This window comes from Pseudomonas fluorescens, from assembly GCF_902498195.1.
Classification (GTDB): Bacteria; Pseudomonadota; Gammaproteobacteria; order Pseudomonadales; family Pseudomonadaceae; genus Aquipseudomonas; species Aquipseudomonas fluorescens_BU.
Map to the genome: position 1 here is coordinate 57672 of NZ_CABVIY010000003.1, position 56183 is coordinate 113854.

Sequence of the window (56183 nt, forward strand, 5' to 3'; positions counted from 1 at the left end):
ACCGAAATAGGGATGATCAAAGGCTCAAACGGTTTGAAGCTTGGCATCGACAAGACCTTCGAAACTTACAAAGCCAAGATCGACACGTTGCTCGTGGCCGGCAGTCCGCACATCGACGAAATCGCTCAGAACCCAGCATTGCAAAATTGGCTACGCAAGCAGGCGAAATCGGTGCGGCGTATCGGTTCGGTCTGTAGTGGCGCCTTTTTGCTGGCCGCCGCTGGGCTGCTCGCTGGGCGCCGTGTCACCACGCATTGGAATTCCAGCGCGAAACTTGCCAAGGAACATCCGGACACGCAGGTCGAGCCTGACAGCATCTACATCAAGGACGGCAACATTTACACCTCGGCGGGGGTTACGGCGGGCATGGACCTGGCATTGGCGCTGGTCGAAGAGGATCACGGCAGGGAACTGGCACTCAGCGTAGCCCGCGAAATGGTGATGTTCTTCAAGCGACCAGGCGGGCAATCGCAGTTCAGTGCGCAATTGGCCGCGCAGACCGCCGAACGCACTGTGATCAGAGATGTGCAGGATTATGTTTTGCAGCACCTTAAGGCCGATCTGAGCGTACCTACCTTGGCTGCTCGCGCGGACATGAGCGAACGAAATTTTGCCCGCACTTTCAAGGCGGAAGCCGGCACGACCCCGGCCGAGTTTGTCGAACTTGCCCGCATCGACGCGGCCAGACGCCTGATTGAAGATTCGGACGTATCACTCAAGCGCTTGGCCGATACCGTCGGCTATGCCAATACGGATGGATTCAGAAGGGCATTCATGCGGCGTCTGGGGGTCGGTCCGAGTGACTATCGAAAGCGGTTTTCATCAGTGTGATGCAAAAGGGGGCCGCTAAACCCCAGGCCCATTGATGGAGCAGCCAAAGTGACGTTGTAGTAGCTATCGACGCGTGCGTTCAATGATGCCTTGGCTTCATGGAATTCAACTGTATGCGGCCAGCATTTCAATGTCCGCTTCTGGCCGTGAGCCGCCCTCCACGAACGGCAGCGATGGATAGACCCCCGTCATGAAAAGCCGATTTCCGACCGGCGCGGAGGGTGAATTATCCGACGGGATCCATGGATCCACGGGGATGGCTTGAATTAAATGCAAGTTGGCACAAAAAGCACGCAAGCACTCGTACAGGATTGTTCAATCCTCGTTACCCTGATTTCCATTGGGTGCCAGGCAGGCGACCCAATGGCGCTCCTGGGTACACGTGATGCTTGATCCTGAAGCTTCTCACCAGGTCTTTACCACCTATCACCAACGATAGCGCTCATTCAGCGGCAGGGATAACCGTAGATTTGCGGGAGAAGCACACGATGAACACGAAAAAACTGAGACACATCCTTGCCGGTTTAACGCTGTCTTTTGGCGCTGTGCATTCCCACGCCGATGAGGCCAAAAAAGTGGATGTACTGCTGATCGGTGGCGGCATCATGAGCGCGACGCTGGGCGTGTGGCTCAATGAGTTGGAGCCGGGGTTTTCGATGGAGATGGTCGAGCGCCTCGACGGTGTCGCCCTGGAAAGCTCCAATGGCTGGAACAATGCGGGTACAGGTCATTCGGCATTGGCCGAGTTGAACTACACACCGCAGGACGAGAATGGAAAAGTCACGATTTCGAAAGCCGTTGAAGTCAATGAAGGCTTTCAATTGACCCGGCAGTTCTGGGCGTGGCAGGTCAGGCAAGGGGTGCTGAAGAACCCGCGTTCGTTCATCAATTCCACCCCTCACATGAGCTTCGTCTGGGGCGAGGCCAACGCCAGCTTTCTGAAAAAGCGTTATGAGGCGTTGCAGGCTAGCCCGTTGTTCCGCGGCATGCAGTACTCCGAAGACCCCGCCGTGATCAAAAAATGGGTGCCGCTCATGATGGAAGGGCGTGATTCGAAGCAAAAAGTCGCGGCCACGTGGAACCCCAATGGCACCGACGTCAATTTTGGAGAAGTGACCCGCCAACTGGTCGCTCACCTGCAAACCTCGCCGACATTTACCCTGAAGCTGTCAAGCGAAGTGCAGGACATCACGCGAAACGAGGACGGTAGTTGGCGGGTCAGCTACAAAAATCTGAAAGACGGCAGCAAATCCGCAACCGATGCCAGGTTCCTGTTCATCGGTGCGGGGGGTGGTGCGCTGAAGCTGTTGCAGAAATCGGGTATTCCCGAGGCCAGGGAGTATGCCGGCTTCCCAGTCGGCGGCTCATTCCTGGTGACAGAAAACCCGGCCATCACCCAGCGGCATCTGGCCAAGGCCTACGGCCAGGCATCGGTGGGTGCACCCCCCATGTCGGTTCCGCATCTGGATACCCGCGTGCTGGACGGTAAGCGCCTGATCCTGTTCGGGCCATTCGCAACCTTCAGCACCAAGTTTCTCAAGCAGGGCTCCTTTCTCGACCTGCTGAGTACCACCACGGTGGACAACGTGTGGCCGATGACGCGCGTCGGTATCAAACAATACCCCCTGGTCGAGTACCTGGCTGGCCAGCTGATGCTGTCGGATGAGGATCGGCTCGATGCGCTGAAAGAATACTTCCCCAACGCCAAAGCCGAAGACTGGCATCTGTGGCAAGCAGGGCAGCGGGTGCAGGTGATCAAGCGTGACGAAGCTGCCGGTGGCGTGCTGAAACTGGGCACGGAGATTGTGACCTCCCGGGATGGCAGCATCGCCGGTTTGCTCGGTGCCTCGCCAGGCGCGTCGACCGCCGTACCGATCATGGTGAGCTTGCTGCAAACAGTCTTCAAAGACAAAGTCGCGACGCCCGCCTGGCAGGAGAAACTGCATCAGATCCTCCCGAGCTACGGCACCCAACTTAACGACGATCCGGCAAAAGTGGCCGAGGAGTGGGCCTACACCGCCAAGGTGCTTGAGCTGATGCCCCCACCGGCGATCAGTCAAGCCGCTGCGTCGATGGATGAAAAACAGGAGGCCAGGCCCAAGCACGAACAGGCAGCGGCTGACCTGGCTCTATGAATCACCCGGGCACGCATTGGCGTGCTCGGTGTCGCTGACCCGCAGACAAAAGCCCGCTGACCGTTAACAGTCAGCGGCTTTTTATCGAGTCGACAGACGCCCCAATCCCAGCGACGCGAGCCAAACCGCAACTGTCCGCTGCTGGCCAATAGTTGCCCGTCGCGAGAGGCAGAAAACGACCCATAGCGGTCACGACAGAAGCCTGTCGGCCAAAAGCAGTCAGTCGCTCTAGTCTACGATATCGGCAACTACCTGTTCGCCAGCCGAAAAAGCACCCCCTTCAATGTGGTAGACCCTCGGTTCTTCCGAAAAATATTCCTCCAGGCCCATCATGAATATCTGATGGTCTTCACTCTCTTCGAAGCCCGGCGTGTGATCCTTAAGTGAAGCCCAGCGCACTATCAGGTTGAACCGCTCGGGGCTTTCAATCCCTTGCGCGAGCAAGTGGCCGCCGTAACCCTTTGCACGGGTGAGCAGGGGAGCGACCTCGGCAAATGCACGTCTGAAACTTTCAATGCGTTCTTTGTGGACGGGGAGCAGAGCGATTTCATAAATCATGGCGTTCCTCTCATATGACTTGAACGGCTAAAAGTACGCACTCAGGAAATAAGCGATGGCTCGACTGCAATCGCGATTTTTCCTTGAATACCGTTGTTGGGGCTTTCCAGCCGGGCATGGGCGAGCGCCATGTCGGCAAGCGAATAGACAGCGCCAACGTGTGGCCGCAGCTGACCGCGCTCTACCAATGCGCTCAGCTCGTCAAGTTTGCCCCGGTTCTGTCTGGTGAAAACGAAGTGATAACTCGCGTTCTTGCCCCAGGCCTGAACAAGGTTCTGCGGCTGGGCAATGTCCACAATCGAGACCACTCGGCCGAGTTGAGCGAGCACGTCGGGACTGCGCGTCAACGTGTTGCCGCCGATGGTGTCGAACACCACATCGACTCCGCGGCCATCCGTTTCCCGATTGATGACGTCGACGTAATCCTCCTTTTCGTAGTCGATGACCACATCGGCCCCCATGCCTCGTGCGAACTCGAAGTGTGCCTCGCGCACGGTCGTGAAGACCCGCGCTCCAATGGCCTTAGCCACCTGGATCGCGATATGACCTACGCCTCCCGCGCCGCCGTGGATCAGGATGCTTTCTCCCACTCTGAGCGCTGCACGCCCGGTCAGCGCTTCCCAAACCGTACCGCCAACCAGGGTCAGGCTTGCCGCTTCGAGATGGGTCAGCGATGGCGGCTTCTTCCCGATAATGCTTTCGGCCGCAACGTGATATTCGGCATAACTGCCTGGCCCTTCAAATATCTGCGGGGTGTACCAGACTTCGTCTCCCGCAGCGAAGGAGGTCACCCCCGGCCCGACTTCCTCGACAACCCCCGAAACGTCGTGTCCGGTAATGGCCGGCAGTTGCACCAGGTCGGAATAATCGCCACGTCGAACCTGATAATCCAAGGGGTTGATGGAGGTTGCGTGTACCCGCACCAGGACTTGTCCCGCACCCGGCACTGGCTTGGGCACGTCGCAGAGTTCGAACGATTCCGGGCCGCCAAATGACTTAAGCATCAACGCTTTCATTGTGAATCCTCGTATCGACAAAAAGGGATATCGAGATATCTCGATATCATGCGGTAAAAAAATTAGAGATCTGTTCCTATGATCTCGGCGAGCGCACGGATAGTGGCTTCATTGCGCTTGTAGTAGGTCCACTGACCGATGCGCCTGACCTCGACCAGGCCCACTCGTTGCAGCGTTGCAAGATAACCAGACACCGTTGACTGCGATAGCCCGATGCCTTCTTGAATACTACTGACGCAGACCCCCACCGTGAGAACGTCTCCTTCATCCTGCGCAGGGAAGTTCTTAACGGGGTCCTTCAGGCCTTTCAGGATTTGAAGGCGTGTAGGGTTGGAGAGGGCTTTGAATATTTCGAGTAATTCCATGAGTGGAGAATATCGAGATTTATCGATATGTCAATACGAGAACCAGAATAGGGCGAAATAGCCAGGGCGATGATTTTTCCCCGGGGGCTTTTTGGCGATAGGTTGAAATGGCGTCGGTCGACCGGTTGAATCCACAGTCGATTGCTGCCCGTCACGACAGGCCGCCTCTCACTAGCCTGTCGATAAGTGTCTTATGGGCAATCGCCAGGCTTTCTTCGAATGATTTGTATCCGATGAAGCATTGGCTTTTTGGGGGCAAGCTGCATGGCAAACACCTGAATGCGATCCCGACTTCTCATTCACAGGATTACGTAAGTGCCCCTCACAATGTGCTTACACCGATACATCAACGCTCCCACGAGCCAGCAGCCACTCCTGATAAACCGCAGCGCTGGTAATCGATAGGGCGCCACTGTCAGCGTTGATCGCTTTCTCGTTCGGGCGTCCGATCTTGATCTGCGGCTGAAGGTTTTCCGGCACAGGCGAAGCGTCGCTTTTGCTGATGGACTGCACATCGGGCAGTTCGATAGAGTTGCCTTTCGCGTCGTATGTGGCCGAATCCGGATCAAATTTGAAGCGTGCTTTGAGCTGTTCCAGATCGCGTTCTGACTCGCGAAAACTTTTATCGATCTGTGCCTGGACGTCCGCTGTCGCGCTGGCGACCTCGATCCTGCCGGCGGTCACCTTGCCACTCTCCAAAGACTTTCTGAGCCCATCCAAGTAGGGCAGAGGAGGTAAGTTGCTTCCGATCATTTTGACGCTCCCTGGTTGGTCACCAAATAGCAGAGCAAAAGTCAGGCCATTCGCTTAATGACCTGTTTTCCGGACTTTGACGGGTCGTTGAGGGAAGTCGGTAGCACTCGTTGGCCGAGAGCGGCAATACATCGCCGTAGGTTGCTCATGGCCGGTTGCCTGCTACCAACGACAGAAAAGCCCGCTCAATGGCGGGCTTCGTAATCGGCTTTTGCTATGGCGTGTGGCCAAAACCCTTGCGCAGTTCCTCTTCCAGCTTCCGACACGCATCTGCCATTACGCTTTTTCCGAATGCCGGGCCGGAGTAGCTGTCTACTTCCTGGCGGCATAGATCGACGGCATCCTGGGCCTGCATGCTTTCCTTGTCTTTCAGGGTGTCTGTGACATAAAAGCCGAAAGCCCAGTACAAGGTGAAGGCAATAGTGATTCCGACGAGGACCTTGTTAACAGGGCTCATTCTCCCTTTTGACGGTAGTGGCCCCCCTGGCGCAATCCCTATTTTCCGGCTGAGGCCGGATTGGCAGTGTTTGCATAAAATGGCTCCAGCCATGATGACTTCCGCGCAATAGGGACAACACTTTTTTCCAGCCTCCACAGATGAAACTCCTTTTTCAAAATCACGATTTTATCATCCTGAGGAGCGCACAAAGGTGTCTCTGTTCTCCATCACCACAATCAGGTGGCCGATGGATGCACAGCCCAGTGCATCATCTCTTCGGCAATGAAGTGATTGATACTTCCATGTAGGTGACTCCGTTTGCTCAGTAAAACGTGGGCTTTGGCAAGAAATATTGGCGCGCTGTTTCCCGTGAGCAGTGCAGCAACGGGTATTGTCGTTGCTGAAAAGCCACTTTCAGGCCGAGAGAACCCGTTTTCAGTTGCGAAATGATTGCGCCAGAAACTCGGTGATCAGCGATGCAATCTGCTGCTGGATCAACACCCGCGGTCGAGCGTTGGCGCCATCCCGACAAATGACGCTATCGCCGGGTGCATCTTCTTCGAGCAACGCCACCGCGCCAGGTTTGCAGATCGACAAAAAACTGAAATGGCTGGCGTCCTTGATCTCGACGTAACGATTCGTCGCCGCAGGCAAGCGCTTGGCCAGGTCGGCGGACTCCAACCGCGCGGGGAGATCTTCAGAGGGCGCGCCCGCCGCGATCACCAGTATCGGCACCGGCAAGGCCGCCAGACTTTCATCGGTCATGCCGCGCGACAGGCCCAGGTCCAGGGAAACGATAGCGGTGACACGTTTGTCGCTCAGATCGGCGAGTAGCAGGGCTTTCGATGCCGGAGTGCTGTCGGGGTTGATCTGTTTGTAAACGCTGCAGGGGGCCAGTTGCGGGTTGATGACGCAGTCCTGGGTAAAACGGTCGGGATCGAATCGGGCACCGGCGATTTCCAGGGCGGTCCAGCCGCCCAGTGAGTGACCTACCACTGCAATTTGACCTTTGGCCACTGAGCCAAAGTGTTCTGGCTGGGCGATGACGGCATCGATGGCCCGTTGCAGGTCGACGGGACGCTGCCACAACTGCGCTGCGGCCTTGGGGTTGCGATCGCGGGTGGTCGTGCCGGGGTGGTTGACCGCCGCGACGATGTAACCCTGATGGACCAGTGCACTGGCCAGCCATGACTGGTTCCCCCAATTACCGCGAAAACCGTGGGAGAGCACCACCAATGGATGCGCGCCAGCGGCCGGGGGAGCATCGCGGACGGCGAGGGCACCTTCAAACACCGGAGTATCAGCGATCAATTGCGGTGTGGCAGCGGTTGCAGTCGGGTACCAGACGACCAACTCCAGCGGGCGGTCATTTTGCTTGTCTGGCAACGTCGAGGCCCGGAAGCCGATGGGGTTATCGCCAGCGAATGCGTTTACGTTAATAGAGATAAGGAGTAATACGCCGAGCACTGTTTTCATTATTTTTATCTTCCTTGATGGGATCTGCGTCGATTGGACGCGATCAGGTGCGCGGGAAACATATCAGCCATAGTGTCGGAACGCACGGCCATTCCCCGCCCGTTGTATTGCCTGTTGCGGGATATGCGCCCCAAGGTATTAGCGATGGTTGCGATAGCGTTCGGTCAATGACTGCACGAGGGTGACGTAGGATTGCGTCTCGGCGTAGGGAGGCACCCCGTTGTACTCGATCACGGACGCTTCGCCGGCGTTGTAACCGGCCAGTGCCAGCCGCTGGTTGCCGTTGAAGCGTTTTAGCAGCCAGGCCAGGTAGCGCACGCCGCCACGAATGTTCTGTCGTGCATCGAACGGATCGTCCACGGCGAAACGTTCGGCGGTGGCGGGCATCAACTGCATCAGACCCTGGGCGCCGGCTTCGGAAATGGCGTTGGGGCGGAAGGCCGATTCGGCATGTATCACCGCGCGGACCAGCGCCCCGTCGACACCATAAAGACCTGAAGCGGCGTCGATCTCCCGTCGATAGGATTGAGTGTCCAGGCGCAGTGAGGTGACCTTGAAGTCCTTGGGCGCCATGCACAGATAGCAGCCCTTGATGTAATAGAGCTCAAGGACATCGACCCGTGCGGAGATCCCTTCGGGGCGCCGGCTCACATATTGACGGGTACCCTTGTGGATGAAGGTCCACACCCGAATCCGTACCGCGCCTGAGTCGTCGTCCCGCACAACGCGTGGCAGGGCCATTGCCTTGGTGCCGGCACCGGCGTCCGCCATGCCGTTCAGGCGAGTGCAACGGGCGCTGGCGATGGCCTGGCGGGTGTAGCTGATGGCGCCGTCCCTGGCCTGGCACTTGAACATGGCGCTGGCGCACAGTGGGGCGGCCAGCAAGGCCAGCCCGATGCAGCCAGGAAGGCTCTTGCGAGCCCATTGCCATGCTCTGGAACTCATCACATCGCTCCGCGCCACAGGCGCCGATCAGGCCTGGGGCGCCCGCCCGGGCGCTGCCTCAGGAGGGCCTATAGTGGGAGGCCCGCCTTTTGTTCTGATAGTTATACCCCTTGTAACCGGCCCTGGAACCTGTGTTGACGTACGGGCTGCCGGCGGTCGTCACTGGCTGGAGCGAATGGCCCCGCCATCGATCAACAGGTTCTGCCCGGTGATGTAGCCCGCCTGGCTGCTGCAAACAAAGGCACACAGCGCGCCGAATTCCTCGGGTGAGCCAAACCGCTTGGCCGGGATTTCCTGGCGGCAGTCTCTGAGGAAGGCCTCGCTGTCTTGTCCTGATTCCTCGGCCGCCGCGATCAGGTTGTCGCGCAGTCGATCGGTGTCGAAAGAACCCGGTTGCAGGTTGTTGATCGTCACATTGCGGCTGGCGACCTGTTCTTGCCGGGCAAGCCCGGCGATGAACCCCGTCAGGCCACTGCGCGCGCCGTTGGACAGGCCCAGGCTTTCAATGGGCGACTTCACGGCACTCGAGGTGATGTTGATGATTCGGCCAAAACCGCGAGCCGCCATGCCGTCGACCGTTGCCTTGATCAGCTCGATCGGGGTGAGCATGTTGGCGCCCAGCGCCTTGAGCCAGGCGTCGCGGTCCCATTCGCGGAAGTCCCCGGGAGGAGGGCCGCCCGCGTTGTTGATCAGGATATCGAAGTGCCCGTGGGCCTGGAGGGCGGCCGCCCGGCCTTCAGGCGTCGAAATGTCCCCGGCGACGGCGATGACCGTCACTTCAGGATTGCTCGCCCTGAGTTCACGGGCTGTTTCATTCAGCGTCTGTTCGCCACGTGCGGTGATCACCACGTTCACACCTTCGTTGACCAGTGCCTGGGCGCAGGCTTTGCCCAGGCCTTTGCTGGCGGCGCAGACCAGCGCCCAGCGTCCTGCTATTCCAAGGTTCATGCGTGTTTTCCTGAATGACGGAAGCTCATAAAAAAGGGTTGCTCATTGCAGGGCCCATGCTCACGCATGATCCACGGTGGTCGACAGGCTCGGCGATTGGGCACTGATCCCCATGAAGCGCCGAACGCGCTCGCCTTCGGCATCGCAGCGGATGGTTTCAGGCGCGGCATCCAGTTGGATATAGCCGTTCTCCATGAACACGACCCGGTCGGAGATCGACATGGCGAAGTCCATTTCGTGGGTGACAATCACCATGGTCATGCCTTCATTGGCCAGGTCGCGTATGACGTTCAGCACATCGCCCACCAGTTCCGGGTCGAGCGCCGACGTCGGCTCGTCGAAGAGCATGATGTCCGGCTCCATGGCCAGCGCCCGGGCGATCGCCACGCGCTGTTGTTGCCCGCCGGACAGCTGGTGCGGGTACTTGTGGGCATGGGCCAGCAGGCCGACCTTGTCCAGCAGCGCATAGGCACGGTGCTCGCTCAGCTCGCCCGGGCGGCCGTGGTAGCGCGGCGCCAGCGTGACGTTGTCGAGGATGGTGCGATGGGGAAACAGGTTGAAGTTCTGGAACACCATGCCAATGTGCCGCACGCCTTTGCGCAGGCGCGCGCTGTTGGGTTTGTCCGACGCCTCGATGAAGGTCTCGCCGAACAACCGGATGTCGCCCGTATCGATACTTTCCAGGCCGTTGACGGTGCGGATCAGCGAGGTCTTGCCGGAGCCGGAGGGGCCGATGATCGAGATCACCTGGCCGTATTCGACATTCAGGTCGATGCCCATCAGCACTTTGTGCGTGCCATAGCTCTTCTGGATGTTTTTGAGTTGCAGGATCGGCGTTGCGTTGTTGCCCGCGGCCTTGCGCGCATTGTCGGGCAGGGCTTCGGCGCAGGCCTTGAGCTTGGCCACGGCGGCGGCGTCGAGGGTGTGCGGCTTGCGGAAGTTCAGGTCCAGGTAGCGCTCCAGGCGCTGCAGGAAAAAGCCGAACACGGTGACGATCAGCACGTAATACACCGCCACCGCCGCCAGGGTTTCCATGACCAGGAAGTTGGTGGCATAGAGGCGCTGGCCGACCGTGAGGATTTCGGTCAGGGAGATGACCGAGACCAGCGACGTCAGCTTGACCACGGTGATGTATTCATTGATCAGGGTAGGCAGCGAGATACGGAAAGCCTGGGGGATCACGATCAGGCGCTGCATGCCGAACAGGCCGACGCCCAAGGCGCGACCGGCTTCCTTCTGGCCCTTGGCCACGGAGATCAGGCCGCCACGATGGATTTCCGCCATGTAGGCCGCTTCCGTCACCACCAGCGCCAGCAGGCCGGAGTAGAAGGGGTTGGACAGGATCGGCCCGCTGCCGGGAAACAATTGCGGTAGGTTGTAGACGAAGACCACCAGCACCAGCAACGGGATGCTGCGGAAGAACCAGATATAGACCGCCGCGGGAAACCGCAGCAAGGGTGATTGGGACAGCTTGGCGGTCGCCAGGACAAAGCCCAGCAGCATGCCGATGAACCAGGCCAGGGCACTGAGCTGGACGACCGTGACACAGGCCTTCCAGAAGTCCGGCAGGGAGAACAGCGAGTAGAAATAAGACCAATCGAATTGCATAGGGCACCTCAATCTGCCGCCCCGATGCAAGGGCGGCAGATGACCAGACTACAAGGACACGTACTTAGTGAGCAGTCGGTTCTTCCAAGCCGTACTTCTTGAGAATGGCGGCGTACTCACCACTCTTTTTGCTCTCTTCGAACGCTTTTTGCACGGCCTGGAACGTTTCGTCGTTGCCTTTCTTGACGAAGATACCCAGGGTTTGCTGATAGATCGGGTGCTCGGTGGTGATCACGACCCGGCCATTGGTCTTTTCCGCGATCATTTTTGCGGCGCCGGCGATTTCAACCTGGGCCTGAATGTTTTTCGACAGCAGGGCCTGGGTCACTTCGGGGGCCGAAGGGTACTCGCTGACGGTGATGGCGCCTTTGTTGTTCGGCACGCAGTATTCATCGGAGAGCTTCTTGAATTCCTTGACCCAGGTGGTGCCCTGTTCCAGGCCCAGTTTCAGGCCGCACAGGTCTTCAGGTTTTTTCGCGTTGATTTCGCTGCCCTTGGGCACCATGACCGCCGCACCGGTATTGGCGTAGGCGATGGTCTGGGCCTGGGTCTGGCGCTCGGGGGTGATGTACATGCCGGAAATGATCGCGTCGTATTTTCCGGAGTTCAGGCCCAGGATCAGGCTCGGGAACTTGGTGTCGACGAACTCGACCTTGGCATTCATGTGCTTGGCCAGGCTCGTGGCCAGCTCCGGGTCCGAACCCACGACGTTTTTGTCCTTGTCATAGGACTCGAAGGGCGGGTAGGTGATTTCCATGCCGACCTTGAACGTGTCTGATGCGGCCATGCTCACCGAGGCACCGAGCATGCCGGCTGCCAATACAGCCAGGCCCAACAGGTTCTTTTTATTGTTTTTCATTATTTACTGACTCCGGCGTAGGTAAGGGTTTAGCTGAAAACTTCAATCAGGACGGTTGGACCTGATTTTTCAAATGTCCGAAACTGGCGGGCTTGCGTGCCTTGCCTGGCAGTTGAACCTCCCCATTGGCCACCCTCTGGCGCAGATACTGATAGGTCTGCAGCGCCTGGCCGTACATGTGTTCGCCGATGGTGATTTCTTCGTAATCCTTGCCGTCCTGGGCGAAGGCGGGCAGTGGCTTGATCTGGGTGTGGTAGTCGCAGGCGTAAAACAGCGGGAAGGAATAACGCTCCTCACTCACGCTGCGTACCCGGTGCGCGGTGGCAACGAAGGCGCCCGCCGTCATGACTTCCAGCATGTCGCCGATGTTCACCACAAAGGCATTGTCGATCGGCGGGGCATCGATCCATTGACCCAGATCGTTCATCACCTCAAGGCCGGGCTTGTCGGCCAGGAGGATGGTGAAGCACTCGTAATCGGTGTGGGCGCCAATACCCGGTGCGTCATGGGCGGCACCGTCGAAGGGGTAGTGGATCAGGCGCAGCTTGGACGGCGGCCGGGTGACCATGCTGTCGAAATAGTTTTCTTCCAGGCCTAGGGCGAGGGCGAAACCGCCGAACAAGCGCCGGCCCAGGGCGAAGATCGCTTCATAATACGCCTGTACCGACGCCTTGAAATCCGGCAGCTGCGGCCAGTCATTGGGCCCCAGCAATGGCGTGTTGGCCAGCACCAGCGGGTCATCGGCCTGAACTTCGAAACCGACGTCGAAGGCTTCCTTGTGGTCCGGCTTGCCCTTGGCATAGACCTCTTCGCCTTCGGGTACGAAGCCCTTGTGGGTTTTCGAGGTGCCGATGTAGTGCTGCATCTTGGTGTCGAAAGGCTGGTCGAAAAAGTCCTTCGCCGCCTTGCGCAGGTTGCTGATCAGCTGCGGGTCGATCCCGTGATCGGTGATATAGAGGAACCCGACATCACTGGCGGCGCGCCCCAATTGTTCGGCCACGGCCAGGCGGTGTTCCAGCTCAAAGCTGAACAGACCGGCGATGTTGACCACCGGGATGCTTTTGAAGTTGGCTGTGTGTGTGTCAGTGCTGCTGTTGTTTTTATTGTCCGGCATGACGCATCGGCTCCCTAAGGGTGGCTGGAGGGGTGGAAACGCTCGAAGTGTTCGCGTTCGGTCTGGCCCATCCACACATTCAAGGACCACAGGTCCGCGACCGGGACATTGGTGAAAGGCAGATGATGCAGGTAGCCGTCGGCGCCGAATTCCGGGGTCAGGGTGCTGACCTGATAGCCGCGGGCTTGCTGCGAGCGCCAGATGCTTTCCCAGTGCTGCTGATGGAAAGCCAGTTCCTTGGCGTATTCAGGCGCCGCCGGGTGCGGAACCTGCGGGCCCTGGTCATAGCCGACCCGGGCCTGGATATGGTGAACCCGTTCGACGAAGGCGCTCAGGTCATCCGCCGGGTCATTCAACAGGCGTTCGCAGGTCACGACCCAATGGCTGATGTCACTGGTGAACAACAGATCGGGCAGTTGCCGGATCAACTCCAGGGTCACCCATGGGTTGAACAGCGAGCGCGAGCGGTGGGTTTCGAAACTGCAGACCTGGCCGTGCTTGCGCGCCAGCTCCAGTGCCTGGCCGAAGAACTCCACCTGCTGTGGCAAGGACCAGCGATCATTGCCCGCCAGCACGTTGACGAAACGCGGGCCGAGTTCGGCGGCCCAGGCGAGTTTCTGGTCGAGGTCATTGAGGTGGACGGCCGGGCTTGCCGACTGGTCCGGCAGCACATCGTAGGCGGTGAAGACCGTGCTGATGTAGCCCAGGCGATTGGCCTGCAGGAAGGCGGCGAACTCAGCCCGTTCACGGGCCTCCAGAGGCAGGCGCGCCTCCATGCCATCAAAGCCGGCGTGCAGCAACTCTTCAAGCGCCTGGGCCTTGCTGGCGGTGTAGCCCCACAGCGTGCGGAAAATTTCCAGCTTCATTGGTGATCCTCAAAAATCGTTAGGCGTACTGCAAACCTGTTTCGACGGAGCCAGTAGACGATCAATGGCCAGCAACGGCTGTGGCCAGTGCGCTGTGGCATCGATGTTAGGCACAGGCGATGGCGCGAAAGAATCTGAAAACTCAAATCAATACTTCAGACTTTCATCAACAAATAGCTGGCTACTTATCTCGGATTTCAGGCGGGATTTGAGCGGTGAGAGAGTGTCTACGTTGGGCGCTGGCGAGGGGTGCCATTGTTACGGCATCATTTTGAAGAGTGGCAAGCGAGTCGCGGTCCTCCGCTGGCGCCTTGCTCGTGGTTTGGCAGGGCTGCTTACTCGGTGGTCGTGATGAGCCAGAGCGGGGCTGACGACTTCTTGGTCGTGGCGACCTCGGCGCAGTAGTCCTTGGCCTGGAAGTGCCTGGCGGCACGTGAAGCGGGCACCGGTACCCAGCGCACATTGAGCAGCGTGCCCACCGAGGACTCCTTGACCCGGGTATTGGCGTCGTCGCGTTCGGTATAGGCGGCGGTGATCTTGCCAGGCACGCGCTGGTCGTCGAGCGGCCAGCCGCACACCATCGTGTAGAGCGGCGTGGCCTTGGGGTCCAGCGGGAACTTCGCCGGCTTGACGATGCGCTGAGCCGTCATCTGCTGCATCGAAGGCAGGTATTCGACCCAATGCAGCAGCTGCACCTCGCCCGACTCGAACCAGCCGAAGACCGCCATGCCACCCGCCGGCACATCACCGCTGTCTGGTGTGGCCCGATTGATGAAGGTCGCCATGACCGTGTACTTGCTGTCTGCAAGATCGCGGCGGAAGTAGTTGCCGGCGATCAGCGACGTCGCGATCGGCGTGTCGTCCGTGTCCTCGGCCAGGACCGGTGCCGCACCGAGCAAGGTGCCGAGGCTGAGCGCCGTGGCAGCAAGGGCGGCTGCCGTGACCCATGTCCCGCCGTGCGATCGCCAGCCTCGGGTGCTCATGTGTGGGTAGGCGTTCATCGTCCCTCCGGCCGCGCGGGTCGTCTGTTCATCGCCGACGGGCGACGCCACCGGTAAATGTAGTGCGGTGCCCGGGTCTGCGCGATTGCGCCTCGTGGCCGTACGTCCGGAAAGGGCCGATTGCAGTCTGTCACTCAGGGTTGAGTAGTAGCCCCGACAATTGTTTGGCAACGAGGGATTCGACGCTGCCCTCACTGGCACCCGCTTCAAACACCGCGCAACACGCCGATGAGTCACCGTCGCCGGCGCGGTAAACGGCAATCACACTGCCAGGCCCGCCGCCGGTGTGCCCGCACAGGGACAAGCCGCCTTCAACCGTGCCCTGCATGACACCCAGGCCATACCCCGGTGTGATCCATGGGCGACCGGGCATCGGCCCGCCCAGGGTTCGCGGTGTCTGCATTTGCTGGAGCAGATCGGCGGGGAGGAGGTGCCCGCTGAGCAGTCGATCCAGAAACAGCGCCGCCTGGGAAACCGCGCCGATCAGCAAGCCGTGATAGACCCAGCCGGGATCGTAGTTCGAGGTGGTTGCACCGCAGGTCTCTTGCAGGTCCGCCCGCGTCCTGGCGAAGCATACGCCCGAGAGGCCCAAGGGGCTGAGTGCCCGTTGACTCACGGCATCTTCCAGCGTCAGATCCGTCAGCCGTTCAATCAGTCTGCCAACGAACAAGTAGCCAACGTTGGAATATCGCCAACCGCTGCCGGGGCTGTATCGAAGTCGGCCAGCCTCAAGGCGTTGCATCATTTCATCCGCCGACCAGGCCGCTTCATGGTTGGCCACGGCGGCGTGGTATGGCGCCAGTTCGCCGTAGTCGGCGAGACCGGCCTCATGCCGCAGCAGCTGGCGCAACGTGAACGGCTGGCCAGCAATCGGCTCGTCCAGGCCGACCCGCCCATCACGCACCAGGGACAGGGCCGTCACGGCCAGGACTGTCTTGGTGAAACTCCACCAGGGAATCTTCGGTTCTGACGGGGCGGGCGTGACTGAATGACCATTCGATACGAGTGAACTCAGCATGGACTTCCCTGGCGTGATGAGCGGATCGACAGCCCGACACGATATCCCATTCCCCCTTGTCCGAAAGACTGCAACCTCAGGTCGAGCCCTTTTTTGCGGCTATTGACTATCATTCAGCCGCTGTTGGAGCCGCATCGCCTCAATGACAGACGATTCCTCCTCCTGGCGCCCCCGCCGATGATCAGGCTTGCGCCGCGCTGATCCCGCCAGTGGCCATGGATTTTTTGCGTACCGCCTGATAGAGAAGGCTGGACACCATGAAGCCGGCAATGGCCAGTAGGCTCATCAGGGTGAACACATAGTTGTAGCCCTGTTGACCTGGGAAGTGGTCGAGGATTGCGCCGTAGATGACGTAGGCAAACATGCCGGGTGCATAGCCGATCAGGCAACCGATGCCGAAGGCCGAACCGGTGATGTGCTGGGGAATGCCGACTTCGCCCATGGGGGCCCAGAACACGCCGCGCATGGAGAACACGATCAGGGCGAAGGAGAGGGTGGCCGCCATCCCCGCATAGATGAAGCCCGGGCTTTTAGGAATCAGCATGATCACGCCCATCAGCGGCAAAAGGGCCAGGAATGCCCACTTCAGGTAGCGACTGGTGCTCTTGAACTGTTTGTCGGCAATGAAGCCGCCGGCCGGCCCGCCGAGGATCTTCAGGAAATATTGGTTGATGATGCCGTAGGCGCCTACCAATGCCACAGGCAATCCGTACATTTCCTTGAGGTAAGGAATGAAATAGGTCAGGCCGCAGTAGACGATGTAGACCATGAACACGTTGAGGCTGACCAACCAGATACCCGGTACCTTGATCGCTTCAATCAGGTTCGCCAGACCATTTTTCGGCTTGGCGGCCGATTGCGCGTTGCCACCCTTGAGCAGGAACCAGGTCAAGGTGCCCGCCAGAATGTCGATGACCGAGTAGAACAGGATCGCCGACTTCAGGCCGGTTTCGCCCGAGCCCATGGCGACGAACACGCCCAGGGCAGAAAAGGCCACCAGCGTATCAACCACGCCACGCCCGCCTTCGAGCAGACCGAACAAACGGCCTTGCTCCTGATCGTCACCCAGGTTGCGGATGGCTTTGAGCAGCGATGGCCAAAACAGGCAGTCGGCACAGACAGCCAACAGGCTGAACACGATCAGCAAACTGCTGAAGGGCGGAAAGGTCGCCAGGTATAACCCCAGGCTACCGGTCCCGATCAGGCCGAGGGGGATCAGTTTGCGCGTGTCGTAGCGATCGGCGAGCAGGCCGCCAAGCACAAACAGGGCGGTGGCGATGATCGCGTTGGCACTGAGTAGCATGCCGATTTCAGTGTGGCTTAAACCCATGAATTCCTGCATGGGTACATAGAAGGCGTCCTTGAGGTTCGCCAGCTTGTAGATGGTGCCGCCACCGAGGATGAGGATCAGGAATCTGAGCCATTTGGCCTTGTTTTGGGTTGTCATTATTGTTCTCCGGGCGTAATCGGGTCGTCAGGATCAGGCGTTGGAAGCAGTGGCCAGTGTCAGTTCGGCCAAGGTGCGCAATTCGGTCAGCAAGCCACGGACATAGGCGATCTGGTTGTTCGCCCAGCGGTGTTCTCCGGCCAGCATTTGCTCAAGCGAGTAACCGTTCGGGAGTGGCGTTTCGCTCATCTCCCGGTAAGCAATGAAGGGATCGGTCGCCTCGATGCTCTGGCGGAAGGCCGGGGCCACGTAGTGGTTTTCCTGCTCGAAAATGAAGGCGACCACTTGCGGGCCTGATTCACCCAACATCAACAATTCGAACAGCATGCGGGCGCTGGGCAGATCGTCCTCGTCGCTGCCTTGCAACACACCGTAATGACCAAAGCCGTGTTGTTCGGGCACGATGCGCACACCTTTCATGTGCGTTTGGCGGATGTGCGGCGCCAGGTTTCGCAGGGCCTGCAGCGGCTGTTCGCAGGCATTGATCATGTTGCCGAAGTCGAACAGGGCATGCAGGCGAGGGTGGTTGAGGCGCGTGAGCAGTTGCGCAATTTCAGCGCTCTTGAGCTCCTCATGCTGTTCGAAGTCAAAGTACAGATCATGCCTGTCGGCCAGTTGCGCGAGGTAGTGCAGGTCGGTCTCGATCACATCCATGACCCGCGACAGCGTGCCCTCGTAGCGTGAGTAAACACGGATATTGCGCACCCCCAGCGCGAGGGCAATGGCGACCACCTGATCGACATCCGGTTTCAACGTGCTGCTGATTTCCAGGTGCACATCCAGCCCCAACGCCTTGGCTTTTGCGGCAAACGCCTGGAGTTGCGCGGGCGACATTTGGCTCAGGCTGTTTTCTTCGCCATCGAGCAGGTGCAGGCTCAAGCCTTGCAGCTCATGCCGATAGGCAAAGTCCAGCAGATCGGCAGGGGTGACACGACCGTGGGTGAGGTTGGTCAGTAGCGGATAGGCGTGGGCGAAAAGGCGCATTTGCCCGAGACGCTCAAGCAGCCGCCGGGCCAGTGCGTCCGACAGCACGGGAACAGTCCCGTGTTCGACCACTTTATGGCTCAGCAAGGCGTTGAATCGTTCCTGGATCTTATTGTTCATTAGAGTCGTTCCTGGTTCAGACACCGGGTCTACCGGCGCAGCCTTTATCGCGCCAGTCAGGAACTCTCGATAGATCCATTATCAGTTAATTCATAAGACCACTTGCCTCGCTTCAAGGGGGCGGTGGCAGATAACCCAATGTACGCAACGCCTGGGCCAGCGCCTCGACACGCTCGCGGGCCTGGTGTTCAGGGGTGCCGGCAAAGCCGATCAACAGGGCCGGCGGCCGTGCATGTTCGATGCGGTAGTCGCTCAAGGCGTAGGTGTGGATGTTGTGTCGGGCCAGTTGCCGGGCGAGGTCAGTGTCACTGACGTCGGGCGGCAGCCAGGCGATCAGGTGCATGCCGGCTTCCGTCGGCGTGATGGTGAAAAAACGGCCAATCTGTTTTTCCAGCTGTTCGACCAAGGCTTGCTGGCGCGCCCTGTACAGCGCACGCATGCGGCGGATGTGCCCCAGGAAGTGGCCTTCGCGCATGAAGTCCGCCGTTGTCGCCTGAAGCAGGGTAGGTGGACTGCGATCCATGACTGCGCGCAGGGTGCAAAAGGGTTCGACCAGGGCCTGCGGCAAAATCACATAACCCAGCCTCAGTGATGGAAACAGCACTTTGCTGAACGTTCCGACGTAAATCACCCGGGCCATCTGATCCATGGCATACAACGCCGGAATCAGGCGGCCGCTGTAGCGAAACTCACTGTCGCAATCGTCCTCGATGATCCAGCTCTGATGTTGCGCCGCCCAGTCGATGAGTGCCTGGCGTCGGGCATAACTGAGCGTGACACCCAGAGGATGCTGGCGCGAAGGCGTGCAAAACACCAGTCGGGCCTCGGGGCATTCGGTCAAGCCTTGCTGGACATCGATCCCCTGTTCATCGATACGCAGCGGTACCACCTGCGCCCCCTGGGCCTGCAACGCAATGCGCGCGGCGATGTGCCCCGGATCTTCCATCCAGACACTGTCCTGCGGGTTGAGCAGCAGCATGCCCAGCAGGTTGAATGCTTGCTGCGCGCCGGAAACGATCACCACTTGGTCGGCTTTGCAGTCGATGCCGCGAGCATCGAAGACGTATTCGGCAATCGCTGTGCGAAACGCCTGCAAGCCTTGTAACTCTCCATAGCCCAGGATGGCCTTGGTTGGCTTGAGCAGATGACGGTTCATCAGGCGTCGCCAGATCGCCTGTGGGAATGCGTCATACGTGCTGTGGCTGGGCAGGAAGGAACTCGGGGTCGCGGGGTCCCAGTCGGCATAGGACACCCCACGAAAATGATCGCTGCGCAGCGACAGCATCGATTGGCTCAAGTCTGACAGGCGCGGTGGCTGGCGCGGTTGCTCGTCTTCGATCCCCCGGCTTTCCCAGTCAGTGCCGACATAGGTACCGGCGCCAGTGCGCGAGGCCAGGAAGCCTTCGGCTATCAGTTGATCGAACGCATTGAGAATGGTGATCCGCGATAACCCCAACTCTTCGCTCAGCGTCCGGGTCGACGGCAGGCGCACGCCCCCCTGGATTCTGCCGTAGAGAATCTGCTTGCGAATCTGCAGATACAGCTGGCGATACAACGGGATGGCACTGGCGCGATCCAGCTCGATAGCCGACAGCAGCAAACCGGCGGGGGACTTCATGACGTGCTCGTTCAAGGGAAATGGGCGTTGGCCTGAAACCGTCAGGCAATGGGAGTCAAGGGTAGCGAGCGATACCCGATAAGTCATCCGTCGCCCACAAGTCGTCGTTCAGGTCCAGTTGAGGCAGCGGCAAGCAGGGCGGCAATACTGGACGGAGTTCTCCAGTAGCGATGGTTGGATGGGGCCATCTTGTGACACGGGCCGTCCTGTTTGCCATCCCGCTATCCTGCTGGAAGGGGGCCGAACCTACTGCGGCAGTCTGGCAATCACCTTGATCTCGAAGTCGAAGCCGGACAGCCAGGTCACGCCGATAGCGGTCACCGTCGGGTAGGGTGCTTCACCCCAGTACTCGGCCGCTACCTCCCAGATCGTTTCGAATGTCGAATCGGGGTCGACCATGAAGATGGTGGTGTCGACCACATCCTCGAAACGACTGCCGGCTGCAGCCAGGATCGCGTTGAGGTTGGCAAAGGCCAGGCGTACCTGTGCGGCGAGGTCCGGTTCGGCCGAGCCATCCTTGCGGCTGCCGACCTGACCGGAGACGAACAGAAAACCGTTGGAGCGAATCGCCGGCGAGTAGCGGTGCAGCTCGTACAGTGCATGGCGGTCGGGCGGGAAAACGACATCACGTTTGCTGGTCATTGCATAGCTCCTTCAGGGCCATCGCGGCCCGTTGTTTACGATGCCACCACTGTAAAAAAACTGGCCGGCGCTGATAAACGGGCAACACTGTTCATGACTGTTTGTAGAATCCAAACAATCCAGACCCGAGTGAGATGTGAAATGGACCGTTTCGATGCGATGCAGGCCTTTGCCCGAGTAGTGGAAACCGGCAGCTTCACCAAGGCGGCAGCCACCCTGCACATGAGCAAGACCAGCGTGACGCAGCTCGTCCAGCAGCTGGAAGCGAGGCTGCGCGTGCGCCTGCTCAACCGGACCACACGCAAGGTCAACGTCACCGCCGATGGCGCGGCCTACTACGAGCGTGTCATTCGGCTGCTGGCGGATATGGACGACGCAGAGACCAGCCTGTCCAGCGCGTCGATGACACCGCGCGGGCGGCTGCGGGTGGATGTGCCCAGCCCGCTGGCGCGAATCCTGCTGATCCCCGCCTTGCCGGGGTTCTACGCACGCTATCCGGAAATCCAGCTGACCATGGGCGTGAGCGATCGCATCGTCGACATCATTGGCGAAAACGTCGACTGCGTGGTGCGGGGTGGCGAGATCACCGATCAATCCCTGGTGGCCAGGCATGTCGGCGATCTGGAACTCGGCATCTATGCCGCGCCGGGCTACCTGCAGCGCGTCGGCACGCCGGCGCACCCACGGGAGCTGGAGGAGAGCAGGCACAGCACCGTTGGCTTTCTCTGGTTTCGTACAGGAAAAGCATTGCCCTATGCGATGCAGCGGGGCGAGGAGCACATCGAGGTCCAGGGCCGCCCGCAGCTGACGGTCGACGACGGCAATGCGTACCTCGCCGCCGGTCTGGCTGGCCTGGGCATGCTCTGGCTACCGCAGTACATGGCCAAGCCGCACCTGGCCAGCGGCGAGCTGCTGCCGCTGTTCGAGGACTGGCACATGGCGCCGATGCCGATGTATCTGGCATTCCCGCCCAATCGCCATGTCAGCGCCAAGTTGCGGGTATTTATCGATTGGATAATGGAATTGATGGCCGAGCATGCGCCGGTGCGTCACCGCCCGAATCAATCGTGACGATGCCACACCCGCATGGGCGTGTACCGTCGAGGGTGACAGTCAGCAACGCTTGGTAAAAAGCCTTGAGGTTCATTGATTCGCGTCAAGCAAGCCTCTTTGCTGTCGGTGTTTCTGGAATGGGTTCACAGCTAGGCTTTTTACTAACACGAGGCCTTAACCCCTGCGCAACTGCACCGGGCTCAACCCCAGGCGCTGCCTGAACGTGGTCGCCATGTGCGCCTGTGAGTTGAAGCCACAGCTGTGAGCGATCTCTGCCAGGCTGGCCGTGGAATCGCGGATCAATGCGCGGGCCTTGGCGAGGCGTCGGTCGATCAGGTAGCTGTGGGGGCTTTGCCCCGTCGCGGCCTTGAAGGCACGCATGAAATAGCCATCGGACAACCCCAGCAATCCCGCCATGTCCTGCACACCCAGCGGACCGTCGAGGCCGGCGGCGATGAACTCATCGAGCAGGCGCATCCGGCTGCCGGTGAGGGTGCCTTGAATGTGGTCCGACGCGCCTTCGTGGCCACTCGCCCGTTGCGCCAGGCCGAGTGCCCAGGCTTCCCAATCGTCCTCCACCGACGGCCTTAACAGCGCGGCGCGCATGCGCAGCGCGAGGGTAATGGCCTGCGGATCGATACGATTGTTGAACGCACGATCGCCCGGCAACGTCATGCCGTCGGTGCGCATGACCCGCAGGTATTCACCACCCTTGGGCGATTCGGACAACACGTCACAGCCGGCAGGGACGAACGCCAGGCCATTGGGCAGGGCATCGAAGGGCCGTACCCGATCGCTGCCGATGGCATGCAGGCCTCGCTGGCTGTCGAAGGCGAAGCCAATCGCCGACTGGGACGCGACATAGCGGGTCGCGTAGGCGGCGCCCGGCAGTAATTCGATCGCCCAGGGCCCGGCCTCGATACGACGGATCGGTTCAGCGGCAGGGGCAGGTTGAGGGCGGTTTCGATGGTTCATGAACCGCATAGTAGTGAAGAGCGGGGACAAAAGTCAGGTCAGTTTTTTGAAAGCCCGGGGCAGGCGCCCGTGTCTAGACTGGGCCAAGCCTTCAGGAGAACGACTCATGCACACACTGACTCGCGAAGATATCGAACAGGCCGCGCGCCACGTCTACCAGGTCATGCCGGCCACCGCCCAGTATCCATGGCCGTTGTTGGCCGAGCGGTTGGGTTGCACGGTGTGGGTCAAGCACGAAAATCACACGCCGACCGGAGCGTTCAAGGTGCGTGGGGGCATTACCTTCATGCACTGGCTCAAACGCGAGCACCCCGGCATCCAGGGGATTGTCACCGCGACCCGTGGCAACCACGGCCAGAGCCTGGCGCTGGCCGCCGGCGCGCTGGGTTTGCGGGCGCTGATTGTGGTGCCGCAAGGCAACTCGGTGGAAAAGAACAACGCCATGCGCGCCTTCGGTGGCGAAGTGGTCGAGTGCGGTCGCGACTTCGATGAGGCCCGGGAAGAAGCCGCGCGCCTGGCGCACGAGCATGGCCTTTATCTGGTGCCGCCATTCCACACCGAACTGGTCAAGGGCGTGGCCACTTATGCGCTGGAGCTGTTCATGGCGGCGCCGGACCTGGATACCGTCTATGTGCCGATTGGCTGTGGCTCGGGCATCTGCGGGGTGATCGCCGCCCGCGATGCACTGGGCCTGAATACCCGGGTGGTGGGCGTGGTGTCCACGGAGGCTGAAGCCGCGAAGTTGTCCTTTGAAACGGGAGAACTGTGCGAAACCGCCTCGGCGAACACCTTTGCCGACGGCCTGGCCGTGCGCAAGCCCATACCCGAGGCCTTTGCCGTCTACGCGGCGGGTGCCCAGCGCATCGTATCCGTCAACGAGGAGCAGATTGCCGAGGCCATGCGCGTGTATTACACCGATACCCACAATCTTGCAGAAGGGGCGGGTGCGGCAGCGTTGGCGGCACTGATTCAGGAGCGCGAATCGATGTCGGGAAAACGGGTGGGGGTGATTTTATCCGGCGGCAATGTTGATCGATCGGTGTATGCGAAAGTGATCGGGTGAGAAACTAAAGTCGATATACCGTGAACTAACTTTATTGTGTCCGGATAGTTTACATGTTTGAAGAGCGCAGCTGATTTCAATGGCTGCGCTATTAACTTTATCGTGAATCATTATATTCGTGAGCTGTTGCCTGACTACTCTCAACTTGTGGATCCCATTTCGCTAAAAGTGAAAAAGGCTGGAAGTTATGAGTAAGCTACTCCTTTGCGCGGCTGTCTTCCTGTGTATGGCTGGTTGCTCTTCTTCGGGGCACCAGGCCGCAGCCGACGCCCACGCCGATGCGCCGGCGAACGCGAAACAGCTCAGTGGCAGCGAGATCAACTCCACGGTCGTAGGGCGCAAACACTCCAGTGTCACCTCCACCGGATATCCTTTTTCTGAAACGCTGAACCCTGATGGAACTTCAATGATTCAAATTTCCAGCGAGCCGATGCAATCAGGTACTTGGGTTATTACAGAAGACATCATCTGTGTCAGCTATCAAAAATATGGCAAGGAATGCAATAAGGTACTGAGCGACGGGGTCACGATCTGGTTTGTTGATAGTGTGAAAAATACAACAAACAACAAGTTCACTGCTCATTAAACGGGTGGTGGTTTTGGCGTGTGGCATCAGCCGAGGTGCGGCATGAATATTCGGTATTGCAGTTGTTTCTTGCTTGCGCTGATCCTGTCCGGTTGCGCTTCAAACGCGGGCAATACGGTCAAGCCGGTTACCGCATCGGCGGTGGCGCTGGATGATGATCAGGTCCGCAGCACCCTGATCGGGAACAAACTGAATAACATCGGTACGTCGGGCTTGCCCTATTCGCTGAGTTTCAATGCCGATGGCACCGACATCTTCAAGATGTCCGGCAATCCACCGGAAACGGAGCGCTGGACGGTCAAGGACGGCGTGATTTGCTTCACGTCGGCGAAGATTTCCAAAGAGTGTTATCGACTCAAGAAGGACAAGGATGATTACTGGCTGGTGCATCCGGACACGGGGGCCGTGCATTACCACTACACGCTGACGCCTCAGTAACGCCAAGAATAAAACGGTCACCGCAGCAAAAGGTGGAGTTCTGCGGCGACCCAAAAAAGGCTAAGTCAAACGCTGCCTCAAGAAATGATCTTGCGCAGGGCCTGCTCGTAGTAGTCCGCCGATTGCGCGCCGGAAATGAGTTGACGGCCGTTGACCACCACCGCAGGCACCGAGTGAATACCGCGCCGGGTAAAATGGGACTCGCGTTCGCGCACTTCATCGCTGTACAGCGCTGAAGAAAGTACCCTGCGGGCCTGATCCTCGGACAAGCCCACGCCGCTGGCGATATGAGCCAGGGTCCCATGGGAACTGATGTCCTGGCCCAAGGTGAAGTAAGCCTTGAAAAGGGCATGGGCGAGCGGGCGTTGCAGCCCTTCAATGCCGGCCCAGAACATCAGCCGATGGGCATCGAACGTATTGTAGAAATGGGTTCGCTTATCAAAATCGAAGTGAAACCCGACGCTGTTGCCGCCAGCGCGAATACTCGCCTGTCCCCTGGCGACGTCCGCGGCATTGCTACCGTATTTCTGCATGATGTGTTCAACGGCGTTCTGGCCGCCGTCGGGCATCTGCGGGTTCAACTCAAAGGGTTCGAAATGGATCTCGACCACGGCCTCACCTTCCAGCCGTTCGATTGCTTGCTCCAGGGCCCCCAGGCCGACTGCGCACCAGGGGCAGACAATGTCGGAGATGAAGTCAATGCGTATCGGCGTGCTCATCGCAAGTCCCCGGCTTTTTCAGCGAAGCGTTCGGCAAGCTGGCGACGACCCTCTACCAGTTCCCGGGCAACGCGGGCTACCCGGGCACCCAGGTGTTCTGCCGTCAGGATGTCGGGATGTTTGGGGGCGGTATCCGGTCCTTCATCGAAGTTGGACTGGGCACCGACGCCAATGAAGTAGCTGTCCCGGTTCAACATGTCTTCAGTGGTCGTCGAACTGTTGTGGCCAGGTGGCAGGCCGAGGTTGACCCAATGCATGGAATGCTGGGCGGCGAAAATGATCAGCTGTTGCAGCGTCGCCAGTTTGTCGCCGGAACGCGATGCCGCATTGGTAAAGCCCGCCGCCACCTTGTCGGCCCAGACGCCGCCCTTGGCGAATACTTTGTGGGATGTCGCGTCCATGAAAGTCTTGAACTGCGCCGAAGCACTGCCCATGTAAGTCGGGGTTCCGAAGATGATGGCGTCCACCTTCTCCAGCGCATCCCAGTGCTGGTCGATTTCCTCGACCTGCACCAGCAGGCTCTGTGTGCCTTCGACACTTTGCGCACCGCGCGCTACCGCCTTGGCAACATTGGCGGTGTGTCCGTATCCACTGTGATAGATGACAGCAACTTTCAGGGTCATTTGCGTGCTCAACGTTGGGTATCCCGCGACTGCCAACCCGCTGTAAAGGGTCGGCGACTGTTTTTCTAAACGCATGGGGTCACTATATTTGTGTTGAGCACTGGGATAAACGCACGATCTGAAACATCAGTTGATACACTGTGTAATCAATGAATAAACCCCTCGCCAACTGATAGAGTCGGCACTCTTTGCTTAATGAGATGGATTTCATGGATGTCTATGTCGTGCGACACGGTGAAACCTGGGCCAACGCTGAGCAGCGTTACCTTGGATCACTGGATCCAGCGCTGACCGAACGGGGGCGCGGGCAAGCGCTTGCGCTTAAGGAATATTTGCCTGGAGATCTCGACGTGCTCATCGTTTCCCCCCGACTGAGGGCCAGGGAAACCGCCGATATTCTCAATCAAAGGCTCGGCCTGCCGGTCGAAATCCTCGACTGTTTTCGAGAGCGTGATGTCGGGGTGTTCGAGGGCTTGACTCAAGCCGAAGCAAGCACGCGATACCCGCAGCTGTGGTCGCAAAACATCACCCGACGCTGGGATATCGGGCCCACCGGTGGCGAGTCAATTGCCGACGTGGTGAAGCGGGTGAGCGAGGGGCTGGTAGCACTGCAATCGAGCTATCCCGCAAAAAAAGTCTTGCTCGTTGCCCACGGCTTCGTGGCCAAGATCATCCGCGCATTGGCCAAGGGCGACCTTGGCGACCTGTTCGACTGGCAGCTTTCAAACGGCACCCTGCTGGTTCTGGAAAACTTCGAGATGCCGGCCGTGGATGCGGACACGTTGAAAACCTCACTGCCGCTTTTGTGATGAAAACGGCTGTCGGCCCAGCGGTGGTATTTCCGTGAGTTCACACGCCTGCTGCACCGGCAGGCGCGTGAGAGCCCTTATCACTGCCAATTCCCCATGCGCATGATCCTTGCCCCATCCCGAGATCACCACTAAACCCTCAAGGCTGAACCTGCACATTCAGATCAACGACACCGCTCATAACCGGAACAAGGAAGGACCATGAACGACACCGTCATTCCCGAAGGGTTTAACCCGCTGACCCGCAGTAGCCCGCTGCTCGATTTGCTTGGCCCGATCTACTGCCGGGGCAGTGGCTTGCAACTGGAACTTGGATTACGCACGGACTCACGGCACGCCAATGGCCGTGGCACCCTGCATGGAGGTGTTCTGGCGACACTGGCAGATGTGGGCATGGGCTACGCCATGGCCTTTTCCAGCGACCCGCCGCAGCCATTGATCACGGCAAGCATGACCCTGGATTATCTCAGCGCCGTGCAGATCAACGAGTGGTTGGAGGTGCGGCTTGAGCACTCCAAAAAAGGACGACAACTGGCGTTTGCCACCGTTGGCCTGTATGTCGGTGAGCGAGCGGTTGCGCGTGCCAGCGCAGTGTTCGCGGTGCCGATGAACGAATTCCCCTCGCCACGGGGATGACAGAAGTTGGAAACCTCCGGGGCTTTGCGTTCGCCAGGACCAAAAGAGCAGGGCTTCTGTATCGCCGTGTATCCGGACCCGCTCTGCGCAGACTGGCTTACAAATGCCCCTCGATCCGGATACATCCGGGATACACGGTTGCAGTCAAATAGCCCTGCCTTAGCGAGAAAGCAAACGCCTCTCGCACCACGGCTTATCGCCCTTGTGGCATGACCCTAGCGGCCTGGCCGCACACTGTATCCGGAGTAACAACCATGTCCCGTATGTCGAACAAATCTCGCATTGGCCTGATCGCAGTTGCACTGGCCGGCAGCATGAACCTCGCCTCGTCCGCTTTCGCCGCTGACGCACTGCCACAAGGCTACCAACTCGCCGCGGCGGAAAAGACCAGCGAAGGCAAATGTGGCGAAGGCAAATGCGGCGCCAGCGAAACCGGCGCCAAGGTGACCAAGGCCGGTGAAGGCAAGTGCGGTGAAGGCAAATGCGGCGACGCCTCGTTCGCCCGCACCGACACCGACCACGACGGCCGCGTATCGCTCAAAGAACTGCTGACCGTAGCCCCTCAGGGCGCTGAAGAATTCAAGGCGATGGACACCAACGGCGACGGCTTCCTCTCCGAAGGCGAAGTCTACAAATACCGCACCAACCAGTTCACTTCCAACGGCAAGAAAGTGCCTACCGAACTGTTCACCAAAATGAGCAAAGCTCAGGGCTGATTGTTCTGCGTAAACCCAACCTCCCCGTGTTTTTAGCCGGGGAGGTTTTTTTATGGCCGCTGCAAAACTTCCCTCACCGCAGCGCTAGTCAAACGCACTGCGATAGGCAAACAACCCCGGCAAGCCACCGGTCATCACGAACAGCAGGTTGCTGCCCGCCGGGTAATCGCCCCGGCGTACGGCGGCCAGCAGTCCGGCGAAGGCCTTGCCGCCGTAGACCGGGTCGGTGAGCAAGCCTTCCCGGGAAGCCAGCAGGCGCACGGCTTCGAGCATGGTGTGGGTCGGCGCGCCGTAGGCTTCGCCGCGCTGGCTGCCGTCGATGTGGATTGCGTTGTCGGCCAGGGCGGCGGACGGGTCGAGGAGCTGCAGGGTTTGCCGGGTTTTTTCCAGGGTGGTGGCCGATGCCTGTTCCTGGGTGGCCAGTACCGAGTAGCCAACGATTTGTGTGGACGATTGGGCCAGGGTAACGCCCGCCAGCAATCCCGAATGGGTTCCGGCGCTGCCGTTGGGGACGATGATCCGGTCAAATTGAATGCCCAGCGCATCGGCCTGGCGCAGCACTTCTGCCGCGCAGGCGGCATAGCCCAGGCTGCCCCGTGGGCTGGAACCGCCCAGCGGCATGACGAAGGGTTTCTTGCCTTGGGCCTTGAGCGTGTCGACAAGCTCGGCTGCATAGGTGTCCGGCGCCAGGCCTCGCGGCAGCCGATGGACTGTCGCGCCAAACAGATCGTCCAGCAGGACGTTGCCGTTGTGGCAGAAGTCATCGTCGTTGCGCACGGCTGAGGGGGTCAGGATCAATACGCAGGCGAGGCCCTGGCGGGCGGCGACCGCGGCGGTCAGCCGGGCATGGTTGGATTGGAAACCGCCCCAGGTCACCAGGGTGTCGGCGCCTGCGGCCAGTGCTTCGCCGAGCAGGAATTCCAGTTTGCGCAGCTTGTTGCCACCACCGCCGAGACCGGTCAGGTCGTCGCGTTTGACGTAGAGGTTGCAGCCGTTCATGTCGGGCAACTGGCTCAAGCGGGAGAGTTTCTGGATCGGTGTCGGGCCTTCGAGCAGTGTTGCCCTGGGGTAGGCAGCGAGGGCGGCATCGAGGCGGGTCAAGTCGTGGGGCATGAAGGATCACTCTTGGCGTAAGGGGACGGAGTGGATCGGCCACTGTAAGAAGCTGTGGTTTGGAGATATACCGGTCCTCGGTAATTACTGTTGATACATCGTGTAATCAAACACATCGCCTTGGTGGTGCACGCAAACCCTGTGGGAGCGGGCTTGCCCGCGAAGGGGACGGCACATCCTCTACATCTGCTGTGGTTGGAATGCCGTCTTCGCGGGCAAGCCCGCTCCCACAGGGTTTGCGTGCATCTTGATGTCAGGTATGTATCTTGTTTGCAGATAACCGTTGCCTGTTTAATTCGCTTCTTGAGATATCGCCTTCGCGCGTAGAGTCCGCCCAACTGAAGAATGGAAGGGCAGATGATGAACAGCGTAAAGCCAGCGATCACCGCGACGGCGCAACCCCCCGCCAACCCCTGGCGCGGCACCGTGGCGGGTTTTTCGGCGAGCCTTGTCGGGATTGGCCTGGCGCGCTTTGCCTACACGCCGCTGCTGCCGGCGATTGTCGGTGCTCACTGGTTTGACGCGTCCAAGGCGGCTTATCTCGGCGCGGCCAACCTGGCGGGGTATCTGGCGGGGGCGCTGTTCGGGCGTTCACTGGCGGCGAAAACGTCCACCCGGTTCACCCTCCGGGCGATGATGCTGCTCGCCAGCCTTGCCTTTTTCGCCTGCGCGTATCCCGTGTCCTTTGCCTGGTTCTTCGGCTGGCGATTTCTGTCCGGCGTTAGCGGTGGGGCGCTGATGGTGCTGGCGGCGCCCACGGTCCTGGCCCACGTACCGCCCTCGCGCCGAGGCCTGGCCGGCGGGGTGATTTTCATGGGGGTGGGGGTCGGGATTGCGGCGTCCGGCACCCTGGTGCCGCTGTTGCTGCAACAGGGGCTTGCGCAAACCTGGCTGGGATTGGGGGTGATCGCCCTGTTGCTGACCGCCATTGCCTGGCGCGGATGGCCGAGCGACAACGCGCCGGTGGCCGGCGCCAGCCATCACCGCCGCGTGCCACCCACTGGAACCCTCAAGGCGCTGTATGTCGAGTACGCGCTTAACGCCGCCGGCTGGGTGCCGCACATGATTTTCCTGGTGGATTTCGTCGCCCGGGGTCTCGGCCAGGGCCTGCAGACAGGCGCACAGTACTGGGTGCTGTTCGGCATCGGCGCGACCCTCGGCCCGCTGCTGGCGGGTGTGCTGGCCGACCGGGTGGGCTTCGGTCGCGCGTTGCGGGTGTCGTTCATCATCGAAGCCCTCAGCGTTGCGGTGCCGGCGTTCGGGCTCGGGACTGTCTGGTTGATGGCGTCGAGCGTGATCGTCGGTGCCTTTGTCACGGGCACCGTGCCGCTGGTGCTCGGTCGGCTGCATGAAATCCTCGCCAGGCATCCCGCCCAACAACAGGCGGCCTGGCAAACCGCCACGGTGGGTTTCGCCTTGTTCCAGGCGATTGCCGCCTATGGCCTGTCGTTTCTGTTTTCCTACAGCGGCGGCAACTACAGCCTGCTGTTCATGATCGGCACGGCGGCCATGTTGATGGCTTTTGCCATCGATGTGGCGGCGGCACTGCGAAGCGCCCCGCGTTCAACCTCGGAGCACCTGTCCCAGTGAATTATGCCGATCGCAATCTTGCCTATTGGCGGCGCAACCTGGCTGTCTGTGTGTTTGGTTCGTTCACCACCCTGGTGAGCCTGAGCATGCTGTTGCCGTTCTTGCCGCTCTACGTGCAACAACTGGGCGTCACGGACCAGGCCGATGTCGTGCAGTGGTCGGCCGTGGCCTTCGGCGCCACGTTTTTCGGCACGGCGATCACCGCGCCGTTGTGGGGCCGGCTGGCGGACCGTTACGGTCGCAAACCCATGCTGATTCGCGCGGCCATCGGCATGGCAATAGTGATGTCGCTGATCGGGCTGGCACGCAATGTCACCGACCTGGTGCTGCTGCGCCTGGTCGCCGGGCTGATCGGCGGCTACGCCTCGGCATCGATTGTGATGATCGGCTCCCAGGTGCCACGGGAAAAGGCCGGTTGGGCGCTCGGCGTGCTGTCGACCGGGGCCTTGTCCGGCAATCTGATCGGGCCGCTGGTGGGCGGATTCCTGCCGCAACTGGTGGGCATTCGCGGCACTTTTTTTGTCGGCGGGGCGATGATTGCGGTGGCGGCGATCACCACCCTGGTGTTGATTCGCGAGGATTTCGATCGTGGGGTGGACGGCGCGCGGCGCGGTAAAACCGCTCCGGTCGAAGGCGTCAGTGCCCGCTGGCCAATCATCGCCGCGTTGCTGATGACGGCGATGATGGTGCTGCTGGCCAACATGTCGATCGAGCCGATCATTACCGTCTACATCGGCCACCTGGGCGTGGCTTTCGATGATCAGGCGAAGATCGCCGGGGTAGTGATGGCCTGTTCGGCGCTGGGCAGTATTTTGACCGCCGCCCGGTTGGGCGCGTTGGCCGACCGTGTCGGCAGTTGGAACGTGATCATCGGTTGCCTGGTGTTGACCGGCATCGTCATGGTGCCCCAGGCGTTCGTCACGCAGTGGTGGCAACTGGCGGTGCTGCGCGGCCTGATGGGCATGACCATCGCCGGCCTGCTGCCGGCCATCGCCAAACTGATCCGCCATTCGGTGGAAGAGCACAGCACCGGAAAAATCCTCGGCTACCTGCAATCGGCGCAGTTCTCCGGGCAGGTGATCGGGCCGTTGATCGGCGGCCAGATCGGCGCGCATTTCGGCTTGCACCACGTGTTCCTGGTGACGGGCGCGCTGCTGGTGCTGTGTGCCGGGATCAACGCCTGGGTGAAAAGCCGTTTTTATGCCATGCCCGGCATCGCCGATCGCACTACAGCGCCACGCTAGCCAGGACCGGGGCAGCGACAGCGTCCTGGCGCACGCTGTGCAGGAAGGTGGCCAGGGCGCTTGAGTAATAGCCGTCGATGCGCCGCACGAACACGGTTTCCACTTCTGCCATGTGCGCCGGCAGATCATGAACCGCGACCACCCCGTCGCGGGCCGCGCTGGCGACAACGCCCCTGGGCAACAGCGTAATCCCGACGCCTGCCGACACGCAGGCGATGATGGCTTCGATCGAGCCGAATTCCAGCGGCTCGGGGGCGACGATGCCGAGGCTGGTCAGCAGGGTGTCGAGGCGTTGGCGATACGAGCAGCCGATGCGGAACACCACGGTCTTGAGGTTTTCCACCCCGGCGATGTCTTCCAGGCTGCGAAAGGTCGGTGAGGTGACCAGCACCAGCTCTTCGCGAAACGCCTCTTCGCTGTGCAGCTCCGGGTGATTGACCGGCCCGGCGACAAACGCGCCTTCGAGCTTACAGTCAATGACGCCCTGGATCAGGCTGCAGGTCGTGCCGGTGCGCACCACCGGGCGAACCTCGGGATACGCCTTGGCGAACTGGGCGATCAGGCGCGGCAGACGCAGGGCCAGGGTGGTCTCCAGCGTGCCGATTTCCAGCACGCCCTTGGGATGGCCGTCATCGCGAGCGGCGCTGGTGGCATCGAGCAGCAATTTCGAGAGCCGGGCGGCGAAGGGCAGGATGCGCCGGCCCGCGGGCGTCACCTGCACACCCTTGGCGCTGCGTTGAAACAGCGCCACGCCCAGCTCGTCTTCCAATGAGCGAATCCGCGCCGACACGTTCGACTGCACGGTGTTCAGCTCGCTGGCGGCCTTGTTCATGCTGCCGTGGCGCGCGACGGCATCCACCACCTTGAGGTCTGCTACATCCATCGCACTCACCTATCTCTAAAAGGAATAACTCAGGCTGTATCTGAAGCCTGATTGAGATTAGGGGCGCAGGGCCTGGAAGGCAAGCGGGAAGGGCGTGCAGATTCACCAAAAACGATCAACGGAATCACAAATGATCATTTTACATGATCATGAGCCGGGCATAGGTTGAAGGGGCACAGATACCGCAGCCAGTGGCGGATCGAGTCTTCGAATCTGAGGCTGTGGAACAACAATAACGTCACCACTGCTACACGGAGTCAACGTGAACCATGCAACCGAATCAGCCAGAATTCGCAACCACCCCCGTTACAAGGAACTGGTCTCGCGGCAACGAAGATTCGTCGCCGGCCTTACCGCCGCCACCCTTGTCCCGTACTTCACGTTCATCCTCGTCGCCGCCTTCGCCCCCCACCTGCTAGCGACGAAGCTTTCCGCCACCAGCATCATCAACATCGGCTGGCCCCTGGGCCTGGTGTTTATCGTCGGTGCCTGGTTGTTCACCGGGCTCTACATCCTGCGGGCCAACGGTGAGTTCGATGCACTGACCGCGCAAATCCGCGAGGGGGCGATCGTATGAAACACGTGCTGCGAAACCTCATCCTGCCGATCCTGCTGAGCACATTGGCGGCGCGCGCCATGGCCGGCGACGTCCTGCAAAACGTCGAAAAACAACCGGTGAACATCACCGCGATCAGTATGTTCCTGGTCTTCGTCGTGACGACCCTGGGCATCACCTACTGGGCCGCCTCCAAGACCAAATCCATGGACGATTTCTACAATGCCGGCGGCGGCATCACCGGCTTCCAGAACGGCCTGGCGCTGGCCGGCGACTACATGTCGGCGGCGGCGTTGCTGGGCGTCACCAGCATGATCTTCTTCAACGGCTTTGACGGCGTGCTGTACTCGATCAGTTTCTTTGTCGCCTGGCCGTTGCTGTTGTTCCTGTTCGCCGAGCGCATTCGCAACCTGGGGCGCATTACCATCTCGGACATCGCGTCTTTCCGACTCGATCAAAACCGTATCCGCACCATGACCGCCTTCGGCTCGCTGACGGTGGTGTGCTTTTATCTGGTAGTGCAGATGGTCGGCGCGGGGCAGTTGATCCAGCTGTTGTTCGGTCTGCCTTACAACTACGCGGTGGTCGCCGTCGGCCTGTTGATGGCGGTCTACGTCACCTTCGGCGGCATGGTCGCCACCACCTGGGTGCAAATCATCAAGGCCGGGTTGCTGTTGTTGGGCGGCACGTTGCTGGCGTTCCTGGCGCTGAGCAAGTTCGGTTTTTCCTTCGATCTCTTGTTCGAAAAAGCCGTGGCCGCGCACCACGATGGCGAGCGGATTCTGCTGCCGAGCAAACTGGTGGCCGATCCGCTGTCGTTGATCTCCTTGTCACTGGGCCTGGTGTTCGGCACGGCGGGATTGCCGCACATCCTGATGCGCTTCTTCACCGTGCCGGATGCCAGGCAGGCGCGCAAATCAGTGTTCGTCGCCACCGGCTTCATCGGCTTCTTCTACCTGATCGTCGCCGTGCTGGGGCTGGCCGCCATCGTGATCGTCGGGCAGGACCCGGCCTTCTACGAAAACGGCAACCTGGCCGGCAAGCTGATCGGCGGCGGCAACATGCCGGTGATGCACCTGGCCAAGGCCGTGGGCGGCGATTTGCTGCTGGGCTTCATCTCGGCGGTGGCGTTCGCGACGATTCTGGCGGTGGTGTCCGGGCTGACGATGGCCGGCACCTCGGCGATTTCCCATGACCTGTATGTGATGGTGGTCAAGAAGGGCAAGGCCGATGCCAAAGACGAGCGCCGTGTGTCGCGGATCGCTTCGGTCGGGATCGGCATCGTTGCCGTGGTGCTGGGGATTTTGTTCAAGGATCAGAACATCGCCTTTCTGGTGGCGCTGACCTTCGGCGTGGCGGCCTCGGTCAACTTCCCGATCCTCGTGCTCTCGATGTACTGGAAGGGGTTGACCACTCGCGGTGCATTGATCGGCGGTGTCGCCGGGCTGGTCAGCGCGGTCGGCCTGGTGATTCTCTCGCCGGCGGTCTGGGTCAAGGTGCTGGGCAACGCCGACGCGATTTTCCCCTACGACTACCCGGCGATCATCTCGATGAACGTGGCGTTCTTCTTCACCTGGCTGGGCTCGGTCACCGACCGCAGCCATGGGGCAGGGCTTGAGCGCGAGCGTTTCGACGACCAGTTAATCCGTGCCCAGACCGGGCTTGGGGCCTCGCAAGCGGTCAATCACTGAACCCCACTATTTTGCGAACGCTGCAAAAGGAGTCAGCCATGCAATTACGCGACAATGGCCTGAGATTTTCACCGATCACCGTTGCCCTGCACTGGATCGTGGCGTTTTCCCTGCTGGGCATTTTCATCCTGCAAGTGATGAGCGATTACGTGTCCGGCGAGGCCGTTCAACAGGAACTCGGCAGGGTGCAAAACCTGCTGGGCCTGCTGCTGTTCCTGGTCTCGACCTACCGTTTCTGGGCGCGGATCACGTCCTATCATCCGTTGCCGGTGGGCACGCCCAACCCCATCGAAGTGATCATCAGCCGCTCGGTGGCGGTGTCGCTGGCCCTGGCGATGGTGCTGCTGCCCATCGCCGTCTGGGCTTCACGGGCGGCGGCCGGGCAGGCGCTGGAACTGCCCGGCGGCCTGGCGATACCGACCCTGCTGCCGGCCAACCAAACGTTGAAGCAGGTGGTCGATGTGCTGTTCAACATCGGTGCCTCGGCATTCCTCGCCGGCCTGGCGCTGCACATCTTCGGCGCGGTCAAGAATCACTTTCTCCTGAAGAACAACACGCTCAAGCGGATGCTTGGCAAACATGTGGAGCTGTGAGTCATGCACGAATTCGATTTTGCGGGTAACGACATCACCCGGCTCTGCGGCGTGAAATACCCGGTTTTTCTCGGCGGCATGGCCGCGATTTCCGGGCCGCAACTGGTCGCGGCGGTGGCCAATGCCGGGGGCATGGGCGTCATGGGCGGCCTGCGCCTGCCGCCCCTGGCGTTGCGCCGCTGGATCCAGGAAACCCGCGCGCTCACCGACAAGCCCTTTGGCGTGAACCTGGTGCCGCAGTTCGGCGGCCCGGATGTGTTCGAAGCGCAGTTCCAGGTGATCCTCAAGGAAAAGCCCAAACTGCTGTCGCTGTTTTATGCCGAGCAATATGCCGCCGACATGATCCCCCGGGCGAAGGATGCGGGGCTGGTGGTGATGGTGCAGGCGGGGTCGGTGGAGCTGGCCAACATCGCCATCGCCCAGGGCGCGGACATCATCATCGCTCAGGGCAGTGAAAGCGGCGGGCACCTCAATCGCGGCACCATCGGCATCATGCCGTTGCTGACCTCGATCCTGGGCGTGGCCGAAGGTCGGCCGGTGTTGGCGGCGGGGGGGATCGTTCACGGTGACGATGTGCGGGCGCTGATGTCCCTGGGCGCCTCCGGGGTGGTGGTGGGCACGGCGTTCATTGCCACCGAGGAGTCGAACGCGCACCCGCTGTACAAACAGAAGATCGTCGAGGCGAGCACCGATGACACCGAATACCGCACCGGCTATTCGTTCGGCTGGACCTACGGCACACCGCACCGGGTGATCCCTAACCGCGACAAATGGAACCTGCTGCGCTTCATGGGTGGCGGTGCGCGAGCGATCGACAAGCCGCGACTGGCCAAGAAACTGTCGCTGTATGCGGGGCAGGGGGTGGGCAAGATCCACAGTGTGGTGCCGGCGGCGGAGCGGGTGGCGGAGCTTGTTCGTGGGCTGGATCAAGTGCCTGTGATCTTGAATGAGCCAATCAGAATGCTCGGCTGACTCAATCCCCTGTAGGAGCGAGCTTGCTCGCGAAGGCGTCAGGTCAGCTGACATCAACGATGGCTGACACACCGCCTTCGCGAGCAAGCCCGCTCCCACAGGGGGTGTTGGTATTTTTCAGACGGTGGCCGGCCGTGCATTCTGCTGCTGCGCCATCCCAATGAACGCGCTCATCGCCGAGGTGATCATCGAGTCGTTGCGGCGGATGAACACCGTGGAAACGTGGGCGAATTGCGGGGGCAGGGTGTGCCAGCGGATCGCGTGGCGCACGCTGCAATTCTCGGCGATGGCCTTGGGCAGCAAGGTCACGCCCATGCCCGCCGCGACGCAGGACAGGATGCCGTCGAGCGTGCCCAGTTCCATGATCTGGTTGGGCACCAGTCCCACCTGATAGAACCAGTTTTCCAGGGTCGAGCGATAGAAGCAGCCTGTGCGGAACACCAGCACCGTTTGCTGGGGCATCTTGTCCATCAGCGCCGGCAGGGAGTCGAACTGGCTGCTGCTGACCAGCACCAGCTCCTCGCTAAACACTTCTTCCTGGGTCAAGGCCGAATTCTGGTGGAACCCGCCGACAAAGGCGCCGTCGAGCCGATGGGCTTCTATTGCCTTGATCAGTTCGACCGTGGTGCCGGTCAGCAACGACAACTGCACTTGGGGGTATTGCTCGCGGTATTTGGTCAGCACCTGGGGCAAGCGGATCGCGGCGGTGGTTTCCATCGAGCCCAGGCGCAAAAGTCCGGTCGGGCTGCCGGTGTCCATCAAGGCACTGCGGCTCTCGTCGGTCAGTTGCAGGATGCGCCGCGCATAGCCGAGGAAGGTCTCGCCCGCCGACGTCAGCACCACCCCGGATTTCTTGCGGATGAACAGCTCGCGATTGAGCTCGGCTTCCAGCTCCTTCACACGCATGGTCACGTTGGATTGCACCGTATTCACCTGCAACGCCGCGGCGGTGAAGCTGCCCAGCTCGGCCACGGCGCAGAAAATCTTCAGTTGGCGCATTTCCATGATCGTCACCATCCATCTCTAAAAGTGATTATGGACATATTTAACGATCACTTTACGGCTGCCGACAGCCGTAAGTAAAGTGATCAAAACCGGGTAGCGAGCGTAAGTCGACCAATGACTCTGATGACGAAAATTGACCACGTGTTTGCCGGTGGCCTGGGGGTGTTGCAGCCCGAAGGACAGCGCACGGGCATCTTCAAGCAACGGCATGCAGGTCCGGTCCGCGTCGAGCGGCAGGGCATTGTCGGTGACCAGCATGGCGACACCCGTGTGCACGGCGGTCCGGAAAAGGCGGTGCACCAGTACGCCGCGCAGAATTACGGGCGCCTGGCGCACGCCTTCGCCGACAGTGCCGCGCAACTGGTGCCGGGCAGCCTGGGGGAGAATATTTCGGCGCTCGGCCTCTGTGAATGCAACGTGCACATTGGTGACGTGTTCCAGGTCGGCAGCGCCGTGTTGCAGGTGTCCCAGCCGCGCAGCCCGTGCTGGAAGATCAATCACCGCTTTGATGCCGAACACATGTCGATGTTCGTCGCCCGGGAGCGCATCACCGGTTGGTACTACCGGGTCCTGCAACCGGGTTTTGTGCAAGCGGGTGACGTGATTGAGCTGCTGGAGCGGCATAGCGAACGATTTTCCATCGACCGGTTCTGGCAGGTTCAGCTGGCGCACCGGCCGTTGATCGATGACTTGTTGGCGCTGGCGGCGGTGGCCGGATTGGCGCCAGACTGGCAGCGGCGCTTGTCCGAGCGGGCGAGGTATTTGCTTAAGCGTGTTGAGGGCGGCCTCTGAGTTTGCAGCTGTACCCTGACCCAACTGTAGGAGCGAGCCCGCTCGCGAAAAACGCCCGGACACCGTGTTTATTCAGACGGCCGGCGTTATCGTTGATGTCCATCGCGAGCAAGCTCGCTCCTACAGAGGGTCTCCACTCCGGCCTCTTTGATTCATTATTAATGATTCATTAGATCAATAATCATCATTTTACATGATTAAGTCCCTGCCTTACGCTGGGTCTGCCGGTCGCACCCACCCTCCACCGGGGCCGGGCAGCCTTTCTGACTGGAGAGCCTAGGTTTTCCTTCATTCCTCACGTTCAGGTGTCGCCATGTCCAATCCTCTGTTGTCCCTGCTGAACATTGCACTGCCGATCATTCAGTCACCGATGGTTGGCGTCTCCACGCCAAAGCTGGCGGTAGCGGTGTCCAACGCCGGCGGGCTCGGTTCCATCGGTATCGGCGCGAGCAACGTCGAGCAGGCGCGGGCCATGCTGCGCGAGACGGCGGCGCTGACGGACAAGCCCTTCAACGTCAATGTGTTCTGCCACGCGCCAGCAGTGCAGGACAGCGTGCGCGAGTCGCAGTGGCTGGATTTTCTCGCGACGTTTTTTGCCGAATTCGACGCTGCCGCGCCCACTTCGCTGCGTGAGATCTACACCTCGTTCGTCGAAGACGCCGGCATGCTGCAAATGCTGGTCGAAGAGAAACCCGCCGTCGTCAGTTTCCATTTCGGCCTGCCGCCGCAATCGGCCATCGATGCGCTCAAGGACGCCGGCATTGTCCTGCTGTGTTCGGTGACGAATCTGGCTGAAGCGCAGCAGGCAGAGCGTGCCGGTGTGCATGCCCTGGTGGCGCAAGGTTATGAAGCCGGGGGCCATCGCGGGGTGTTCGATGCGCGGCAGGACAGCGAGATGGGCACTTTCGCCCTGGTGCGGGTGCTGAGCGAGGCATGCCGGCTGCCGGTCATCGCGGCGGGCGGCATCATGGACGGCGCGGGCATCAAGGCGGTCATGCAGTTGGGCGCCAGTGCCGCGCAACTGGGTACGGCATTTATCCTCTGCCCGGAGTCCTCGGCCAGCGTCGCCTACCGTGACGCCCTGAAAGGCCCGCGTGCCCACCAGACCCGGGTCACCAGCGTGATTTCCGGTCGTCCCGCCCGAGGCATGGTCAACCGTAACTTCACCAGCCTGGAGGCCAATGCCCCGGCGCTGCCGGATTACCCCATCGCCTACGACGCCAACAAGGCGCTCAACGCCGCCGCAGCCGCCAAGGCCAACAGCGACTTCGCCGTGCAGTGGGCCGGGCAGGGCGCGCCACTGGCCCGGGAAATGCCGGCGGCGGCACTGGTGAAATTGCTCGCCGCCGAAATGAACGCCTGACACCTTTCCCCTGTAGGAGCGAGCCTGCTCGCGATGGTGGTCAACGATAACGCGTGCCGTCCGAGGGCACGCGGTGTCCTTGATACCCTCGCGAGCAAGCTCGCTCCTACGGGGGCAATGGGGTCTTAGAAATCCACGGTCGCCGACAATTTCAGTGTCCGTGGCTCACCCTGGGTCAGGTAGTTGTTGGCGGTCGAGGCTGAAGACCAGTACGCCTTGTTCGCCACGTTCTCGACGTTGGCGCGCAGGGTGATGTACTTGTCGTCGGCCTTGAAGCCGTAACGGGCGCCGAGGTCGACGCGGGTCCAGGCCGGGATGCTCAGGCTGTTGGCGGCGTTCACGTACTCGCCGCCGGTGCGCAACAGGCGACCGTTGAGCGCGGCGCCCTGAATGCCTGGCACGTCCCAGTCCGCGCCCAGGTTGTACTGGAAGCGCGGCACGCCGGCGGCGCGATTGCCGTCGTTGAGGCCGTTGGAGGTCTTCTTCTGTTCGGTGTCCATCCAGGTCGCGCCGGCCAGCAGGCGCAGGCCATCGAGCGGTTCGCCGAACACGTTCAATTCCACGCCTTTGTTCACTTGCTCGCCGTCGACACTGAACGTCGGCAGGCGATTGCCGGTGACGGTCGAGGTCGAGCTGTTCGGCATCTCAATGCGATACACGCCCAGCGTCGCGCCGAAGCTGTTCCAGTCCAGCTTGACCCCGGCTTCGACCTGCTTGCTGCGATTGGGCGCGAACACTTCGTTGGGGTTGGTCACGCCGGTGGACGGTGCGGTCGGGCCTTGTTGCAGGCCTTCGATGCGGTTGGCGTAGAACGACACATGCTCCCACGGCTTGATCACCAGGCCGTACACCGGGGTGGTGATCGACTCTTCGTAGTTGGCCGTGCGCGCGCCGCTGGTGGTGTTCCAGCCATCGACTTCAATGGTCTGGCGGCGCACGCCGAGGGTCAGCAACACGCGATCGTCGATGAAACCCAGGGTGTCGGACACGGCGGCACTCTTGATCCGGTTTTTACCGACGATGCGCGGATCATGCACATCGCTGCCGAAGTAGGTGTTGGTCGGGCGCGGCACTTGCACCGGGTTGTACAGGTTGCCGTTCGGGCGGTTGGCCACCAGGATCGCCTCGAACGCCGAGCGCTGTTCGCCCCAGGTGCCGGACAGGCCGAAGTTCATCTGGTGGGTGACCGGGCCGGTGGTGAAGTGGCCGTTCAGGCCGGCGATGGCGCTTTTGTTGTCTTCGTCGTGGGGCGAGTAGAGGAAGCCCACCTTGCCGCTGCCGTCATTGGCGACATACAGGGACGAGTACTCGCCGTTTTCCCGGGTGTGCTTGGCGCCGCCGCCAGCGTAGGCCGTCCAGTTGTCGTTGAGGTCGTACTCGGCGTTGACCATGCCGTAGGTGTCTTCCAGTTCCGACCAGGTCCAGTCCTGGGCGTAGTTGTCCTTGGCCGAGGGCGCATGGGGGACTTTGGTGCCGGTGGGGTAGACCACGGAGCGACCGTTGTTGATGCGCTGTTTCTGGTAGCCCAGGTCGGTGGAGACCCGCAGGCGATCGCCGCGATAATCGAGGCCGACGGCGATCAGTTGCGAGTGTTCGGATTCGTCATCGACAGCGGTGTCGCCACCGTGATTGGCGAGGTTGACCCGGGCGCCGAAACGGTTGTCTTCGCCGAAGCGCTGGCCGAGGTCGATGTGCCCGCCGACCTGGCTGTCACTGGCGTAGTCGAGGCTCACGCTGCGGGTCGGGGTGTCCTGCGCGCGCTTGGGCACCAGGTTGACGCTGCCGCCAATGCCGCTGCCGCCCGGTCCCACGCCATTGATGAAGGCGTTCGGGCCCTTGAACAGCTCGACGCGCTCCAGCGCCTCGGTGGTGATGATCTGCCGGGGCAATACGCCGTACAGGCCATTGAAGGAAATATCGTCGGTGGTCAGCGGCAACCCGCGAATGGTGAACACCTGGGAAAAGTTGCCGAAGCCCGCCGACTGGCGCACCGAGGCATCGTTGAGCAGCACATCGCCCACGGTCCGCGCCTGCTGGTCCTCGATGGTCTGGGCGGTGTAGCTGACCACGCTGAACGGCACGTCATTGATACTGCGATTGCCCAGCACACCCAGGCGCGCCGAGCGGGCGACCTGGCCGCCGGCATAGGTGTCGGCCGATTCGGTATTCACGCCATTGACCGTGGTGGCGCCCAGTTCCAGCGCCGCGCCGCTGTCGACCTGCGGCGCCACCGTGTAGCGGTCGCCACCGGTGTCGATCAGCGAAAAGCCACTGCCTTGCAGCAGCCGGGCGAAGCCCGATTGCACACTGTAGTTGCCTTGCAGGCCGGCGCTTTGTTGCTCATTGAACAGGTTGGCATCGAACGACAGCAGCACCCCCGATTGCGCCGCGAATTGCGCCAGCACGCTGGCCAGCGAACCAGGACCGATGGCGTAGCTGCGCGTGGTCGCGCTGGCGGTGGTGTTGGCGGCCAGGGCACTGTGCAGCGGGGCCATGGCGGTCAGGGCGATGGCCAGGCTCAATACGTTCAGCGGGAGGCGGGCGGGGCGGAATCTGTGAAGCAACTGCGGCGATCTGGAAGTCATGCGGCATGCCTGTGGGTGCAAAGGAAAAATGAGCGTTTCCCTACACACCGGACGACCGCGAAAAAGGTATCAGCGAACATTGAAAAAAATTGTGGGCGGCCCGTCGGGCCGGTGTATCCGAACGTATCTGGGTTGCCGACCGCTACTTGGGCATACAAAAACAGGCCCTGCGCGACACGAACGCGATACACGCTGGCGGCGTAATGGACCTGCCTTACCCAGGCATCCCGCGCGTTGTTTACCCCGCGCTCATTGGAGAACTGCGATGTCCCGAAATAACAAATTCAAAACCGCCAGCCTGCTCGGCGCTGCTTTGGTCGCTGTGACACTGACTGCGTTCGCCGGCCTGTCCCAGGCCCAGGAAACCAAGCCAGCAGCCGACGCTGCCCCCGCCAAGAGCTGGCAGACAGGCATCAGCCGTACCGACCTGGTGCATCGCGATCTCGATGTCGAAGGGCGTGAAGTGATTCAGGTGCGCGTCGATTTCGAACCGGGCGTGGTGTCGCCCAAACATGCCCATCCGGGTGTCGAGGTGGCCTACGTCATCGCCGGGACCTTCGAGTACGAGCTTGAAGGACAGCCAAACGTGATCCTCAAGGCCGGCGAGTCGTTGTACATACCGGCCGGTACGGCGCATGTGGCGAAGAACATTGGCAAGGACAAGGCTTCGGAACTGGCGACCTACATCGTCAAGAAAGATACGCCGCTGCTTATCCTGAAGTAGGAGCTGCCGAAGGCTGCGATCTTTTGATCTTGCTCTGTGAAAGATCGCAGCCTCGTTTCACTCGACAGCGCCTACAGTCTCCTGGACGGGACGCTGTGTAGCGCGACGAGCGATGAAGCAAGCAATGATGATCAATCCCAGGGCGACCCCAAAAGTCATGCGCATTGCGTTGGCGATGGCTTGCGGATGTGCCGCCGCCACGTCGACCGTCGCCGAACCCAGGGCAAACACCGCCCCTAACACCGAAGCCCCGGTGATCAACCCCAAATTGCGCGACAGATTGAGCAGCCCCGACACCACCCCCCGTTGCGCCGGCTGGACATCGGCCATCACCCCGGTGTTGTTGGCCGTCTGGAACACCGCATAACCCAGGGTGATCACCACCATGGGCGCGATGTAGCCGCCGAGGCCGAAGCCACCGGGCAGCACCGACAACAGCAGGCAGCCAAGCGCCATCACACCCAGGCCGGCCAGGGTCATGCGCGGCGCACCCAAACGGTCGGCAATGCGCCCGGCAGGAACCCCGGCCAGCGCGGCGACCAAGGGCCCGACCGACAGCACCAACCCAGCCCCGACCGCGCTTAATCCAAGCGCCCGGGACAGATAGAACGGCCCGACCACCAGCGTGCCCATCATCACCGTGCTCACCAGCAGGCTCATGACCAGGCTGGCACTGAGCTGTCGATCGCGGAACATCGCCAGTTGAATCAAGGGTGCCGCCACACGCGTCTCAACCCATGCAAACAGCCCGATACCCACGCCCGCCGCCATCAGCAATGCCAGGTTCAACAGGCCGAAATGGCCGCGCCCCAGGGTCATGGCCAGCGCGTAGGCGCCAAGCGTCAGGGCCAGCAACAGGGTGCCTGGCGGATCGAACGCGACGGTTCGCGGAGCAGGGCGGTCGGCCGGTAAATAGCGATGGGCGAGCAGCAACGTCAACAACCCCAAAGGCACCAGGACCAGAAACATCGCCCGCCAGCCCGGGCCGGCGATCAGCACGCCACCCAGCGATGGGCCCAGCGCCGTACCGATGGCCGACATTGTGCCGAGCAAGCCCATGGCGCTGCCGGTTTTCTCCCTGGCCACCGTCTCGCCCACGAACGCCAGGGTCAGCGCCATCATGATCGCCGCGCCAAGGCCTTGCAGCGCCCTGGCGCCGATCAACAGTCCGAGGCTCGGCGCCAGGCCGCACAACGCCGACGCCAGGGTGAACACGCCGATACCGGCCACCAGCAGGCGCCGCCGACCCAGCAGGTCACCGAGGCGCCCGACACTGACGATCAGGGTGGTGACGGCCAGCAGGTACGCAAGGACGATCCACTGCACCTGTTGGAAGGAGGCATCGAACACCTGGGCCAGCGTTGGCAAACCGACATTGGCAATGCTGGTGCCCAGGGATGCCAGCAGCATCGACAGTGACAGACTGGCCAGCACCCACCTGGCCGATAGCGGCCGTTGCGCGGGCTGTGTGACGGCGATGGTGGAATCCATGGGCTGCCTCTTTTCAGATCGCTCCGGATTGGAGCTACCGAAAATCTACGCCTGCGCCTAACATGGCGGAAGACGCACCGGTTGCACTGAATACGTGCGTCTGACGCCATTCCACCACGCCATGGGGCGATTCATGTCCACGCCTGATCTCAATCTGCTCGTGACCCTCGACGTACTCCTGACCGAAGGCAGCGTGGCGCGGGCGGCCAAGCGCTTGCGCCTGAGCCCGTCGGCGATGAGCCGGGCGCTGGCGCGCCTGCGTGAAACCACCGGCGATCCCTTGCTGGTGAGGGCCGGGCGGGGCCTGGTGCCGACGCCGCGCGCACTGGCGTTGCGTGAACGGGTCAGTCAGCTGGTACTGGAGGCGCAAGCGATGCTGCGCCCGGCCGAGCAGCCCGACCTCAATCACCTGGTGCGCACGTTCACCCTGCGCACCAGCGAGGGCTTTGTCGAAAACTTCGGTGCCGCGCTGATCGCCCGCCTGGCCGCGCAAGCGCCCGGCGTACGCCTGCGTTTCATGCACAAGCCGGACAAGGACAGCACGATGCTGCGCGACGGCACGGTCGATCTGGAAACCGGAGTGGTCGGCAAAAACACGAGCCCGGAGCTACGGACCCAGGGTTTGTTCCGCGACCGGTGGATCGGCGTGGTGCGCACGGGGCATGGGCTTGGGGAGGGCGAGATGACGCCCGCGCGCTACGCGGCGGGCAGCCACATCAGCGTGTCGCGGCGCGGGCTGGACAAGGGGCCGATTGATGAAGCGCTGGAGCCGCTCGGTCTGCAGCGGCGGATCGTGACCGTCGTCGCCGGTTTTTCCACGGCGCTGGCCCTGGCCCGATCCTCCGAGCTGATCGCCAGTGTGCCGGAGCGTCACACCGCCAACCTGCGCAGCGGCATGCACAGCTTCACGCTGCCCCTGTCGCTGCCGCCCTTGACCGTGGCCATGCTCTGGCATCCGCGGATGGAGGCGGACCCGGTGCATCGCTGGTTGCGTGGTTGCCTGCGCGAGGTGTGCGTGACGGTGCCGGAAACGGCGTCTTAGAAGGTGAAGGAACGCATCGAACGTGGCGCGGCCTGAGCCATCTCGATTTCAAGCAAATGCTCGGCCAGCACATCGTTGAGGAAGCGGAACTGATCGTTGAGGCCGACCACTTCGTTGTTGAAGTGATGACCGGCTGACGGAATCAACAACGCTTCGAATTTTTCGTCGAATACCAGGGTCAACACCTTACGGGACTCGTACTGCTGCGAGTAGTAGTTGTTACCGAATACCGGGAAGCTCACGGACAGGGTGACTTCGTTGATCATGACGTGCGCTCCTCGGAAAGGACGAACCAGCCAAATGCGCTCAACGTGAAGGCCGTCAGGGCCAGGCAGGTCAGGAGATGGATTAGCATGGTTCGACCCTCCGCTACAGGGTTTCGTGTTGGGTTGAGATTGATCCTACGCTGACGGTTGCGTGGCGGAAGGCATTCGTGGCGATGGTGAATATCGATGCAAGTGATGGTCGATTCCGTGGGTGTTCTTCAGGGCCCCTTCGCGGGCAAGCCCGCTCCCACAGTGGCCGGTGGTGAAATGCCCGCGATCCCTGTGGGAGCGGGCTTGCTCGCGAAGATGCCCGATCGAACACCGCAAAGCCAAATGGACAATGACCGCCACCTATACTCAATTCAGGGCATTCAAGCGCCGGCCGCCCGGTTCGGCACAGACTTCAGGGAGCCACGATCTTGAACCTGCGTTCGCTGATCGTCGCCGTGGTGATCGTGTTGGCGGGCTGCGTCGCGGCCCCGCGCGCGCCGGTGGAAACGCCGCAGGTCATGGTCTCGCCCGCCACCTGGCAACAGGTGGACCGGGAGATTGTCGAGGCCTCGCAATCGGCCACCGAGCAAACCAAAATCTACGCCCGTGGCGCCATGGATTACTGGCGCACGCGGGTCTATGAACTGACCGAAGAAAACTTCATCCCCTGGTTCAGCAGCTACTGGACCCAGGAATGGCTGTCGATGAAGGTCAGTTGGTACACCCTCAGCGCCCAGGGCGAGCAGGATGCCTCGGAAAAACGCCTGGCCGCCTACCTGCTGGAGCAGTACCAGGAAAAGGTCCTGGCCCCGGCGGCGGTGGAGGTTGATCCCGATGCGATCCTCAGCCTGGCGGCGGCGTTCTACCTGGACATCCTCAAGGAAGCATTGCAGCGCATCTCCCAGCGTCATGGCGTGCCAATTGCCCAGCTCAATGGGCGCATCCAGAAAATCCCGGCCATCGCCCTCGGGCCACCTTCGGCGCGTGACGCGTCGTTGTACCAGGTGGTGTACGCCGAGCCGCTGAACACCTTGCCGGCCTACACCGCGCTGGTCGACAAGATCCACAAGGCCGGCGGCGACAAGGGCGTCGGGTCGACCGACACCGCCATGGCGCCGGTGGCCAGGCGCGCCAGCCAGCGGATGGAGGCCGAAATGGCTCCGCGCGGGGCGGCCAGTGCCGTGGCGGCGGCGGCGGGAAAACTGGCCGGGGGCTTGATTACCGTGGGGGTCGCGGGGATTCGCGCATTGATTCAGGCCGCTGACCGGCCCGACAGCGAGGCGCTGATCCGCAGCAGCCTGGGCAACACCTTCGACAAGGCCTGGATCAAGCTGGTGCAGAACCCGACCACCGGTGTCATGGCCGGGACCTTGTACATGGCGGGCCAGATCGAGGGCAACCTGGCGGCCAGCGCACAACCGCCGGTCGGCCTGGAGGCCAGCCATGTCGAATGGCAGCCTGGCCAGTCGACTAACCAGCAGATCAACCCATGAGCCAAGGAGAACACCCATGTCTTACGTCAATGGTTTTGTCGCGGCGGTACCCAGCGCCAACCGCGAAAAATTCAAGGAACACGCCGACATTGCCGCGGCGATTTTCAAGGAAAACGGCGCCTTGAGCGTGGTCGAGTGCTGGGGCAATGATGTGCCGGATGGCAAGGTGACGTCGTTTCCGATGGCGGTGAAGCTCAAGGCCGACGAAACCGTGGTGCTCGGCTGGCTCATCTGGCCGGACAAGGCCACCAGCGATGCCGCGATGGAAAAAATGATGGCCGACCCGAGGATGCAGCCAGACGTCAATCCGATGCCGTTCGATGGCCAGCGGATGATCTTCGGCGGTTTTGACATCATCGTGAAGGCTTGAACCGCCGATGCAGGATCACTCGGATGGCGGCGTGATCCTGCAACTCTTGCGATTGCGAATCTCGCTGTCCGTGGGTCGCTGCCTGACGAACTCGAAGCGCGGCTCACCCTCGTTGTAGTGAACCAGCCAGCCCCATTCCAGCTCGGACTCGTCCTGACCGGGTTTGGGTGGCATGGCCCACCATGGTTCCTTGCTGATGATTTCCCGCATGGCCCCCTCCAGTTGAATCGATTGCATGAACTATAACTTGGATGTCAGGAGGTGCCAGCCATGAGCGACGAAACCCGCGAACCCTTCAAACGGCTGTTTTTTGCCCTGGATTGCGCACCCGCGCAACGCAAGGCCATCGCCCAGTGGCGCGGCGCGCTACAACTGCGCAGCGGGCGGCCGGTGCCGGCGGACAACTTTCACCTGACCCTGAAGTTCCTGGGATCGGTCGACACGGCGCAGATAGCCGACGTCTGCACGGCGGCGGGCTCTGTCCGAACGTCGGGCGAGCGTTTGACCGTGGTACTGGATCGCCTGGAGGTGTGGCGCAGGGCCGGGGTGCTGGTATTGGCACCGGAGCAGGCACCGCCAGCGTTATTGCGCCTGGTGTACGACCTCGAACAGGCCCTGTTGCCGTTTGCACTGGAAGATGCGCCACGGGAGTTCCGCCCGCACCTGACCCTGGCCCGCGACTATCGCGCGCCGGTTCCCGAGTCCGTCACGCCGCCGGAATTTTTCCTGCGCGCCGAGCGTTTCACCCTGTTCGAATCCCACAAGGGCAAGTACGTGGCGTTGGCCTCGTGGCCGTTGGGAACGGCATGAGATCCCACAAAAAAAGGCGCCCGAGGGCGCCAAACTTCACCTTAACCGAGGAGCCAGGTGAGCAATGCAGCGGTGGTAAGGCGCTGCATGAACGGAAATGGGGGTGTATGCCACAGGCCAATGTGGGAGCGGGCTTGCTCGCGAAGGCGTCGGCATAATCAATATTGATGTCGCCTGACCCACGGCGTTCGCGAGCAAGCCCGCTCCCACAGGGGACCTGTGTTGTGTGAGTTATTTACCGAGTTTTACTTTGGTCCAGCCCCGGGTCATCACCCGCTGCACGCCAATCGGCATGTCCGGAATCGCATACAGCGTCGCCATCGTTTCCTGCGACGGGTACGAACCCGGATCGTTGCGAATCGCCTCGTCCACCAAAGGCGTGGCCGCCGAATTGGCGTTGCTGTAGCCGATGTTGTTGGTGATCTCGGCGATGATGTCCGGGCGCATCAGGAAGTTCATGAACAGGTAGGCGTTCTCGACGTTGGCGGCATCGCGCGGGATGGCGACCATGTCGTAGAAACTGCCGGCGCCTTCTTTCGGAATGCTGTAGTCGATCTTCACCTTGTCCCCGGCTTCCTGGGCGCGGGCCTTGGCCTGCAGTACGTCGCCGGAATAACCGACGGCCACGCAGATGTTGCCGTTGGCAAGGTCGGAGATGTACTTCGAGGAATGGAAGTACGCCACCGACGGACGAATCTTCATGAACAGCGCTTCGGCTTCGGCGATGTGCCCCTTGTCCTGATCGTTCACCGGGTAGCCCAGGTAGTGCAGGGCGGCCGGGAGCATTTCAGTGGGCGAATCGAGGAAGCTGATGCCGCAGGCCTTCAGTTTTTCCGCGTTTTCCGGCTTGAACAGCAAATCCCAGGAGTTGGTCGGGGCGTTGGCGCCGAGCACTTCCTTGACCTTATCCGGGTTGAAGCCGATGCCGATCGAGCCCCACATGTACGGGAAGGCGTGGGCGTTGTCCGGGTCGCTCGCCGAGGCGTTTTTCAGCAGCACCGGGTTGAGGTTTTTCCAGTTGGACAATTTGGACTTGTCCAGTTCCTGGTAGACGCCAGCCTTGACCTGCTTGGCCAGGAAGCTGTTGGACGGCACGACGATGTCATAGCCGGATTTGCCTGCCAGCAGGCGTGCCTCAAGGGTTTCGTTACTGTCGAACACATCGTAGGTCACCTGGATCCCGGTCTCGTCCTCGAACTTCTTGACGGTGTCCGGGGCAATGTAATCCGACCAGTTGTAGACGCGCAGAACCTTGTCGTTGGCCTGGGCGCCCGTTGCCATCGCGCCCAATAAGGACAGTGCCAGCAGAGTTCTGCCAAACATTTTCATCGGTACAACTCCATTCTTTTCTTATTCAAATTACGCAAAGCAATTGCAGTGAACACAGAACCCTTTTGTAGGAGCTGCCGAGTGAAACGAGGCTGCGATCTTTTGGCTTTTAAAACCAGGATCAAAAGATCGCAGCCTGCGGCAGCTCCTACACAGTTAAGCCAGCGGCGGCATTACGCCGTCGCTCCTGCCATGTGCTTTTTCGGTTGTTGCCAGGATTCGCTCGCCGTCTGGTCCATCGCTTCCTGGATCGCCCGCTTGCGGCTGGCTTCGGCACGGCGGCTGAAGTACCAGACCATGAAGGTCACGATCGACACTGCCAGCAGAATCAGGCTGGCCACGGCGTTGATCTCCGGCTTCACGCCCAGGCGCACCGCCGAGAACACTTCCATCGGCAGGGTCGTGGAACCCGGACCCGAGACGAAGCTCGCCAGCACCAGGTCATCCAGCGACAAGGCAAACGACATCATGCCGCCGGCCGCCAGTGACGGCGCGATCATCGGGATGGTGATCAGGAAAAACACTTTGAACGGCTTGGCGCCAAGGTCCATGGCCGCTTCTTCGATGGACAGGTCCAGCTCGCGAAGGCGGGCGGAGACTACCACTGCCACGTAGGCGGCACAAAACGTGGTGTGGGCGATCCAGATCGTCACGATCCCGCGTTCCATCGGCCAGCCGATCAGTTGCGCCATGGCCACGAACAGCAGCAATAGCGACAGACCGGTGATCACTTCGGGCATCACCAGCGGCGCGGTCACCAGGCCACCGAACAAGGTGCGACCCTTGAAGCGCGTGACGCGGGTCAGCACGAACGCGGCCAGCGTTCCCAGAGCGACTGCCGCAATCGCCGTGTAGCAGGCGATTTCCAGCGAGCGCACCACCGAACCCATCAGTTGCGAGTTGTCGAGCAGGCCGGCGTACCACTTGAACGACCAGCCGCCCCACACCGTCACCAGCTTGGAGGCGTTGAACGAGTAGATCACCAGGATCAGCATCGGCAGGTAGATGAACGACAAGCCGGCCCACAGCATCATTTTCGAGAAACCGAAACGCTTCATCCCCGTGCCTCCATTTCTTTGGCCTGGCTGCGGTTGAACAGCAGAATCGGCACAATCAGGATCAACAGCATCACCACCGCCAGGGCGGACGCCACCGGCCAGTCGCGGTTATTGAAGAACTCTTGCCACAGCACGCGACCGATCATCAGGGTCTCCGGGCCGCCCAGCAGTTCCGGAATCACGAACTCGCCCACCACCGGAATGAACACCAGCATGCAACCGGCGATGATCCCGTTCTTGGCCAGCGGCACGGTGATTTTCCAGAAACTGTTGAAGGTGCTCGAACCCAGGTCCGACGCTGCTTCCAGCAGGCTCTGATCGTGCTTCACCAGGTTGGCGTACAGCGGCAGGATCATGAACGGCAAGTAAGCGTAAACAACCCCTATATAGACGGCGGTGTTGGTGTTGAGGATCTCGATCGGACGATCGATCAACCCGGTCCACATCAGGAAGCCGTTGAGCAGGCCGTTGTTGCTGAGGATACCCATCCACGCATACACGCGGATCAGGATCGCGGTCCAGGTCGGCATCATGATCAGCAGCATCAGCACGTTTTGCGCTTCCTTGCTGGCCTTGGTGATGGCGTAGGCCATCGGGAAACCGATCACCAGGCACATCAAGGTACTGAACAGCGCGACCTTCAACGAACCGAGGTACGCCGACAGGTACAGTTCATCTTCGCCCAGCAAGGTGTAGTTGCCGATGTTGAGCAGCAGGTTGAATTTCTGCTCGGCGTAGGTGTAGATCTCCGAGTAGGGCGGAATGGCCAGGGCCGCTTCCGAGAAGCTGATCTTCATCACCAGGAAGAACGGCAGCATGAAGAACAGGCACAGCCACAGGAACGGAATGCCGATGACGATCTTGCGACCGCTGGGCACCAGGCGCAGGAATTGCTGATTGAAGGTTCTCATGCTCGCAGTACCACGCCGCTGTCGTCTTCCCACCACACGTAGACCTGGTCGTCCCAGGTCGGACGGGCGCCACGGCGTTCGGCGTTGGCCATGAACGACTGCACGACTTTGCCGCCCGGCAGCTCGACGTAGAACACCGAGTGACCGCCGAGGTAGGCGATGTCATGCACCTTGCCGCTGGACCAGTTGTAGCGGGTGTCGGGCCTGGTGGTGCTGACCAGCAGTTTTTCCGGGCGGATCGCGTAGGTGATCGACTTGTCCTGCACCGAGGTGCTGACGCCGTGACCGACGTAGATTTTCTGCTCCAGGTCCGGGCTATGGATGATCGCGTGGCCTTCCAGGTCCTCGACCACGGTGCCGTCGAAGGCATTCACGTTGCCGATGAACTCGCAGACCATGCGGCTGACCGGTGCTTCATAAATGTCGACCGGGCTGCCGATCTGGGCGATCCAGCCCAGGTGCATGATGGCGATGCGCTGGGCCATGGTCATGGCCTCTTCCTGGTCGTGGGTCACCATGACGCAGGTCACGCCGACGCGCTCGATGATTTCCACCAGCTCCAGCTGCATTTGCGAACGCAGCTTTTTATCCAGCGCGCCCATGGGCTCGTCGAGCAACAGCAGTTTTGGCCGCTTGGCCAGCGAGCGGGCCAGGGCCACGCGCTGGCGCTGGCCGCCGGACAACTGATGGGGTTTGCGCTTGGCGTACTGGGTCATGTGCACCAGGCGCAGCATTTCCTGGACGCGGGCGTCGATTTCAGCGGCGGGCAAACGGTCCTGCTTGAGACCGAAGGCGATGTTCTGCGCCACGGTCATGTGCGGGAACAGGGCATAGGACTGAAACATCATGTTGATCGGCCGCTCGTACGGCGGCATGTCGGTGATGTCCACGCCATCGAGCAGAATCCGCCCTTCGGTCGGGCGCTCGAAGCCGGCGAGCATGCGCAGCAGCGTCGATTTACCGGAACCGGAACCACCGAGCAGGGCGAAGATTTCACCCTGATGGATTTCCAGGGACACATCGTCCACGGCGGTGGTTTCGTCGAATTTCTTGGTGACGCGATCGACCTTCACCAGCACCTTTTTCGGTGCCTGGTGACCTTCAATAGCCTTCCTGTAGATGCTGGAGGCGTTTGCCATGTGAAACTCCCAACAGGTTTCAGTCGTCGGGCCAACGCGGCCTGACTTAATAGTTGATTGCAAACCCGAGCGGTCAGCTGGTCGCGATCCCTGTAGGAGCTGCCGCAGGCTGCGATCTTTTGACTTTGCTTTTCAAAATCAAGATCAAAAGATCGCAGCCTGCGGCAGCTCCTACCGGGGATTGCGCTGCATCCACCATCCGGGTTTATCCGGTGCCGCCTTCCTGGCTGCGGTACTTGTTGTTATTGCAGTGTGTTGTTGTCGTGAGGGACGGGCGCGCAGAGGCACGCCCGCCTGGCTCACGGGGGCAGTCAATGGGTTGATCGGGTTTTACGTCAGCGCGAATTGCGCAGCGCCGCCCTCTGCCGGCACGCCTGGCCGAACGCCTGGAAAATGCTCAGGTAGGGCGGATTGTCCAGGACCTGCCATTCCGGGTGCCATTGCACGCCGAGGGCGAAAGCCTTGCTGTTCTCCACCGACACCGCCTCGATCAGGCCATCGGGCGCGACGGCTTCGGCGCGCAGGCCGGGAGCGAGGCGGTCGATGCCCTGGCTGTGGATCGAATTGACCTGGAACACCGAGGGCAAATCCAGCGCTTCGAAGACACCGCCAGGCTGCACGTCCACCGCATGGGCGGGAGCGTATTGCACGGCCAGGTCCGGATGGTTGGCTTCGCGATGATCGAGGAAGCCGGGCAGCTCATGGACCTTCTGGTGCAGGCTGCCACCGAACGCCACGTTCATCTCCTGAAAGCCGCGGCAGATGCCGAGCACCGGAACGCCAGCGGCAATCGCCGCGCGGATCAGGGGAAGGGTGGTGCGATCCCGTTGGGGATCGTGTTCGGTGCCGGGCGCGCTGTCGGGGCCCTGGTAGTGGAAGGGTTCCACGTTCGAAGGCGAGCCGGTCAGCAACAGACCGTCGAGCTGCGGCAGCAGATCCTCGATTTCGGTCAGTTCGGCCAGGGAAGGAATGACGACGGGCAACCCCAGTGCCGCAACGCTGACAGCACGCAAGTACTTGTCGCCGCTGACATGGTAGGGGTGCAGGCCAATCTGTTTGACGCATGCAGTAACGCCGATCAATGGCTTGAATGCCATTTTTATCACCTCGAAGTTTCACACTTGAACGAGCTTTTCCGCAGCTTAGCTTTGTTGATTTTAATTAACAACTCTCATGTCAAAAATTCTAAACGCCACACGTCTGAAGTTCAGGATTTACGTGTGTTTCAGGGCGTTTCTGGCACTCTCGTGCCTCTGAGAGGCCCGAAAATAAACGCTCAAAGGCTGAGTGTTCACTATTGACTTCACTTTGCCTTTCGGATTGACTGGCTACGTGAAAGGGCAGTGAACATAATAATTAACAGCTAAATAGGTGCATCATGTCGGTCCCTCTGCGTACCGTTCAACTCAACGAAGCAAACGCATTCCTTAAGAAATATCCTGAGGTTTTGTACGTCGACCTTCTGATTGCGGATATGAACGGTGTGGTGCGCGGCAAGCGCATCGAACGCACCAGTCTTCATAAGGTTTACGAGAAAGGCATCAACCTGCCGGCGTCCTTGTTTGCTCTGGACATCAACGGCTCCACGGTGGAAAGCACCGGCCTGGGTCTGGACATCGGCGACTCCGACCGGATCTGCTACCCGATCCCCGGCACCCTGAGCATCGAGCCCTGGCAAAAGCGCCCGACCGCGCAACTGCTGATGACCATGCACGAACTGGAAGGCCAGCCATTCTTCGCCGACCCGCGTGAAGTGCTGGCCAATGTGGTGCGCAAGTTCGACGAGCTGGGCCTGACCATCTGCGCCGCGTTCGAACTGGAGTTCTACCTGATCGACCAGGACAACGTGAACGGTCGTCCGCAATCGCCACGTTCGCCGGTCTCCGGCAAGCGTCCGATGTCGACCCAGGTGTACCTGATCGACGATCTCGACGAATACGTCGACTGCCTGCAAGACATCCTCGAAGGCGCGAAAGAGCAGGGCATCCCGGCTGATGCCATCGTCAAGGAAAGTGCCCCGGCGCAGTTCGAAGTCAACCTGCACCACGTGTCCGACCCTATAAAGGCCTGCGACTACGCCGTCCTGCTCAAGCGTCTGGTGAAAAACATCGCCTACGACCACGAGATGGACACCACCTTCATGGCCAAGCCGTATCCGGGCCAGGCGGGTAACGGTCTGCACGTGCACATCTCGATTCTCGACAAGGAAGGCAACAACATCTTTGCCAGCGAGGATCCCGAGCAGAACGCCGCGCTGCGTCACGCGATCGGCGGTGTGCTCGAGACCCTGCCGGCGCAGATGGCGTTCCTCTGCCCGAACGTCAACTCCTACCGTCGTTTCGGCGCCCAGTTCTACGTGCCGAACTCGCCGAGCTGGGGCATCGACAACCGTACCGTGGCGGTCCGCGTGCCGACCGGTTCGCCGGATGCCGTGCGCATCGAGCACCGCGTGGCCGGCGCCGACGCCAACCCGTACCTGCTGATGGCGTCGGTCCTGGCCGGTGTGCACCACGGCCTGACCAACCAGATCGAACCGGGCGCGCCCGTCGAAGGCAACAGCTACGAGCAGAACGAGCAAAGCCTGCCGAACAACCTGCGCGACGCCTTGCGCGAGCTGGACGACAGCGAAGTCATGGCCAAATACATCGACCCGATGTACATCGACGTGTTCGTGGCGTGCAAGGAAAGCGAACTGGCCGAGTTCGAGAACTCCATCTCGGACCTTGAGTACAACTGGTACTTGCATACCGTCTGATGGGCACACCTGACGTGTGAACCATCCTGTAGGAGCTGCCGAAGGCTGCGATCTTT

56 protein-coding genes (1 of these 56 only partly in view) are annotated in these 56183 nt (G+C 60.9%); 23 read left to right on the forward strand and 33 right to left on the reverse strand.

Features of this window, described 5'->3' with window-relative positions:
- A protein-coding gene (locus F8N66_RS11105; protein ID WP_150770213.1) for a GlxA family transcriptional regulator crosses the window boundary here: on the forward strand, window positions 1-831 show its 3' portion. Its footprint begins 126 nt before the window's first position; 831 of the gene's 957 nt are visible here — the last part of the coding sequence; its start codon lies beyond the left edge, outside the window; the stop codon is at window positions 829-831.
- A 488-nt stretch (window positions 832-1319) separates the two neighbouring features.
- Window positions 1320-2966, forward strand: a complete 1647-nt coding sequence (mqo, locus tag F8N66_RS11110; RefSeq protein WP_150770906.1) for a malate dehydrogenase (quinone) — start codon at window positions 1320-1322, stop codon at window positions 2964-2966.
- 228 nt (window positions 2967-3194) lie between these two features.
- Here mqo and F8N66_RS11115 read toward each other — a convergent pair whose 3' ends face one another.
- The 18 genes from F8N66_RS11115 to F8N66_RS11200 form a co-directional block, all read right to left on the reverse strand.
- Complete coding sequence (locus F8N66_RS11115) at window positions 3195-3524, reverse strand: antibiotic biosynthesis monooxygenase family protein (RefSeq protein WP_150770214.1); 330 nt, start codon at window positions 3522-3524, stop codon at window positions 3195-3197.
- Window positions 3525-3565: 41 nt separating this feature from the next.
- On the reverse strand, window positions 3566-4540 hold the full coding sequence (locus F8N66_RS11120) for a zinc-dependent alcohol dehydrogenase family protein (protein ID WP_150770215.1): 975 nt from the start codon (window positions 4538-4540) through the stop codon (window positions 3566-3568).
- A gap of 62 nt (window positions 4541-4602) precedes the next feature.
- A complete protein-coding gene (locus F8N66_RS11125; protein WP_150770216.1) occupies window positions 4603-4905 on the reverse strand; it encodes an ArsR/SmtB family transcription factor in 303 nt (100 codons plus the stop codon).
- Window positions 4906-5238: 333 nt separating this feature from the next.
- Window positions 5239-5658: a hypothetical protein gene (locus F8N66_RS11130; RefSeq protein ID WP_150770217.1), complete on the reverse strand. Its 420-nt coding sequence runs from the start codon at window positions 5656-5658 to the stop codon at window positions 5239-5241.
- A 214-nt stretch (window positions 5659-5872) separates the two neighbouring features.
- Window positions 5873-6208, reverse strand: coding sequence for a hypothetical protein (locus tag F8N66_RS11135; RefSeq protein WP_224790460.1), 336 nt, complete (start codon window positions 6206-6208; stop codon window positions 5873-5875).
- 324 nt (window positions 6209-6532) lie between these two features.
- Window positions 6533-7573, reverse strand: a complete 1041-nt coding sequence (locus F8N66_RS11140) for an alpha/beta hydrolase family protein (RefSeq protein WP_150770219.1) — start codon at window positions 7571-7573, stop codon at window positions 6533-6535.
- A 138-nt stretch (window positions 7574-7711) separates the two neighbouring features.
- On the reverse strand, window positions 7712-8518 hold the full coding sequence (locus F8N66_RS11145; protein WP_150770220.1) for a lytic transglycosylase domain-containing protein: 807 nt from the start codon (window positions 8516-8518) through the stop codon (window positions 7712-7714).
- Between the two features lie 159 nt (window positions 8519-8677).
- The gene (locus tag F8N66_RS11150) at window positions 8678-9466 is read right to left on the reverse strand and encodes an SDR family oxidoreductase (protein ID WP_150770221.1); all 789 of its coding nucleotides are present in this window, start codon (window positions 9464-9466) and stop codon (window positions 8678-8680) included.
- A gap of 60 nt (window positions 9467-9526) precedes the next feature.
- The gene (locus F8N66_RS11155) at window positions 9527-11074 is read right to left on the reverse strand and encodes an amino acid ABC transporter permease/ATP-binding protein (protein ID WP_150770222.1); all 1548 of its coding nucleotides are present in this window, start codon (window positions 11072-11074) and stop codon (window positions 9527-9529) included.
- Window positions 11075-11138: 64 nt separating this feature from the next.
- Window positions 11139-11933 (reverse strand): ABC transporter substrate-binding protein, encoded by a 795-nt coding sequence (locus F8N66_RS11160; protein ID WP_150770223.1) that lies wholly within the window; start codon window positions 11931-11933, stop codon window positions 11139-11141.
- A gap of 46 nt (window positions 11934-11979) precedes the next feature.
- Entirely contained in the window at window positions 11980-13047 is a 1068-nt protein-coding gene (locus F8N66_RS11165; RefSeq protein WP_150770224.1) for an isopenicillin N synthase family dioxygenase, read from the reverse strand.
- 14 nt (window positions 13048-13061) lie between these two features.
- The gene (locus tag F8N66_RS11170) at window positions 13062-13913 is read right to left on the reverse strand and encodes a sugar phosphate isomerase/epimerase family protein (protein WP_150770225.1); all 852 of its coding nucleotides are present in this window, start codon (window positions 13911-13913) and stop codon (window positions 13062-13064) included.
- Window positions 13914-14248: 335 nt separating this feature from the next.
- The gene (locus F8N66_RS11175) at window positions 14249-14914 is read right to left on the reverse strand and encodes a hypothetical protein (protein WP_150770226.1); all 666 of its coding nucleotides are present in this window, start codon (window positions 14912-14914) and stop codon (window positions 14249-14251) included.
- Window positions 14915-15044: 130 nt separating this feature from the next.
- A complete protein-coding gene (locus F8N66_RS11180; RefSeq protein WP_150770227.1) occupies window positions 15045-15932 on the reverse strand; it encodes a serine hydrolase domain-containing protein in 888 nt (295 codons plus the stop codon).
- 181 nt (window positions 15933-16113) lie between these two features.
- Window positions 16114-17379 (reverse strand): MFS transporter, encoded by a 1266-nt coding sequence (locus tag F8N66_RS11185; RefSeq protein ID WP_150770228.1) that lies wholly within the window; start codon window positions 17377-17379, stop codon window positions 16114-16116.
- A 33-nt stretch (window positions 17380-17412) separates the two neighbouring features.
- Window positions 17413-18483: a sugar phosphate isomerase/epimerase family protein gene (locus tag F8N66_RS11190; protein WP_150770229.1), complete on the reverse strand. Its 1071-nt coding sequence runs from the start codon at window positions 18481-18483 to the stop codon at window positions 17413-17415.
- 112 nt (window positions 18484-18595) lie between these two features.
- Window positions 18596-20101 carry a PLP-dependent aminotransferase family protein gene (locus F8N66_RS11195; RefSeq protein WP_150770230.1) on the reverse strand — a complete coding sequence of 502 codons (1506 nt, stop codon included), beginning with the start codon at window positions 20099-20101 and terminating at the stop codon, window positions 18596-18598.
- Window positions 20102-20347: 246 nt separating this feature from the next.
- Entirely contained in the window at window positions 20348-20743 is a 396-nt protein-coding gene (locus tag F8N66_RS11200; RefSeq protein WP_150770231.1) for a Rid family hydrolase, read from the reverse strand.
- Window positions 20744-20884: 141 nt separating this feature from the next.
- Here F8N66_RS11200 and F8N66_RS11205 point away from each other — a divergent pair, with 141 nt between their 5' ends.
- Window positions 20885-21814 carry a LysR family transcriptional regulator gene (locus F8N66_RS11205; RefSeq protein ID WP_150770232.1) on the forward strand — a complete coding sequence of 310 codons (930 nt, stop codon included), beginning with the start codon at window positions 20885-20887 and terminating at the stop codon, window positions 21812-21814.
- A gap of 156 nt (window positions 21815-21970) precedes the next feature.
- Here the strand turns inward: F8N66_RS11205 and F8N66_RS11210 are convergent, their stop codons facing one another.
- Window positions 21971-22780: a helix-turn-helix transcriptional regulator gene (locus F8N66_RS11210; RefSeq protein ID WP_150770233.1), complete on the reverse strand. Its 810-nt coding sequence runs from the start codon at window positions 22778-22780 to the stop codon at window positions 21971-21973.
- A 97-nt stretch (window positions 22781-22877) separates the two neighbouring features.
- On the opposite strand from F8N66_RS11210, the gene F8N66_RS11215 reads away from it, so the two are divergent.
- The 3 genes from F8N66_RS11215 (at window position 22878) to F8N66_RS11225 (ending at window position 24858) form a co-directional block, all read left to right on the forward strand.
- A complete protein-coding gene (locus F8N66_RS11215; protein ID WP_150770234.1) occupies window positions 22878-23834 on the forward strand; it encodes a threonine dehydratase in 957 nt (318 codons plus the stop codon).
- Between the two features lie 187 nt (window positions 23835-24021).
- Window positions 24022-24420: a hypothetical protein gene (locus F8N66_RS11220; protein WP_150770235.1), complete on the forward strand. Its 399-nt coding sequence runs from the start codon at window positions 24022-24024 to the stop codon at window positions 24418-24420.
- A 42-nt stretch (window positions 24421-24462) separates the two neighbouring features.
- Window positions 24463-24858 carry a hypothetical protein gene (locus F8N66_RS11225; protein ID WP_150770236.1) on the forward strand — a complete coding sequence of 132 codons (396 nt, stop codon included), beginning with the start codon at window positions 24463-24465 and terminating at the stop codon, window positions 24856-24858.
- Window positions 24859-24935: 77 nt separating this feature from the next.
- Here F8N66_RS11225 and F8N66_RS11230 read toward each other — a convergent pair whose 3' ends face one another.
- Both F8N66_RS11230 and F8N66_RS11235 read right to left on the reverse strand, forming a co-directional pair.
- Window positions 24936-25577 (reverse strand): DsbA family oxidoreductase, encoded by a 642-nt coding sequence (locus tag F8N66_RS11230; RefSeq protein ID WP_150770237.1) that lies wholly within the window; start codon window positions 25575-25577, stop codon window positions 24936-24938.
- Window positions 25574-26200, reverse strand: a complete 627-nt coding sequence (locus tag F8N66_RS11235) for a flavodoxin family protein (protein ID WP_224790461.1) — start codon at window positions 26198-26200, stop codon at window positions 25574-25576. The genes F8N66_RS11230 and F8N66_RS11235 overlap by 4 nt, the downstream gene beginning before the upstream one ends.
- A gap of 209 nt (window positions 26201-26409) precedes the next feature.
- Here F8N66_RS11235 and F8N66_RS11240 point away from each other — a divergent pair, with 209 nt between their 5' ends.
- The 3 genes from F8N66_RS11240 (at window position 26410) to F8N66_RS11250 (ending at window position 28361) form a co-directional block, all read left to right on the forward strand.
- Window positions 26410-27009, forward strand: a complete 600-nt coding sequence (locus F8N66_RS11240) for a histidine phosphatase family protein (protein ID WP_150770238.1) — start codon at window positions 26410-26412, stop codon at window positions 27007-27009.
- A gap of 201 nt (window positions 27010-27210) precedes the next feature.
- Entirely contained in the window at window positions 27211-27645 is a 435-nt protein-coding gene (locus F8N66_RS11245; RefSeq protein ID WP_150770239.1) for a PaaI family thioesterase, read from the forward strand.
- A gap of 254 nt (window positions 27646-27899) precedes the next feature.
- Window positions 27900-28361, forward strand: a complete 462-nt coding sequence (locus F8N66_RS11250) for a hypothetical protein (protein WP_150770240.1) — start codon at window positions 27900-27902, stop codon at window positions 28359-28361.
- 84 nt (window positions 28362-28445) lie between these two features.
- On the opposite strand, the gene F8N66_RS11255 is transcribed toward F8N66_RS11250, so the two are convergent.
- Window positions 28446-29474 (reverse strand): D-cysteine desulfhydrase family protein, encoded by a 1029-nt coding sequence (locus F8N66_RS11255; RefSeq protein WP_150770241.1) that lies wholly within the window; start codon window positions 29472-29474, stop codon window positions 28446-28448.
- 357 nt (window positions 29475-29831) lie between these two features.
- Between F8N66_RS11255 and F8N66_RS11260 the strand changes: the two genes are divergently transcribed.
- Window positions 29832-31064 (forward strand): YbfB/YjiJ family MFS transporter, encoded by a 1233-nt coding sequence (locus tag F8N66_RS11260; RefSeq protein ID WP_150770242.1) that lies wholly within the window; start codon window positions 29832-29834, stop codon window positions 31062-31064.
- Window positions 31061-32308, forward strand: a complete 1248-nt coding sequence (locus tag F8N66_RS11265) for an MFS transporter (RefSeq protein ID WP_150770243.1) — start codon at window positions 31061-31063, stop codon at window positions 32306-32308. The genes F8N66_RS11260 and F8N66_RS11265 overlap by 4 nt, the downstream gene beginning before the upstream one ends.
- On the opposite strand, the gene F8N66_RS11270 is transcribed toward F8N66_RS11265, so the two are convergent.
- Complete coding sequence (locus tag F8N66_RS11270) at window positions 32292-33191, reverse strand: LysR family transcriptional regulator (RefSeq protein ID WP_150770244.1); 900 nt, start codon at window positions 33189-33191, stop codon at window positions 32292-32294. The genes F8N66_RS11265 and F8N66_RS11270 overlap by 17 nt on opposite strands.
- Before the next feature lie 262 nt (window positions 33192-33453).
- Here F8N66_RS11270 and F8N66_RS11275 point away from each other — a divergent pair, with 262 nt between their 5' ends.
- Genes F8N66_RS11275 through F8N66_RS11290 form a run of 4 tightly spaced genes read left to right on the forward strand, consistent with a single transcriptional unit; the run spans window position 33454 to window position 37003 of the window.
- A complete protein-coding gene (locus F8N66_RS11275) occupies window positions 33454-33768 on the forward strand; it encodes a DUF485 domain-containing protein (RefSeq protein ID WP_150770245.1) in 315 nt (104 codons plus the stop codon).
- Window positions 33765-35438 carry a cation acetate symporter gene (locus tag F8N66_RS11280; RefSeq protein WP_150770246.1) on the forward strand — a complete coding sequence of 558 codons (1674 nt, stop codon included), beginning with the start codon at window positions 33765-33767 and terminating at the stop codon, window positions 35436-35438. Before F8N66_RS11275 ends, F8N66_RS11280 begins: the two co-directional genes overlap by 4 nt.
- A 38-nt stretch (window positions 35439-35476) precedes the next feature.
- Window positions 35477-36031: a cytochrome b gene (locus tag F8N66_RS11285; RefSeq protein ID WP_150770247.1), complete on the forward strand. Its 555-nt coding sequence runs from the start codon at window positions 35477-35479 to the stop codon at window positions 36029-36031.
- 3 nt (window positions 36032-36034) lie between these two features.
- Entirely contained in the window at window positions 36035-37003 is a 969-nt protein-coding gene (locus F8N66_RS11290) for an NAD(P)H-dependent flavin oxidoreductase (protein ID WP_150770248.1), read from the forward strand.
- A 117-nt stretch (window positions 37004-37120) separates the two neighbouring features.
- Here the strand turns inward: F8N66_RS11290 and F8N66_RS11300 are convergent, their stop codons facing one another.
- Window positions 37121-38008 carry a LysR family transcriptional regulator gene (locus tag F8N66_RS11300; protein WP_150770249.1) on the reverse strand — a complete coding sequence of 296 codons (888 nt, stop codon included), beginning with the start codon at window positions 38006-38008 and terminating at the stop codon, window positions 37121-37123.
- 123 nt (window positions 38009-38131) lie between these two features.
- On the opposite strand from F8N66_RS11300, the gene F8N66_RS11305 reads away from it, so the two are divergent.
- Both F8N66_RS11305 and F8N66_RS11310 read left to right on the forward strand, forming a co-directional pair.
- Window positions 38132-38800: an MOSC domain-containing protein gene (locus F8N66_RS11305; protein WP_224790462.1), complete on the forward strand. Its 669-nt coding sequence runs from the start codon at window positions 38132-38134 to the stop codon at window positions 38798-38800.
- A gap of 313 nt (window positions 38801-39113) precedes the next feature.
- On the forward strand, window positions 39114-40163 hold the full coding sequence (locus tag F8N66_RS11310; RefSeq protein WP_150770251.1) for an NAD(P)H-dependent flavin oxidoreductase: 1050 nt from the start codon (window positions 39114-39116) through the stop codon (window positions 40161-40163).
- A 125-nt stretch (window positions 40164-40288) separates the two neighbouring features.
- On the opposite strand, the gene F8N66_RS11315 is transcribed toward F8N66_RS11310, so the two are convergent.
- A complete protein-coding gene (locus tag F8N66_RS11315; protein ID WP_150770252.1) occupies window positions 40289-42748 on the reverse strand; it encodes a TonB-dependent receptor in 2460 nt (819 codons plus the stop codon).
- Window positions 42749-43013: 265 nt separating this feature from the next.
- On the opposite strand from F8N66_RS11315, the gene F8N66_RS11320 reads away from it, so the two are divergent.
- Entirely contained in the window at window positions 43014-43472 is a 459-nt protein-coding gene (locus tag F8N66_RS11320) for a cupin domain-containing protein (RefSeq protein WP_150770253.1), read from the forward strand.
- Window positions 43473-43529: 57 nt separating this feature from the next.
- Here F8N66_RS11320 and F8N66_RS11325 read toward each other — a convergent pair whose 3' ends face one another.
- A complete protein-coding gene (locus tag F8N66_RS11325; protein WP_150770254.1) occupies window positions 43530-44963 on the reverse strand; it encodes an MFS transporter in 1434 nt (477 codons plus the stop codon).
- Between the two features lie 133 nt (window positions 44964-45096).
- On the opposite strand from F8N66_RS11325, the gene F8N66_RS11330 reads away from it, so the two are divergent.
- Window positions 45097-46005 (forward strand): LysR family transcriptional regulator, encoded by a 909-nt coding sequence (locus F8N66_RS11330; protein WP_150770255.1) that lies wholly within the window; start codon window positions 45097-45099, stop codon window positions 46003-46005.
- Here F8N66_RS11330 and F8N66_RS11335 read toward each other — a convergent pair.
- Entirely contained in the window at window positions 46002-46271 is a 270-nt protein-coding gene (locus F8N66_RS11335) for a hypothetical protein (RefSeq protein ID WP_150770256.1), read from the reverse strand. The two genes, F8N66_RS11330 and F8N66_RS11335, sit on opposite strands and share 4 nt — an antisense overlap.
- 419 nt (window positions 46272-46690) lie before the next feature.
- On the opposite strand from F8N66_RS11335, the gene F8N66_RS11340 reads away from it, so the two are divergent.
- A complete protein-coding gene (locus tag F8N66_RS11340) occupies window positions 46691-47755 on the forward strand; it encodes a hypothetical protein (protein WP_150770257.1) in 1065 nt (354 codons plus the stop codon).
- 16 nt (window positions 47756-47771) lie between these two features.
- Entirely contained in the window at window positions 47772-48125 is a 354-nt protein-coding gene (locus F8N66_RS11345) for a DUF1428 domain-containing protein (RefSeq protein ID WP_150770258.1), read from the forward strand.
- Window positions 48126-48140: 15 nt separating this feature from the next.
- Here the strand turns inward: F8N66_RS11345 and F8N66_RS11350 are convergent, their stop codons facing one another.
- On the reverse strand, window positions 48141-48335 hold the full coding sequence (locus F8N66_RS11350) for a hypothetical protein (protein ID WP_150770908.1): 195 nt from the start codon (window positions 48333-48335) through the stop codon (window positions 48141-48143).
- Window positions 48336-48395: 60 nt separating this feature from the next.
- Here F8N66_RS11350 and thpR point away from each other — a divergent pair, with 60 nt between their 5' ends.
- Window positions 48396-48935 (forward strand): RNA 2',3'-cyclic phosphodiesterase, encoded by a 540-nt coding sequence (gene thpR, locus F8N66_RS11355; protein WP_150770259.1) that lies wholly within the window; start codon window positions 48396-48398, stop codon window positions 48933-48935.
- Between the two features lie 231 nt (window positions 48936-49166).
- Here the strand turns inward: thpR and F8N66_RS11365 are convergent, their stop codons facing one another.
- The 5 genes from F8N66_RS11365 to F8N66_RS11390 all read right to left on the reverse strand — a co-directional run bounded on the left by F8N66_RS11365 (window position 49167) and on the right by F8N66_RS11390 (window position 54469).
- A complete protein-coding gene (locus tag F8N66_RS11365) occupies window positions 49167-50264 on the reverse strand; it encodes a polyamine ABC transporter substrate-binding protein (protein ID WP_150770260.1) in 1098 nt (365 codons plus the stop codon).
- 173 nt (window positions 50265-50437) lie between these two features.
- A complete protein-coding gene (locus F8N66_RS11370; RefSeq protein WP_150770261.1) occupies window positions 50438-51322 on the reverse strand; it encodes an ABC transporter permease subunit in 885 nt (294 codons plus the stop codon).
- Window positions 51319-52200, reverse strand: a complete 882-nt coding sequence (locus F8N66_RS11375; protein WP_191622996.1) for an ABC transporter permease subunit — start codon at window positions 52198-52200, stop codon at window positions 51319-51321. Before F8N66_RS11375 ends, F8N66_RS11370 begins: the two co-directional genes overlap by 4 nt.
- Window positions 52201-52229: 29 nt before the next feature.
- Window positions 52230-53372: a polyamine ABC transporter ATP-binding protein gene (gene potA, locus F8N66_RS11380; protein WP_150770263.1), complete on the reverse strand. Its 1143-nt coding sequence runs from the start codon at window positions 53370-53372 to the stop codon at window positions 52230-52232.
- Window positions 53373-53707: 335 nt separating this feature from the next.
- Window positions 53708-54469 carry a gamma-glutamyl-gamma-aminobutyrate hydrolase family protein gene (locus F8N66_RS11390; RefSeq protein ID WP_150770264.1) on the reverse strand — a complete coding sequence of 254 codons (762 nt, stop codon included), beginning with the start codon at window positions 54467-54469 and terminating at the stop codon, window positions 53708-53710.
- 281 nt (window positions 54470-54750) lie between these two features.
- Here F8N66_RS11390 and F8N66_RS11395 point away from each other — a divergent pair, with 281 nt between their 5' ends.
- The gene (locus F8N66_RS11395) at window positions 54751-56127 is read left to right on the forward strand and encodes a glutamine synthetase family protein (protein ID WP_150770265.1); all 1377 of its coding nucleotides are present in this window, start codon (window positions 54751-54753) and stop codon (window positions 56125-56127) included.
- The last annotated feature ends 56 nt before the right edge of the window (window positions 56128-56183 follow it).

Coding starts and splice junctions, on each gene's coding strand:
- mqo (WP_150770906.1), top strand. CDS start 1,320: ATGAACACGAAAAAACTGAGACACATCCTTGCCGGTTTAACGCTGTCT.
- F8N66_RS11115 (WP_150770214.1), bottom strand. CDS start 3,524: ATGATTTATGAAATCGCTCTGCTCCCCGTCCACAAAGAACGCATTGAA.
- F8N66_RS11120 (WP_150770215.1), bottom strand. CDS start 4,540: ATGAAAGCGTTGATGCTTAAGTCATTTGGCGGCCCGGAATCGTTCGAA.
- F8N66_RS11125 (WP_150770216.1), bottom strand. CDS start 4,905: ATGGAATTACTCGAAATATTCAAAGCCCTCTCCAACCCTACACGCCTT.
- F8N66_RS11130 (WP_150770217.1), bottom strand. CDS start 5,658: ATGATCGGAAGCAACTTACCTCCTCTGCCCTACTTGGATGGGCTCAGA.
- F8N66_RS11135 (WP_224790460.1), bottom strand. CDS start 6,208: ATGGCTGGAGCCATTTTATGCAAACACTGCCAATCCGGCCTCAGCCGG.
- F8N66_RS11140 (WP_150770219.1), bottom strand. CDS start 7,573: ATGAAAACAGTGCTCGGCGTATTACTCCTTATCTCTATTAACGTAAAC.
- F8N66_RS11145 (WP_150770220.1), bottom strand. CDS start 8,518: ATGAGTTCCAGAGCATGGCAATGGGCTCGCAAGAGCCTTCCTGGCTGC.
- F8N66_RS11150 (WP_150770221.1), bottom strand. CDS start 9,466: ATGAACCTTGGAATAGCAGGACGCTGGGCGCTGGTCTGCGCCGCCAGC.
- F8N66_RS11155 (WP_150770222.1), bottom strand. CDS start 11,074: ATGCAATTCGATTGGTCTTATTTCTACTCGCTGTTCTCCCTGCCGGAC.
- F8N66_RS11160 (WP_150770223.1), bottom strand. CDS start 11,933: ATGAAAAACAATAAAAAGAACCTGTTGGGCCTGGCTGTATTGGCAGCC.
- F8N66_RS11165 (WP_150770224.1), bottom strand. CDS start 13,047: ATGCCGGACAATAAAAACAACAGCAGCACTGACACACACACAGCCAAC.
- F8N66_RS11170 (WP_150770225.1), bottom strand. CDS start 13,913: ATGAAGCTGGAAATTTTCCGCACGCTGTGGGGCTACACCGCCAGCAAG.
- F8N66_RS11175 (WP_150770226.1), bottom strand. CDS start 14,914: ATGAACGCCTACCCACACATGAGCACCCGAGGCTGGCGATCGCACGGC.
- F8N66_RS11180 (WP_150770227.1), bottom strand. CDS start 15,932: ATGCTGAGTTCACTCGTATCGAATGGTCATTCAGTCACGCCCGCCCCG.
- F8N66_RS11185 (WP_150770228.1), bottom strand. CDS start 17,379: ATGACAACCCAAAACAAGGCCAAATGGCTCAGATTCCTGATCCTCATC.
- F8N66_RS11190 (WP_150770229.1), bottom strand. CDS start 18,483: ATGAACAATAAGATCCAGGAACGATTCAACGCCTTGCTGAGCCATAAA.
- F8N66_RS11195 (WP_150770230.1), bottom strand. CDS start 20,101: ATGAAGTCCCCCGCCGGTTTGCTGCTGTCGGCTATCGAGCTGGATCGC.
- F8N66_RS11200 (WP_150770231.1), bottom strand. CDS start 20,743: ATGACCAGCAAACGTGATGTCGTTTTCCCGCCCGACCGCCATGCACTG.
- F8N66_RS11205 (WP_150770232.1), top strand. CDS start 20,885: ATGGACCGTTTCGATGCGATGCAGGCCTTTGCCCGAGTAGTGGAAACC.
- F8N66_RS11210 (WP_150770233.1), bottom strand. CDS start 22,780: ATGCGGTTCATGAACCATCGAAACCGCCCTCAACCTGCCCCTGCCGCT.
- F8N66_RS11215 (WP_150770234.1), top strand. CDS start 22,878: ATGCACACACTGACTCGCGAAGATATCGAACAGGCCGCGCGCCACGTC.
- F8N66_RS11220 (WP_150770235.1), top strand. CDS start 24,022: ATGAGTAAGCTACTCCTTTGCGCGGCTGTCTTCCTGTGTATGGCTGGT.
- F8N66_RS11225 (WP_150770236.1), top strand. CDS start 24,463: ATGAATATTCGGTATTGCAGTTGTTTCTTGCTTGCGCTGATCCTGTCC.
- F8N66_RS11230 (WP_150770237.1), bottom strand. CDS start 25,577: ATGAGCACGCCGATACGCATTGACTTCATCTCCGACATTGTCTGCCCC.
- F8N66_RS11235 (WP_224790461.1), bottom strand. CDS start 26,200: ATGACCCTGAAAGTTGCTGTCATCTATCACAGTGGATACGGACACACC.
- F8N66_RS11240 (WP_150770238.1), top strand. CDS start 26,410: ATGGATGTCTATGTCGTGCGACACGGTGAAACCTGGGCCAACGCTGAG.
- F8N66_RS11245 (WP_150770239.1), top strand. CDS start 27,211: ATGAACGACACCGTCATTCCCGAAGGGTTTAACCCGCTGACCCGCAGT.
- F8N66_RS11250 (WP_150770240.1), top strand. CDS start 27,900: ATGTCCCGTATGTCGAACAAATCTCGCATTGGCCTGATCGCAGTTGCA.
- F8N66_RS11255 (WP_150770241.1), bottom strand. CDS start 29,474: ATGCCCCACGACTTGACCCGCCTCGATGCCGCCCTCGCTGCCTACCCC.
- F8N66_RS11260 (WP_150770242.1), top strand. CDS start 29,832: ATGATGAACAGCGTAAAGCCAGCGATCACCGCGACGGCGCAACCCCCC.
- F8N66_RS11270 (WP_150770244.1), bottom strand. CDS start 33,191: ATGGATGTAGCAGACCTCAAGGTGGTGGATGCCGTCGCGCGCCACGGC.
- F8N66_RS11280 (WP_150770246.1), top strand. CDS start 33,765: ATGAAACACGTGCTGCGAAACCTCATCCTGCCGATCCTGCTGAGCACA.
- F8N66_RS11285 (WP_150770247.1), top strand. CDS start 35,477: ATGCAATTACGCGACAATGGCCTGAGATTTTCACCGATCACCGTTGCC.
- F8N66_RS11290 (WP_150770248.1), top strand. CDS start 36,035: ATGCACGAATTCGATTTTGCGGGTAACGACATCACCCGGCTCTGCGGC.
- F8N66_RS11300 (WP_150770249.1), bottom strand. CDS start 38,008: ATGGAAATGCGCCAACTGAAGATTTTCTGCGCCGTGGCCGAGCTGGGC.
- F8N66_RS11305 (WP_224790462.1), top strand. CDS start 38,132: ATGACGAAAATTGACCACGTGTTTGCCGGTGGCCTGGGGGTGTTGCAG.
- F8N66_RS11310 (WP_150770251.1), top strand. CDS start 39,114: ATGTCCAATCCTCTGTTGTCCCTGCTGAACATTGCACTGCCGATCATT.
- F8N66_RS11315 (WP_150770252.1), bottom strand. CDS start 42,748: ATGACTTCCAGATCGCCGCAGTTGCTTCACAGATTCCGCCCCGCCCGC.
- F8N66_RS11320 (WP_150770253.1), top strand. CDS start 43,014: ATGTCCCGAAATAACAAATTCAAAACCGCCAGCCTGCTCGGCGCTGCT.
- F8N66_RS11325 (WP_150770254.1), bottom strand. CDS start 44,963: ATGGATTCCACCATCGCCGTCACACAGCCCGCGCAACGGCCGCTATCG.
- F8N66_RS11330 (WP_150770255.1), top strand. CDS start 45,097: ATGTCCACGCCTGATCTCAATCTGCTCGTGACCCTCGACGTACTCCTG.
- F8N66_RS11335 (WP_150770256.1), bottom strand. CDS start 46,271: ATGATCAACGAAGTCACCCTGTCCGTGAGCTTCCCGGTATTCGGTAAC.
- F8N66_RS11345 (WP_150770258.1), top strand. CDS start 47,772: ATGTCTTACGTCAATGGTTTTGTCGCGGCGGTACCCAGCGCCAACCGC.
- F8N66_RS11350 (WP_150770908.1), bottom strand. CDS start 48,335: ATGCGGGAAATCATCAGCAAGGAACCATGGTGGGCCATGCCACCCAAA.
- thpR (WP_150770259.1), top strand. CDS start 48,396: ATGAGCGACGAAACCCGCGAACCCTTCAAACGGCTGTTTTTTGCCCTG.
- F8N66_RS11365 (WP_150770260.1), bottom strand. CDS start 50,264: ATGAAAATGTTTGGCAGAACTCTGCTGGCACTGTCCTTATTGGGCGCG.
- F8N66_RS11370 (WP_150770261.1), bottom strand. CDS start 51,322: ATGAAGCGTTTCGGTTTCTCGAAAATGATGCTGTGGGCCGGCTTGTCG.
- potA (WP_150770263.1), bottom strand. CDS start 53,372: ATGGCAAACGCCTCCAGCATCTACAGGAAGGCTATTGAAGGTCACCAG.
- F8N66_RS11390 (WP_150770264.1), bottom strand. CDS start 54,469: ATGGCATTCAAGCCATTGATCGGCGTTACTGCATGCGTCAAACAGATT.
- F8N66_RS11395 (WP_150770265.1), top strand. CDS start 54,751: ATGTCGGTCCCTCTGCGTACCGTTCAACTCAACGAAGCAAACGCATTC.